Annotated in this window: 62 protein-coding genes, 3 tRNA genes and 1 pseudogene; 60 read left to right on the top strand and 6 right to left on the bottom strand. The window is 42.1% G+C overall.

Going from position 1 to position 57671, the window contains the following annotated elements:
- Positions 1-87 precede the first annotated feature (87 nt).
- A complete protein-coding gene (locus IG80_RS0102615) occupies positions 88-453 on the top strand; it encodes an NADH:ubiquinone oxidoreductase subunit NDUFA12 (protein WP_052045901.1) in 366 nt (121 codons plus the stop codon).
- Between the two features lie 212 nt (positions 454-665).
- Positions 666-1154, top strand: a complete 489-nt coding sequence (locus IG80_RS0102610; protein ID WP_232224307.1) for a hypothetical protein — start codon at positions 666-668, stop codon at positions 1152-1154.
- A 229-nt stretch (positions 1155-1383) separates the two neighbouring features.
- On the opposite strand, the gene IG80_RS0102605 is transcribed toward IG80_RS0102610, so the two are convergent.
- Positions 1384-2142: a competence/damage-inducible protein A gene (locus tag IG80_RS0102605; protein WP_032112467.1), complete on the bottom strand. Its 759-nt coding sequence runs from the start codon at positions 2140-2142 to the stop codon at positions 1384-1386.
- Between the two features lie 316 nt (positions 2143-2458).
- Here IG80_RS0102605 and sfsA point away from each other — a divergent pair, with 316 nt between their 5' ends.
- The 6 genes from sfsA (at position 2459) to IG80_RS0102575 (ending at position 8904) form a co-directional block, all read left to right on the top strand.
- Positions 2459-3160: a DNA/RNA nuclease SfsA gene (gene sfsA / locus IG80_RS0102600; protein WP_032112466.1), complete on the top strand. Its 702-nt coding sequence runs from the start codon at positions 2459-2461 to the stop codon at positions 3158-3160.
- 222 nt (positions 3161-3382) lie between these two features.
- Positions 3383-4099, top strand: coding sequence for a type I methionyl aminopeptidase (gene map / locus IG80_RS0102595; RefSeq protein WP_052046228.1), 717 nt, complete (start codon positions 3383-3385; stop codon positions 4097-4099).
- Entirely contained in the window at positions 4065-4823 is a 759-nt protein-coding gene (radC, locus tag IG80_RS0102590; RefSeq protein WP_052045899.1) for a RadC family protein, read from the top strand. The genes map and radC overlap by 35 nt, the downstream gene beginning before the upstream one ends.
- Entirely contained in the window at positions 4820-5416 is a 597-nt protein-coding gene (gene recR, locus IG80_RS0102585; protein WP_032112465.1) for a recombination mediator RecR, read from the top strand. Before radC ends, recR begins: the two co-directional genes overlap by 4 nt.
- An 86-nt stretch (positions 5417-5502) precedes the next feature.
- Positions 5503-6738, top strand: coding sequence for an O-antigen ligase family protein (locus IG80_RS0102580; protein ID WP_032112464.1), 1236 nt, complete (start codon positions 5503-5505; stop codon positions 6736-6738).
- A gap of 393 nt (positions 6739-7131) precedes the next feature.
- Positions 7132-8904 (top strand): ABC transporter ATP-binding protein, encoded by a 1773-nt coding sequence (locus IG80_RS0102575; protein ID WP_032112463.1) that lies wholly within the window; start codon positions 7132-7134, stop codon positions 8902-8904.
- 101 nt (positions 8905-9005) lie between these two features.
- Here the strand turns inward: IG80_RS0102575 and ald are convergent, their stop codons facing one another.
- The 3 genes from ald to IG80_RS0102560 all read right to left on the bottom strand — a co-directional run bounded on the left by ald (position 9006) and on the right by IG80_RS0102560 (position 11854).
- Entirely contained in the window at positions 9006-10124 is a 1119-nt protein-coding gene (gene ald, locus IG80_RS0102570; RefSeq protein ID WP_032112462.1) for an alanine dehydrogenase, read from the bottom strand.
- Between the two features lie 73 nt (positions 10125-10197).
- Entirely contained in the window at positions 10198-11322 is a 1125-nt protein-coding gene (tssA, locus tag IG80_RS0102565) for a type VI secretion system protein TssA (protein ID WP_032112461.1), read from the bottom strand.
- A gap of 142 nt (positions 11323-11464) precedes the next feature.
- The gene (locus tag IG80_RS0102560) at positions 11465-11854 is read right to left on the bottom strand and encodes a DUF4280 domain-containing protein (protein WP_032112460.1); all 390 of its coding nucleotides are present in this window, start codon (positions 11852-11854) and stop codon (positions 11465-11467) included.
- A gap of 110 nt (positions 11855-11964) precedes the next feature.
- On the opposite strand from IG80_RS0102560, the gene tssK reads away from it, so the two are divergent.
- From tssK to IG80_RS0102535, 6 genes are all read left to right on the top strand, one after another.
- Positions 11965-13368, top strand: coding sequence for a type VI secretion system baseplate subunit TssK (gene tssK, locus IG80_RS0102555; protein WP_032112459.1), 1404 nt, complete (start codon positions 11965-11967; stop codon positions 13366-13368).
- Positions 13368-14159: a DotU family type IV/VI secretion system protein gene (locus IG80_RS0102550; protein ID WP_032112458.1), complete on the top strand. Its 792-nt coding sequence runs from the start codon at positions 13368-13370 to the stop codon at positions 14157-14159. The genes tssK and IG80_RS0102550 overlap by 1 nt, the downstream gene beginning before the upstream one ends.
- Complete coding sequence (locus tag IG80_RS0102545) at positions 14156-18544, top strand: type VI secretion protein IcmF/TssM N-terminal domain-containing protein (protein ID WP_032112457.1); 4389 nt, start codon at positions 14156-14158, stop codon at positions 18542-18544. The genes IG80_RS0102550 and IG80_RS0102545 overlap by 4 nt, the downstream gene beginning before the upstream one ends.
- A gap of 177 nt (positions 18545-18721) precedes the next feature.
- Positions 18722-18898 carry an alanine racemase C-terminal domain-containing protein gene (locus IG80_RS13790; protein ID WP_084756063.1) on the top strand — a complete coding sequence of 59 codons (177 nt, stop codon included), beginning with the start codon at positions 18722-18724 and terminating at the stop codon, positions 18896-18898.
- Positions 18899-18994: 96 nt separating this feature from the next.
- Positions 18995-19768: an MlaE family ABC transporter permease gene (locus tag IG80_RS0102540; RefSeq protein WP_032112456.1), complete on the top strand. Its 774-nt coding sequence runs from the start codon at positions 18995-18997 to the stop codon at positions 19766-19768.
- A gap of 28 nt (positions 19769-19796) precedes the next feature.
- Complete coding sequence (locus IG80_RS0102535) at positions 19797-20555, top strand: ABC transporter ATP-binding protein (protein WP_032112455.1); 759 nt, start codon at positions 19797-19799, stop codon at positions 20553-20555.
- Between the two features lie 8 nt (positions 20556-20563).
- On the opposite strand, the gene IG80_RS0102530 is transcribed toward IG80_RS0102535, so the two are convergent.
- Complete coding sequence (locus tag IG80_RS0102530) at positions 20564-21847, bottom strand: MFS transporter (protein WP_032112454.1); 1284 nt, start codon at positions 21845-21847, stop codon at positions 20564-20566.
- Between the two features lie 96 nt (positions 21848-21943).
- Here IG80_RS0102530 and IG80_RS0102525 point away from each other — a divergent pair, with 96 nt between their 5' ends.
- From IG80_RS0102525 to IG80_RS0102515, 3 genes are all read left to right on the top strand, one after another.
- The gene (locus IG80_RS0102525) at positions 21944-22984 is read left to right on the top strand and encodes a phosphatase domain-containing putative toxin (protein WP_032112453.1); all 1041 of its coding nucleotides are present in this window, start codon (positions 21944-21946) and stop codon (positions 22982-22984) included.
- Between the two features lie 41 nt (positions 22985-23025).
- Positions 23026-23901 (top strand): NAD(P)H-hydrate dehydratase, encoded by an 876-nt coding sequence (locus IG80_RS0102520; protein WP_032112452.1) that lies wholly within the window; start codon positions 23026-23028, stop codon positions 23899-23901.
- Between the two features lie 152 nt (positions 23902-24053).
- Positions 24054-25298 carry a class I SAM-dependent RNA methyltransferase gene (locus tag IG80_RS0102515; RefSeq protein ID WP_032112451.1) on the top strand — a complete coding sequence of 415 codons (1245 nt, stop codon included), beginning with the start codon at positions 24054-24056 and terminating at the stop codon, positions 25296-25298.
- A gap of 180 nt (positions 25299-25478) precedes the next feature.
- On the opposite strand, the gene rlmB is transcribed toward IG80_RS0102515, so the two are convergent.
- Positions 25479-26216, bottom strand: coding sequence for a 23S rRNA (guanosine(2251)-2'-O)-methyltransferase RlmB (gene rlmB / locus IG80_RS0102510; RefSeq protein WP_052045897.1), 738 nt, complete (start codon positions 26214-26216; stop codon positions 25479-25481).
- An 84-nt stretch (positions 26217-26300) separates the two neighbouring features.
- Here rlmB and IG80_RS0102505 point away from each other — a divergent pair.
- The 43 genes and pseudogenes from IG80_RS0102505 (at position 26301) to rplQ (ending at position 57440) form a co-directional block, all read left to right on the top strand.
- A tRNA-Tyr gene (locus tag IG80_RS0102505) sits at positions 26301-26386 on the top strand.
- Positions 26387-26396: 10 nt separating this feature from the next.
- Positions 26397-26470, top strand: a tRNA-Gly gene (locus IG80_RS0102500).
- A 44-nt stretch (positions 26471-26514) separates the two neighbouring features.
- Complete coding sequence (tuf, locus tag IG80_RS0102495; protein WP_032112439.1) at positions 26515-27705, top strand: elongation factor Tu; 1191 nt, start codon at positions 26515-26517, stop codon at positions 27703-27705.
- A gap of 67 nt (positions 27706-27772) precedes the next feature.
- A tRNA-Trp gene (locus tag IG80_RS0102490) sits at positions 27773-27849 on the top strand.
- 76 nt (positions 27850-27925) lie between these two features.
- Positions 27926-28105, top strand: coding sequence for a preprotein translocase subunit SecE (secE, locus tag IG80_RS0102485; protein WP_032112450.1), 180 nt, complete (start codon positions 27926-27928; stop codon positions 28103-28105).
- A 56-nt stretch (positions 28106-28161) separates the two neighbouring features.
- Positions 28162-28695 (top strand): transcription termination/antitermination protein NusG, encoded by a 534-nt coding sequence (gene nusG / locus IG80_RS0102480; RefSeq protein ID WP_032112449.1) that lies wholly within the window; start codon positions 28162-28164, stop codon positions 28693-28695.
- Positions 28696-28784: 89 nt separating this feature from the next.
- Complete coding sequence (gene rplK, locus IG80_RS0102475) at positions 28785-29213, top strand: 50S ribosomal protein L11 (RefSeq protein WP_032112448.1); 429 nt, start codon at positions 28785-28787, stop codon at positions 29211-29213.
- 4 nt (positions 29214-29217) lie between these two features.
- Positions 29218-29907, top strand: coding sequence for a 50S ribosomal protein L1 (gene rplA / locus IG80_RS0102470; RefSeq protein ID WP_032112447.1), 690 nt, complete (start codon positions 29218-29220; stop codon positions 29905-29907).
- Positions 29908-30120: 213 nt separating this feature from the next.
- Entirely contained in the window at positions 30121-30633 is a 513-nt protein-coding gene (gene rplJ / locus IG80_RS0102465; protein WP_032112446.1) for a 50S ribosomal protein L10, read from the top strand.
- A 35-nt stretch (positions 30634-30668) separates the two neighbouring features.
- Positions 30669-31043 carry a 50S ribosomal protein L7/L12 gene (gene rplL / locus IG80_RS0102460; protein WP_032112445.1) on the top strand — a complete coding sequence of 125 codons (375 nt, stop codon included), beginning with the start codon at positions 30669-30671 and terminating at the stop codon, positions 31041-31043.
- 194 nt (positions 31044-31237) lie between these two features.
- A complete protein-coding gene (gene rpoB, locus IG80_RS0102455; protein ID WP_032112444.1) occupies positions 31238-35410 on the top strand; it encodes a DNA-directed RNA polymerase subunit beta in 4173 nt (1390 codons plus the stop codon).
- A gap of 29 nt (positions 35411-35439) precedes the next feature.
- Positions 35440-39609, top strand: a complete 4170-nt coding sequence (rpoC, locus tag IG80_RS0102450) for a DNA-directed RNA polymerase subunit beta' (protein ID WP_032112443.1) — start codon at positions 35440-35442, stop codon at positions 39607-39609.
- Between the two features lie 145 nt (positions 39610-39754).
- Complete coding sequence (rpsL, locus tag IG80_RS0102445) at positions 39755-40126, top strand: 30S ribosomal protein S12 (protein WP_032112442.1); 372 nt, start codon at positions 39755-39757, stop codon at positions 40124-40126.
- A 17-nt stretch (positions 40127-40143) separates the two neighbouring features.
- A complete protein-coding gene (gene rpsG / locus IG80_RS0102440) occupies positions 40144-40614 on the top strand; it encodes a 30S ribosomal protein S7 (protein ID WP_032112441.1) in 471 nt (156 codons plus the stop codon).
- A gap of 17 nt (positions 40615-40631) precedes the next feature.
- Positions 40632-42707: an elongation factor G gene (fusA, locus tag IG80_RS0102435; RefSeq protein ID WP_032112440.1), complete on the top strand. Its 2076-nt coding sequence runs from the start codon at positions 40632-40634 to the stop codon at positions 42705-42707.
- 43 nt (positions 42708-42750) lie between these two features.
- Complete coding sequence (gene tuf, locus IG80_RS0102430) at positions 42751-43941, top strand: elongation factor Tu (RefSeq protein WP_032112439.1); 1191 nt, start codon at positions 42751-42753, stop codon at positions 43939-43941.
- 73 nt (positions 43942-44014) lie between these two features.
- Complete coding sequence (rpsJ, locus tag IG80_RS0102425) at positions 44015-44323, top strand: 30S ribosomal protein S10 (RefSeq protein ID WP_032112438.1); 309 nt, start codon at positions 44015-44017, stop codon at positions 44321-44323.
- 9 nt (positions 44324-44332) lie between these two features.
- On the top strand, positions 44333-44974 hold the full coding sequence (rplC, locus tag IG80_RS0102420; RefSeq protein WP_032112437.1) for a 50S ribosomal protein L3: 642 nt from the start codon (positions 44333-44335) through the stop codon (positions 44972-44974).
- A gap of 33 nt (positions 44975-45007) precedes the next feature.
- Positions 45008-45631, top strand: coding sequence for a 50S ribosomal protein L4 (gene rplD, locus IG80_RS0102415; protein ID WP_032112436.1), 624 nt, complete (start codon positions 45008-45010; stop codon positions 45629-45631).
- On the top strand, positions 45628-45936 hold the full coding sequence (locus IG80_RS0102410; RefSeq protein WP_032112435.1) for a 50S ribosomal protein L23: 309 nt from the start codon (positions 45628-45630) through the stop codon (positions 45934-45936). The genes rplD and IG80_RS0102410 overlap by 4 nt, the downstream gene beginning before the upstream one ends.
- Before the next feature lie 2 nt (positions 45937-45938).
- Positions 45939-46763: a 50S ribosomal protein L2 gene (gene rplB, locus IG80_RS0102405; protein ID WP_032112434.1), complete on the top strand. Its 825-nt coding sequence runs from the start codon at positions 45939-45941 to the stop codon at positions 46761-46763.
- Positions 46764-46775: 12 nt separating this feature from the next.
- On the top strand, positions 46776-47054 hold the full coding sequence (gene rpsS, locus IG80_RS0102400; protein WP_032112433.1) for a 30S ribosomal protein S19: 279 nt from the start codon (positions 46776-46778) through the stop codon (positions 47052-47054).
- A gap of 2 nt (positions 47055-47056) precedes the next feature.
- Positions 47057-47407 carry a 50S ribosomal protein L22 gene (gene rplV, locus IG80_RS0102395; protein WP_032112432.1) on the top strand — a complete coding sequence of 117 codons (351 nt, stop codon included), beginning with the start codon at positions 47057-47059 and terminating at the stop codon, positions 47405-47407.
- Positions 47408-47411: 4 nt separating this feature from the next.
- Positions 47412-48089 (top strand): 30S ribosomal protein S3, encoded by a 678-nt coding sequence (gene rpsC, locus IG80_RS0102390; RefSeq protein ID WP_032112431.1) that lies wholly within the window; start codon positions 47412-47414, stop codon positions 48087-48089.
- Positions 48090-48116: 27 nt separating this feature from the next.
- Positions 48117-48527, top strand: coding sequence for a 50S ribosomal protein L16 (gene rplP / locus IG80_RS0102385; RefSeq protein WP_032112430.1), 411 nt, complete (start codon positions 48117-48119; stop codon positions 48525-48527).
- A 9-nt stretch (positions 48528-48536) separates the two neighbouring features.
- Complete coding sequence (gene rpmC, locus IG80_RS0102380; RefSeq protein ID WP_032112429.1) at positions 48537-48740, top strand: 50S ribosomal protein L29; 204 nt, start codon at positions 48537-48539, stop codon at positions 48738-48740.
- The gene (rpsQ, locus tag IG80_RS0102375) at positions 48740-48985 is read left to right on the top strand and encodes a 30S ribosomal protein S17 (RefSeq protein WP_032112428.1); all 246 of its coding nucleotides are present in this window, start codon (positions 48740-48742) and stop codon (positions 48983-48985) included. The genes rpmC and rpsQ overlap by 1 nt, the downstream gene beginning before the upstream one ends.
- A gap of 12 nt (positions 48986-48997) precedes the next feature.
- Complete coding sequence (rplN, locus tag IG80_RS0102370) at positions 48998-49366, top strand: 50S ribosomal protein L14 (RefSeq protein ID WP_032112427.1); 369 nt, start codon at positions 48998-49000, stop codon at positions 49364-49366.
- On the top strand, positions 49366-49686 hold the full coding sequence (gene rplX, locus IG80_RS0102365; protein WP_032112426.1) for a 50S ribosomal protein L24: 321 nt from the start codon (positions 49366-49368) through the stop codon (positions 49684-49686). The genes rplN and rplX overlap by 1 nt, the downstream gene beginning before the upstream one ends.
- Positions 49687-49705: 19 nt before the next feature.
- On the top strand, positions 49706-50245 hold the full coding sequence (gene rplE, locus IG80_RS0102360) for a 50S ribosomal protein L5 (RefSeq protein WP_032112425.1): 540 nt from the start codon (positions 49706-49708) through the stop codon (positions 50243-50245).
- Positions 50246-50256: 11 nt separating this feature from the next.
- The gene (gene rpsN, locus IG80_RS0102355; protein WP_032112424.1) at positions 50257-50562 is read left to right on the top strand and encodes a 30S ribosomal protein S14; all 306 of its coding nucleotides are present in this window, start codon (positions 50257-50259) and stop codon (positions 50560-50562) included.
- Between the two features lie 6 nt (positions 50563-50568).
- Positions 50569-50967, top strand: coding sequence for a 30S ribosomal protein S8 (rpsH, locus tag IG80_RS0102350; protein WP_032112423.1), 399 nt, complete (start codon positions 50569-50571; stop codon positions 50965-50967).
- Between the two features lie 12 nt (positions 50968-50979).
- The gene (gene rplF / locus IG80_RS0102345; protein ID WP_032112422.1) at positions 50980-51513 is read left to right on the top strand and encodes a 50S ribosomal protein L6; all 534 of its coding nucleotides are present in this window, start codon (positions 50980-50982) and stop codon (positions 51511-51513) included.
- A gap of 4 nt (positions 51514-51517) precedes the next feature.
- Positions 51518-51880: a 50S ribosomal protein L18 gene (rplR, locus tag IG80_RS0102340; protein WP_032112421.1), complete on the top strand. Its 363-nt coding sequence runs from the start codon at positions 51518-51520 to the stop codon at positions 51878-51880.
- A 9-nt stretch (positions 51881-51889) separates the two neighbouring features.
- Positions 51890-52438 carry a 30S ribosomal protein S5 gene (gene rpsE, locus IG80_RS0102335; RefSeq protein ID WP_032112420.1) on the top strand — a complete coding sequence of 183 codons (549 nt, stop codon included), beginning with the start codon at positions 51890-51892 and terminating at the stop codon, positions 52436-52438.
- Positions 52439-52440: 2 nt separating this feature from the next.
- Positions 52441-52638 carry a 50S ribosomal protein L30 gene (rpmD, locus tag IG80_RS0102330; RefSeq protein ID WP_032112419.1) on the top strand — a complete coding sequence of 66 codons (198 nt, stop codon included), beginning with the start codon at positions 52441-52443 and terminating at the stop codon, positions 52636-52638.
- Between the two features lie 18 nt (positions 52639-52656).
- A complete protein-coding gene (rplO, locus tag IG80_RS0102325; protein ID WP_032113280.1) occupies positions 52657-53112 on the top strand; it encodes a 50S ribosomal protein L15 in 456 nt (151 codons plus the stop codon).
- Positions 53113-53134: 22 nt separating this feature from the next.
- Positions 53135-54478, top strand: coding sequence for a preprotein translocase subunit SecY (gene secY / locus IG80_RS0102320; RefSeq protein ID WP_032112418.1), 1344 nt, complete (start codon positions 53135-53137; stop codon positions 54476-54478).
- A gap of 23 nt (positions 54479-54501) precedes the next feature.
- Positions 54502-55140: pseudogene (locus tag IG80_RS0102315) on the top strand (adenylate kinase); the annotation flags it as partial.
- A gap of 14 nt (positions 55141-55154) precedes the next feature.
- The gene (gene rpsM, locus IG80_RS0102310; protein WP_032112417.1) at positions 55155-55535 is read left to right on the top strand and encodes a 30S ribosomal protein S13; all 381 of its coding nucleotides are present in this window, start codon (positions 55155-55157) and stop codon (positions 55533-55535) included.
- A gap of 20 nt (positions 55536-55555) precedes the next feature.
- Complete coding sequence (gene rpsK / locus IG80_RS0102305; protein WP_032112416.1) at positions 55556-55948, top strand: 30S ribosomal protein S11; 393 nt, start codon at positions 55556-55558, stop codon at positions 55946-55948.
- A gap of 47 nt (positions 55949-55995) precedes the next feature.
- Positions 55996-57015 carry a DNA-directed RNA polymerase subunit alpha gene (locus tag IG80_RS0102300; RefSeq protein WP_032112415.1) on the top strand — a complete coding sequence of 340 codons (1020 nt, stop codon included), beginning with the start codon at positions 55996-55998 and terminating at the stop codon, positions 57013-57015.
- Between the two features lie 23 nt (positions 57016-57038).
- Positions 57039-57440, top strand: a complete 402-nt coding sequence (gene rplQ / locus IG80_RS0102295) for a 50S ribosomal protein L17 (protein WP_032112414.1) — start codon at positions 57039-57041, stop codon at positions 57438-57440.
- Positions 57441-57671: the final 231 nt, after the last annotated feature.

Here is a 57671-nt window from a genome sequence, read left to right as displayed (position 1 = left end):
TTTGAGTCGTCCCAAAACAAAAATCGCCTCAAATCTACTTGCTATAATTATGTATCTTCAGGTATTTTAGGGATAGACGGAAAATTTATGGCTGCTTTTTTAAAGATGAATATTATAACCTGTTTGCTCACCAAGTTTCGAGGTCAGTTTGTCGGCGAAGATGCTTACGGGAACAAATATTATCAGGATAAACGGGTACGCGATAATGGTAAACACCGTCGCTGGGTCATCTATAAAGGCGAGGTTGAGGCCAGTAAAGTCCCCCCGAAATGGCATGCCTGGCTTCATTACGTGATCGATACACCACCTTCTACAAATACAATAGCATACCAATGGGAAAAACCGCATCGCCGTAATTTAACCGGCACCAAATTTGCTTATAAGCCAAGGGGCTGGGCGCAAACAGGTGTCATTAATGTCATGCCCGATTACGAATCGTGGAAACCTGAGTAGCAGCTTTTTTCCTCTTTTAAAGTAAGTAAATGTAAAGCTTTCACCTTCATGTTGATTGAGAGTAATTTTTTTGAAATAAATTTATACAAAATACTTTCTATATATTATTCAAGTCGACGATTTTTTTTGTGAAAATTATCTATCTTAACCGTTGTTTAACTGTTTACCATTAATCTCTGGAATTGGGGAGCCTAATCCAACTATGGAGCTTAATGGCTATGTTAAAGAATATTTTGATTCTAACTGTTTCAGTTTTATCCCTCCAATCAATTGCTGTTGCCACCGATGCAGACAAGCCAGACTCTGGTACGCCTGCGGTAAAGCAAACAACTGTTGTGGTAAATCCAGCTGATCAACATGATGCTATTACCACTAATCCAGCGCCAACATCAACGACAACGGTCCCAACAACAGATCCGACCACAACTCCTGCACTTCCAGCAAAAACTACGTCAACAGTTGGTCAGAAGATTAAGAACTTTTTTAAGTCATTTCTGATTTGTTTTAAAGAAACAGAAACAGTTGCGACAAATGTGACAAAGGACGTAACACCAATTGTGGCAGATGTGACCACAGCCATTGATGAAGGCAAAACTTTGGTGACAGACGTAACGAATGGCATTAATGCCATTAAAAGTAAAACCGTCCCAGTAAATACAAGTGCAACCCCAGTAAATACAAGTGCAACTACAGCAAAGTAAACTGTTAAAAACCAAAAGAATTAAGGGCGGTAAAAACAGTTAAAAATACTGTTGAGGCTTGAGGTCTTTTAGATAACGTAAAAATAGTGCTTTCACTTTTGCTCCCCCCCGAAAGCACATGGTTCAGCGAGGCATCCTCGACTGAACCTTTTTTACTTATATACCCAAAGGCTTTTTTGTTCCCAGAGGGCCTTGACAGCCTCAGATGCCAAGCCAGAAATTGGCTTCTTCACGTATTTTTGGTGTAATCTTCCAGCTGCGGAGTAACGCCGTGCTCTTCAATCATGCGCTTGACGCTTTCAATGGATTGGCTAAGAAGAGTTGTGTCACGGGTGCGTAAAACAAGGTTAACGCCAAAACTACCTGAGGGGTGAAAGAATGGGTAGCTACCAATCTCAACTTCTGGGAATTTGAACTGAATATTGGCTAGGTCATCAGCGATTGTGTTTTCGCCAATCATACAGGTGAGGGTTTGTTGATAGATCTTAGAGCCATGGCTGAGACGGGACACAAGCGTACCAAACATTGCCTGCATCACGGAAGGAATCCCGGCTAAACAGAAAACATTTTCCACCTGAAAGCCAGGAGCTGTGCTAACGGGGTTGTTTATTAAGGTTGATCCTTCAGGGATCAAAGCCATGCGCAACCGTACCTTATTCAGCTGATCTTGATAAAATTCCGATAAAAGAGCGACAATGCGCGGGTCTTCGATTAATGGTTTATCAAAGGCGCGCGCCATACAGGCGGCTGTGATATCGTCGTGGGTGGCACCAATACCGCCAGTGGTGAAAACGTAAGTGTGAGCTTGACTAAGGGCTCGAACCGTTTCAATGATTTTAGAGGTATCGTCGCGGATGATTCTTGCTTCAAGCACGTCAATTCCCACCTTGCCAAGTTGTTGGCACAAGAATTGAGTGTTGGTATCTTGTGTACGACCAGAGAGTATTTCGTTACCAATAATCAGAACTGCAGCGGTTGGATTTGTCATGTGTAGTTATTTCTAAGACTCTTTTGGGAGAGGCTACTATTCATAGTGTTTCGTTGCAACTTAAAAGTTATCGCGAAACTGCTTGACATCATTCAGCGCCTTCAAGTTATTTAGGTATATACCCAAAACACCTGAAGAAGTCGATTTCTGATTTCGCACCTTTGGGCTCACTTTTATCTTGGTGCTCTTTAAAGAGGGCCTGCTATTCATCTCGCACCAAAATAAATGTCGCCTCAAATCTGCTGGCCATAATCCGTTCCTTCAAGTGTTTTGGATATAGTTGTGTTCAAATTTAAGCCGAGAGTGAGTCAAAACCATGCAATTTACCAAACCCCTTCTCAAAGGAACACTCCTTAAACGCTATAAACGGTTTTTAGCCGACATTGAACTGGATAATGGCGAGATGATTACGGCCCATTGTGCCAACTCTGGTGCATTGCTTGGCGTGAAAGACCCCGGGATTCCCGTTTGGTTAAGCGAAAGTGAAAATCCAAATAGGAAGTTAAAGTATACCTGGGAAATGGCAGAAGTAGACCAGGTGATGGTGTGCGTTAATACGTCTTGGCCCAACGTCATCGCGGCTGAAGCAATTCAAAGCCAGGTTATTACTGAGCTTAACGGCTACACCCATTTGAAGCGGGAAGTAAAGTACGGTCAAAACTCTAGACTTGATATTTTGCTTCAAGATCCTGCGAAAGTTGATTGTTTTGTTGAAATCAAGAGCGTGCATGTGCGGCGCGACGCTTCCGTTGCCGAATTTCCGGATGCGGTAACAACTCGAGGTGCTAAGCATTTATCAGAAATGGTGGAAGTGGTCCGGGAGGGGAAAAGGGGAGTGATGCTTTATGTGGTCCAGCGCAACGACTGTGAGTGTTTGAAATTTGCTGCAGACATTGACCCAGTTTATGCAAAAACAGCAGCACAAGCAAAGACCCAAGGAGTGGAGTTCTATGCCTATTACAGTGAGGTAAGCCCAAACGGTATTATAATAAAGGCGCCGATTCCAGTAATCTTTTAAAAATATAGCACTGAAAATCTAATATTTCTATCCGTTAGGGATGTTTTGATTTGTGAGCTGAAATGATGTATGGTTGAGCCAACTTTAACAACAAGAGAATAATCGTAAATAATGATCAATACTCCACACCACCACCATCACGGGGAGTGTTGTGATCACGACCATGATCACGACCATGCCGAAGAGGCCATTTATCTATTTCAGGATCAAGACTTTGAGGGGATGCGCAAAGCTGGTCGTCTTGCTTCAAAAGTGCTGGATTTTATCACGCCATATGTGAAAACTGGGGTGACAACGGGTGAACTTAACCAGCTATCTCATGACTTTATTATTGCTCAGGGGGCCGTGCCAGCGCCACTTGGCTATCGTGGATATCCAAAATCGATCTGTACTTCTGTCAATCATGTTGTTTGTCATGGGATTCCGGGGGATAAAAAATTAATTGAGGGGGATATCCTTAATATTGATGTCACCGTAATTTTGGATGGTTGGTATGGTGATACAAGTCGAATGTTCACTGTTGGGAAAGTTAATCTTAGAGCCGCAAAGTTGATTAATACAACTTATGAGGCAATGATGCGTGGGATTGAAGTGGTCCGTCCGGGGGCTACTCTTGGCGACATTGGTTATGCGATTCAAAGCTATGCTGAAAAACAAGGATTTTCCGTGGTGCGTGATTTTTGTGGGCATGGGATTGGTCGTATTTTTCATACAGCGCCTAACGTCCTTCATTATGGAAAGCCGGGAACGGGGCTGGAACTACAGCAGGGAATGTTCTTTACCATTGAGCCAATGATTAATGCTGGTAAGTACCAGGTTAAGGTTTTAGAAGATGGATGGACGGCGGTGACGCGAGATCGTTCTTTATCAGCTCAATTTGAACACACCTTAGGGGTCACAGCCAATGGCTATGAAATCTTCACCGTTAGTGGAGAATAAGCTCACGGAAATTAAGGTGATCGACCCTCAGGTTACTGCGCCTAAGTTACGTAAGCCCCACCATGTGGGGCATCGACAGCGCCTCAAAGCAAAGTTTGATAGGCGAGGGGAAGCAGCCTTTCATGATTACGAGTTGCTTGAGTTATTGTTGTTTTATGCGATCCCAAGAGTGGATGTGAAGCCGATCGCGAAGGACCTTTTGACAAAGTGTGGTAGTCTCCTTGGGGTGTTTGGCGCGTCTGCGCAAACACTTAAAGAAGTCAAAGGCGCGGGTGAGTCAGTTGTCCACATTTTGAAGTTGGTGCACACGCTTATTGGCAGATCGATGCAGGAAAACTTGCAAGGTAAAACTGTATTGCAAAGTTGGCATCAGGTAATTGAATATTGCACAGCGCGCATGTCTTACAATCAACAAGAACAGCTGCGCTTGCTCTTTCTAGACCAGAAAAATCAACTCATTTCCGATGAGGTGCAACAGGTGGGGACTGTGAATCACACGCCCATTTATCCACGAGAAGTGATGCGTCGGGCCTTGGAAGTGAATGCTTCTGCCCTTATTCTGGTTCATAATCATCCAAGTGGTGATCCTGCCCCCTCAAAAGCAGATATTGAACTGACCTTAAAGATTCAAGAGATTGGGGCGCAGTTGGGGATTAAGTTGCATGATCATATTGTGATTGGCAAAGGAAAACATAATTCATTTAAGGCAATGGGGTTGCTATGAATAGTCCTGAAATTCAACGTTTAATCCAGTTTTTAAGCAAATTACCGGGACTTGGTCCCCGTTCTGGAAGGCGCTTAGCACTTCACCTTTTAAAAAAACGAGAACAGACTTTTCGTCCTCTGATTCAGGCGATGCAAGATGCTGAGGAGAAAATTGTCACTTGTACTACTTGCCATAATCTGGATGCTACTAATCCTTGCAGCTTATGCCAGGATCCACGCCGTGATCCTACTCAGTTATGTGTTGTTGAAGATGTTTCAGATTTATGGGCTCTTGAACGGGCAAATATCTTTAGAGGTTATTACCATATTTTGGGGGGTGTTTTATCGGCAATTGATGGGGTTGGGCCGCAACAATTGCACATGACAACCTTGCTTGAACGGCTGACCCGAGGGGATTTTACGGAAGTTGTGTTAGCTTTAAGTGCGACGGTGGATGGACAAACAACAATTCATTATTTGACAGATCAACTTAAAGATTTTGCCGTCACCATTACAACGCTCGCCCATGGTGTTCCCATTGGTGGGGAACTTGATTACCTTGATGAGGGGACGTTGTTTACCGCATTTCAGGCAAGGCGGGGAGTGAGCTGACTCATCCTTTTATTGTTCTTGAGAAAAATTGAGAAAACTCGTATGTTGTGAGCTGCTTTCTTTACCAAGATCATTGAGGTTTATTTATGATTAGAAGTATTTTACATAGGCGTTTAAATACAAAATCTCTAAATTCTTGGGATATTTTGCCAATTCTTTGCGGGTTAACTTTACCTTTATACACTGCATTGAGCTCTATTTTTTTTGTTCTTACATTCCTAAGTAGTTTTTTTAAACCGGGTCTCCTTCATAATTGGAAGCAAAGCGCTAGATTACCTGCTATTAAGTTTCTTTTGTTGTTTTTAGGATGGTTAATCATAAGGTTCTCCTATGCTAATCTAGGAAGCATGGGAAATATTTTGCTTATGAAACATACGCTTAAGCCATTACTTATTCCCTTTTTTATGCACGTATTTACGAAAGCGAATGAGCGTTGGATTGTTAATGCATTTATTCTTTCTATGCTGCTTACTGTTATTTTGGCATTGATACAATGTTTTCCAGGAGTAAATTTTAAATATGCTGCGAAATTTACATCGGGATCTATCTTCAAAAATCATATTGCCACAAGTATTTTTATGGCGTTTGCTTGTTTTATTGTCGCTCACCAAGCTTTATCTCACAAGAGACAGGAAAGATTCATTTATTGTGCACTCTTTGTCTTTTTTGCATTCCATTTATTCTATTTAAACCATGGCCGTACCGGCTACATCATTTTTGCTGCCTTATTTGTTTTGTTTCTATTTCAAAGGTGCACTATAAAAGTGATAGGTATTAGTCTGATTTCTGGATTAATCATTGCTTTGAGCGTTTTTAAACTTTCACCGAATTTTAATAAACGAATCAATGAGGCACAGCAAGAATATCATCTTTATCACCAGCAAGGAAAGTCTGAAACGTCAACAGGTTTAAGATTAGAATTATGGAGAAATAGTATTAAATTGTTTAAGCAGAAACCCATTTTGGGATGGGGGACAAACTCTTTTCGTAAAGCTTATCAAACGCTGCCTGAAACGCATAAAACTACTCATGCTCATAATCCTCATAACCAATTTTTATTGATTGCTGTGGAAAACGGTATCGTCGGATTACTGCTCTTTTTAGGATTTCTTCTTTGTTGTGGATGGGCAAGTTTATTAATGCCTGCCAACATATCACATCTGTTTCAGGGAGTTTTAGTTACCTTTATCGTTGGGAGTTTTGGTAATTCGCTGCTGGGAGATCATTCAGAAGGATTGTTTTTTGTGCTATTTTGTGCTTTAGGCTTATCTACATTAATAAGACCGAAAATAATCACGTATAAAGTAACCTCTTCTTCGTAGTAGGGTTAGTCGAAAGATAGGCATTTTCTAAAATGTTATTTGATGAGCTTTGATCACCTTGTAAACTTTTAAAAGAATCGAGGTTCTGTAAACAAAGTTAAAAGAGAATGATTGGGAGATGTTTTTAGTCGGGAATGACGCCAGCTTGCGAAGGAAAAGTATATCTACTTGGAGGAATTAGGGGAAATTTGTCGACCAAAGCATCAAAACCGACTCCTTTCATTTTTTGTTTACAGAGCTTAATATTTGCAGTTTTTAAGATGTGGAATCTGATTCAAACAGCGCTATAAACTGTCAATTTTTCAAACAAAAATTACTATCTCATTGGTCTTAATTTCTTTTTAGAGAAAATGGGTCATATTAAAGGTAAGGACATTATAAGATTTATTGACAATGACAGCAAAACTACCTGCTACAGTTCTTCAATTTGTGAAGGTGATCACAAAACCTTATCGATTGCATTTGTTAGGGCTGGTTATTGTCGGATTATTATGGGCTATTGATCTTAGTTTACGTCCCTATCTTTTAAAACTTATCCTGGATAAAGTAGATGTAAGTCCCTCGTCTACAGTGATTAATCAAACCATTGGTGTGGTTTCTTTTTATCTTGGACTTTCGCTTTTAGGAACTTTAAATTTAAGAGTTTATGATTATATTAATCTTAAAATGATCCCCAATTTAAGAGCAGATATTCAAGAAAAGCTAACTTATTATGTGCTAGGCCATTCACATGCCTACTTTCAAAATAATATGGCTGGGAATCTTGCTGGTAAAATTGCCGATGTCAGCTCTGGTGTCAAAGATATCGTTCTGATTAGCATTGATCGGTTTTTGTGTAATAGCTTTGCATTGATCATCGCAGCATTCACCTTTGCCACCGTTAATCCCATTTTGATGTTGATTTTGCTGGTTTGGTCATTCTTTTTTGTTAGTTTTACCTTGCTGTGTAGTCATAAAATCCATCGATTGTCCTTTTCCACCTCAGAAAGCAGAACTATTAGTGTGGGACGGATAGTTGATCTGCTGATTAACAGCAACATTGTCCGATTATTTGCCAAACGTGATTTTGAGCGAAAGCTTTTGGTTCAAAATTTAGAAAGTTCTATCACGAATGAACAAAAACTGCGGTGGTTTATTCTTTATGTAAGCCTTGTGCAAGGAATTTCATTCGTGGTAATGTTAGCAGCTTGTCTGGGATTTTTGTTGTGGGGTAGGCACCATAACATTATTAGTGTTGGCGATTTTGCCCTGGTTTTAAGTGTGGCCATTACGATTGTTGATTTGATGTGGGGGCTATCCAAAGATTTTGCCGAATTTTCAGAAGAGCTTGGTCGAGTGAGTCAAGGGCTTACCATCTGTAATATTCCTTACGAAATTATTGACTTGCCAGAAGCTAAAGATTTGGTTGTCTCGAAAGGTGAGATTACTTTTAATGATGTCTATTTTTGGTACAAGGGGGCGAGTCCACTCTTTAATAAGCTGTCGGTAACCATTCAGCCCGGTCAGAAAGTTGGATTAGTTGGTTTTTCAGGGAGTGGCAAATCAACTTTTGTAAACTTATTGCAACGCTTATTTGATATTAATGGTGGTGAAATTTGCATTGATGGCCAAAATATAAACAGCGTTAATATGGCAAGTCTTTATGCAAACATAGCCCTCATTCCTCAAGAGCCAACCTTACTCAATCGCACAATCCTTGACAATATTCTCTATGGTAAACTAGACGCGAGTGAGGATGAGGTAAGAGAAGCGGCTCACAAAGCGCACGCCGACGATTTCATTAACAAGCTGCCGGAAGGTTACTATGCACTAGTAGGGGAGCGAGGAGGCCGTCTCTCAGGGGGACAGCGTCAGCGTATTGCAATTGCTCGAGCAATTTTAAAAGATGCGCCGATTTTAATTTTGGACGAAGCGACAAGCGCGCTCGATACGATTACGGAAGGGCTCATCCAGGAAAGTTTAGATCAACTGATGGAAGGACGGACAACACTTGTGATTGCTCACCGTTTATCAACTTTAAAAAATATGGATCGAATTCTTGTATTTAGTCATGGGGAGATTATTGAAGATGGGACCCATCAACAATTAATTCGAAAGAATGGCCTTTACGCCAAGCTTTGGAAAAGTCAGATTGATGGGTTTATTCAAGAAGATAGAGGGGAATAGTGCTCTCTCCTCATCTTTTGTTGTTCTCTTTGCTACCCCTTGAATGCCAGGGTTTTTTACCCCTGGCATTGCTATAACCTTAGCTATATAGAACCTAGGGGCTAAGCACCTAATACTTGTGCAGCTGCCGCATAAGGAAGATTCAAGTCATTGGCGACGGCCTGATGGGTAACTTTTCCTTTAAAGATGTTGAGACCTTGACGTAAATGTTCATCCTCTTGCAATGCCTTCATATACCCTTTTTCCGCTAATGCAATGATAAAGGGGAGGGTCGCATTGTTGAGAGCAACAGTTGAGGTTTTGGCAACAGCACCTGGCATATTGGTGACACAGTAGTGAACTACATCGTCCACAATGTAGGTTGGATCTGCATGGGTTGTGGGTCTACTAGTTTCAAAGCAACCACCCTGGTCGATGGCCACGTCCACCATGACGGATCCCGCACGCATATTTTGGACCATGGCATGGGTGACGAGTTCGGGAGCTGCGGCGCCCATCACGAGGACGGCACCAATGACTAAATCAGCGTCGATGACATGTTTTTCAATCATGTCATAGGTTGAGTAAAGGGTTTGAACACGGCTACCAAATAGCCAATCAACTTCGTTGAGTCGTCGTGGGTTTTTGTCAAAAACTGTTACTTGGGCCCCCAGTCCGACTGCCATTTTAGCGGCATTGGCACCGACAACACCGCCGCCTAAAATCACAACTTTTGCAGGAGAAACACCAGCAACACCGCCTAAAAGGATACCGCAGCCCCCATTTCCTTTTTCAAGGAATGTGGCGCCAGCCTGAATGGACATGCGTCCGGCAACTTCGCTCATCGGGGCCAAAAGAGGCAGGCCACCGAAACGATCTGTTACCGTTTCATAAGCAATAGCGATACAATCAGAATCAATCAAGCCTTGCGTTTGTTTGGGGTCAGGTGCTAAGTGAAGGTAGGTGAAAAGAAGTTGACCAGAACGGAGTTTTTTACATTCAGAAGGTTGTGGTTCTTTAACCTTAACAATCATCTCGGCTTCGGCAAAGATTAGATCAGCGGTGGCAGTAATTGTTGCACCTGCGTTTTCATAGGCCTTATCATCAAAGCCAATCCCTAAACCGATATTAGACTCCACAATGATTTGGTGACCAAGACGGGTGAGCTCTCTGACAGAAGTCGGAGTCATGCCCACGCGATATTCGTGGACTTTAATCTCTTTTGGAATTCCAATTTTCATTGTTACGTATCTCCTTTATTAAACAGTATAATATTTTAGTAAATTATCTGTTAAAAAGTCGCCTTTTGGTCTTCTACTTTGCAGCGGGACCTGATCCAATAAATTTGGCAAACGCGCTCCAATCTTCGGGAGTATCGCCAAAATCTTTAAAAATGTCGGAAATATTTTTATTTTCCCAGGCAGCAATTCTCTTTAAAAGCGCAGGGGCCGGACTATGTTGTTCAATACCTTGGAGAAAATCACCGATATCGCCGACCATCTTGTAGGCGTCCGACCTTGTTTGCGGGATAGAGGTCGCAGAGACAGCTGTTTCATTTTGATTTACTGTAGTTTCAGGAATAGCAAAGGGGATAGACGGTATTATTTCCTGCTCAGTAGCTATTGGTTCTATTGGACTGGCAGCTAGGTCAAGACCTGTTTTCATAAAGCGTTGCAATTCTTTTAATGTATCGACAACTTCATTCATTGCTGGGCGTGACTCATCTTTTAAGAGAGTATCTAGCGATTTTTTAAAGTCATCATAAGCTTTAAACGCTTTTGCTGTGCCAAGATTAAGGTTCTCTAATAATTCCTTCGAACACACTTCTAAAATTTGCTGGATGCGCTCTAAAGTCAATTCATTATGTAACTCAGCTTGTTTTAACATTTTTTGGCGATCTGGTGAGCGTTTCGACACTGTATCTAGCCGGGTTGCGTGCATCCAATCGGCAAGGCTGATGGAGGAAGAATTAAGGGGGTTTTCAATAATAGGAAAGGTCACTAAGCGATTCTTCCAAGCGCTATCGAGCCACTCTAGTAGATGTAATCGACGTTCATTATCACCCTCTTGAAGTTCAGGAAAAATTGACTCCCAGTAAGATTCACAGAGTCCTTGCAATAAGGCAGTTCCCTTAATAAAGCCATCTAACTGGTCCATGGTAATCCAGGCTTCAGCTAACCAGCTCGCAATTTGAAGATCTTTGGTTTGACTTGTCAAAGCCTGACAACAAAGCTTTTCAACCATAGGCCAATCAGCTTTTTTGAATGCGACCTGCCAAACGCCTTGAGAGAGGGTGGGGTCATCCTCCCGTCTGGCTTCTTTTATTTGATCATAAATCGTCTCATAATAAAGATTTTTACCCGTAGGATTGTCGGCAGAGAGAGGGCCTAATAAGGTTTTTAAATTGCCCATTGATTGACGATCGTAATTGGTAACCATGGTTTATCCTTTTAGGTTCAAAAGACCCGAGGGTTGGGGGGCCAAATTTCTCAAGTTAGAGGAACTAGCTCATCGAAATTTGGCATCACTTTCAGTTCAAAATATTTCAACATCATCATTGAGTATATTCGCTACACAGGATCTAACTGACGGTAATAGTAGCTTCACCAGCATAAGTAATACTGATAACGCCGCCATAAGCGCAGGTTAATACGGAAGAACTATCAAGTGCGGGGAATTTTCCGATTGTGGTTTTTATTGCACCAGGTGCCCAAGGTGCTGGAAGTGTTGGGATACAGGCAGCGGGAGTAAAGGCACCAAATTTAGCAGCTGTTGCCGCGGCAACGGCGGGATTAGCCATACTATTGCACATCGCAAATCCTGAAACGTTTAAATAAGGGATAAAATCCATAATATTAGCAGCAGGTTGTTTGCTACCACTTGCCATATGAATGGGCAAGAAAACCAGCGCACAAGGGGCGGTCCCCATAGAGCAGCTACACAGTCCATTATTAACAACAAGTTGCCCCATTTTTTCTCTCCAATAAATTTTTCGGTTTAACCTCTTGTGTCTTTGCCATAATCTTCGCATACTGTTAGCAAATGGTAAATTTTTAAAAAATTTTTTTAAGAGGTTTTTTAATGGTGACGCAGCATCGCATTGTGCCGGCAATTCAGTGGTATGAAGGAATGCTGCTATCACCACAGCATTTCCAGCAGCAAGAATTGCGTTGGCATCAACTGCAGTCGATTCAGGTGAGTCATTTGTCAGCCCATCATTGGGGCGTTATCAATTTAGAGTTTGATCCAGTGACTTTGCCAACAGGCTTGCTGCGGGTTTTGAATTTACAAGCCATCATGCCAGATGGTTTGGTGGTGACACATATTTCTAAACCTGATGCGGCGCAGTTGCAGCTGGATCTTAACCTCTCCAAGCAAAAAATTATGGATATGGGAGCGACTGTTTATGTGGTTGTGCCTGAATACACTGAGGGTTTCTCACCAGTGCGCAGTGAAATGCCACGCTTTGAGGCTATAGAAGGCGAGAGTGTAACGGACGATAATGCCAATGATAATGTTATTCAGATTCCACGTCTGCTGCCTCGTGTGTCTTTAATGGTCAGTGATGCGCCGCCGGCACGCTATACGTCTTTTCCGATTGCCAAAGTTGGTTATGTTGATGAATCTTTTATCCTGCAGCCTTATGTGCCACCATGCTTTCGGGTTCCACAAGTAAGTATGCTGGGAGAACGCTGTGGTATCGTTGTCAGGCGTTTGCGTGAAAAATCCGCCTATCTATCTGAAAAATGGCAGGCCCAGCTTGGAACCCCGCTGATTGGCGAGACAACATCACAAATGCGTCCTTTAGTACAATCTTTACCAGTGATTGAACCATTATTGTTGTCCGATGTAGCGCATCCATTTCAATTGTATCAAGCCTTATGCCAGGTTGCAGGTTATGTCTCAACCTTAAGGCTGGGGCAAATTCCGCCTATTTTCCCATCCTATAATCATAATGATTTGCTTACCACCTTTCAGTCCCTGTTTGATTGGGTTAATATTGTTATCGATAGCCTTGAAAAGGCATATAGCATCCTTCTCTTTGCTCAGCGTGATCGACTATTTACTATTAAAATCCAGCCAGAAATTGTGACGCCGCAACTCCTTGTGGGATTAAAGGCACCTGCAGCAATGTCAGAAGGCGAATTATCTGATTGGATGCGCGATGCTATCATCACGACCGAATCTCACTTTGAATCAGCACGAATCCGTCGGATCACGGGGGCGCATCGTGAAGCTGTGACAGATCAGGAGTTGTATGATTTGATGCCAGGGCGTGGGGTGCTTATTTTCCAAATCGACGCCGAGGCCCAGTTTATCACGCGCGGTGAACGTTTGATCATTGTGAATCCGGCAGATTCTATGGAAAAACGACCCACAGAAATTGTCTTCTACATTAAGCATAAAGACATTATATCAAGGCATGCCTCTTCATCTCCAGAACAGCAAAAGGTTGGTTCGGTTAATTCTGAGGAAAATTATTAATGGATATTTTGCCTGCTTCTTCGACGTTTTTAATGCAAAACTTTCAAGAGTTTTATCGTGAAGTTTTGATTCAGAAAGAAAAAGCATTTAGGACTCTTGATGCTCTCAATTTGTCGATTGAAGGCGATGACAGAAAAGCCGAAATTGAGGGGATCACTGATCGAATTCAGACCAAATTTCGCCAACTGTTTGAGCGTTTTTCTCTAAACGCCCAAAACCAGGTGGGTGAATTTGCTATTAGCCATTTTCAGGAAGCTCTTTATGTGATGGTTTCTCTAGTAGATGAAGTATTTTTATCTTTTACTTGGCCGGGTCAAAAGCGTTGGGAAAATAATTTAATCGAAGCTCAAGTGTTTCATACGCAAGTGGCTGGAGAGCAGCTTTATAAAAAGTTAGATTCTTTGATTGAGGCCAATGATGCGGTGCGAAATGATTTGGCGATGATTTATTTGATGGCGCTTTCCCTTGGATTCCGTGGTCGGTATCGGGGAGAAAATGATGCTGGCAAAATTGTGTGGTATCGTCAACAGCTTTACGCCATGGTAAATCGGCATGGTGTTACTCTTTATCATCCGGGACGCGAGCGATTAATTCCGGCTCTGTATGAATATAATGTCACGGCGGCATCTAGTAAGGGATTGCCCGACCTCCGAACTTGGTTCATGGCCTTTGGGGTTATTCTTTTTGTATTTTTATTTGTTGCCTCGATGGTTTGGTATAATGTCGTGCGTGATCTTGATGGCGTTATTGGACAAATTTTATCCCAGGCACAAAAGTTAGGTATATCATGAACTCAATTTCTTCACTGATTGATAGTATCACAACCTACTTGCCGCACATTCTCATTGCCATGTTCATCATTGCCATTATCACCATGATTTTGGTGGTGGTGCTGACCTCGACCTCATTCAAACATGCTTTGCAGAAGAAAACGCTTCCTAAGAAAGAGGAATCCCCACGGGCGACAAGACCGCCGGAAGACAAAATGCCACGCCATTGGGGGCGAGTTTCGGAAATTCTTTCGATGCGAGGCTACTTTCAGATAGGGGATATTAGCTTAACTTTCTTACGGGCCTTGGATTTGTTACGCCAACGTTTGGATACCGTTAACTTTAAATATTTTATGCCGTGGTATCTGATGATTGGTCCGGAAAAGTCAGGTAAAACAACATTGATGGGTAAGTCAGAGCTCGTTTATCCATTGGGTCAGCCAGATTTTGGCGTCGATGATCCACATCCAGGTATTAAATGGTGGTTTTTAAATCATGGCATTGTATTGGATGTAAATGGCAACTATTTCATCTCCGAAACGGGTTTAAAAGCTGATGAAAAAGGATGGCGAACTGTTTTATCTTTGCTCAGTCGCTACCGGGCGCGTCGTCCTATTGACGGAATTTTACTAACTATTCCCGTCTCAGATCTTTATGGAGCAGGTAAACTGACCATGGAAGAGATTAAAGATCGAGCCAAATTTATGGCGCAAAAGCTCTCCGCTACTCAAAATATGTTGAGCCTGCGTCTACCCGTTTATGTGGTGTTAACTAAGTGTGATGTGCTGCCGGGGTTTCAAAGCTTATGTCAGTCGATACCGCCAAAAAATCGTCATAATATATTAGGTTGGTCGTCGCCCTACCATCCCGGAACGGCATTTATGCCCGTGTGGATTGATGAGGCTTTTGGCCATTTGCAAAATCAATTACATCATTTGCGTATGGAAGTGTTGGCAGAAGGAGCATCACCTGAAACGCGCGATGGTGTTTTTATTTTTCCTTATGAACTCTCCCATTTAATTACACCGCTGACAACCTATCTTGCTCAAATTTTCAAAGTGAATTCTTATGATGAATCTTTGGTTTTAAGAGGGGTTTATTTGGCTGGCGACAGTGGCATTAATATTGATTTTAGCCAACTAAACACCACGCCCCACCAATCAGAAGAAGAGGTGACAACACCACAAAATACCCCCGATGCTGTTACAGAAGATGGCACGCCAATTATTAAGCTGCAGGTAGGAGATCTTGAGGTTGATCCGGCGCACCTCGGCAAATCAAATGAACGAATTTTTTTCTTTAATGATGTGCTGAATGAAAAAGTCTTTAAAGAAACAGGGCTCGCTCAGCCAATTCATCATCGTCTGATTTCTATGAACCGCAACCTCAATTATGCTAAAGTCGGAATGATTGGGTTTGTGGGCCTCAGTACCATTGGATTGATGAATGCCTATGATCGGATGAGTAAAGGCCGCGACTATCTTTTGCCGGCATTGGGGAAAATCAACAGCACGCTTTATAAAATACCCGAATCTCGCCTTGATGAAAGTATGGCAACTTCTCGTCTTTTTGACCAGCAAGCACGTCAACTTTTGGATATGATGAATAATATCGAGCAGGCGAGTTTTTTCTCTTTTTTCATGCCGTCGTCGTGGGTTAGTCCGGTTCGCGACAATTTACGCACAGCGCTGAAAGTTTCCTTTGACCAGATTATCTTGAGAACTATTTATGTCGACTTATTGGTGAAGTCGCGCGATCTGTTGACGGTACGCCCTGGTCCAAAGGATGTGACTGATTCATTAGCGGTTCAGCTGCAACCCACCGCAACTATTGAATTTCAGTTATTCAAGGGATTTGTTGAGCGATTTATTGAACTATCAGATAATGTGGATAAATATAATCGTCTGCAGGAAAGCAGCGACCCGTCTTTGATTAGGGATTTGGCAGCCTATACTTTAGGGGTTGAATTGCCAGGAGAGTTTATCGAAAATTACTCACGTTTTCGTCGGGTGTTGAAAGAAATTCCTTATCCAAAGATTGATTTAAAACCTTATCAAGGGGCAGCACGAGAAACGCTTGTCATTCTTTATGACCACTTTTTACAAAATCTATTATCCACGAGTGATCTAAACTCCATTATAGGCAAGGTTAATTATATCTTAAATGAGTTTGGCCATAATCGGGCAGATTCTCTCCCTGAATTAGATTATTTACGTAAGATCTCCAAAGACCTTAATACCTCCATGTCAACACTTGGCAAGTCCGGCAGCAATTGGATTGATGGAGCTTATTTCGACCCAGGAGCAGGGTTTTCTGACACAATGACTGAGGTGAGTCAATTCTCCATGTTTGGCCCTGAAATGGTTGATGGTTTTGCGACAAACACAGCGGTTGCATTTGGTAAGTTCCAAGCATTTATGCGCCAACTAAATTCAGTTTTATTAGATCCAGGTGCAGCAATAGGATCTGCGGATAAACCTGTTTATCCTTCCGATGGCTTAACAGCGCTTGAGAAAAGCTTAGCCGTGCTGTTCACACAACAGTTTATGAATAAACCATCTGGTGAACAAATAATTACTGATATTCCTCTAAATCAGGTGGTTTTCTGGAATCCTAAACTTATCGATGCTGCGGCTGATGAGATTAAAAAATACGAAGCCTTCTTAGAAAAAGATCTCGCTAATTTCCCACCAGTGGTGCGGGAGACATTAAAACAAATTGCGCGTAAAAACTTGCAAGAAAATATCACTTCCCTTGTGGCCAAAGCGCAAATGCTGTCACCTATTCCTCAAGATATTCCGGGAACTGTGGCGGCCGAAGAAACTTTGCGCAATAAAATTTCAGATGTCCGCGAAATCTCTCCCAAATTTGCCAAATTGCTAGAAGTGATGAGTGAGGGAGGAATTGGCACAGGTTTTGTGGAGTTGCGGACCATGCTCGGCACCCTTTCTTCGCGTCTGCTGGATCAAGTGGATCAGTTGCTTGTAGGGTATAAACTGTACAGGGTCAAGGACGATAGTTTTAATTGGTGGGATGGAATCTCTTCTCCTATGCTTGACGGATTTAATGTCAAAGACGCTGAAGATCTTAAATCTTTTCTTGAACAGCAGCGCCATATTTTGCGCAATCTTGCCTTAAACTACGCTGAGCCAATGGTTAACTTCCTGAGTACTCCAGTGATGAAAGAATTTAATGGCAATATCATGCTTCTCAATAAATGGCGTCGCATTTTAGATGAAGTTAAGGTCTATGAGAATAAGAGACCTGACAATACTTTAGGTATCCTTGAAACAACCATTTCAACGGATCTCATAAATATGGATTTGGCAAAGTGTTTTAAATCTATTCAACTTGACCAAGTCAAACGTGCTTCAGGAGATTTCTTTACCAACCAGGGTATTGCCTTAAAACGTGGGATTTTGGCGCGGTGTGAAGTATTGCAGCGAAACAAAGCCATCCAGGGCTACCAAAAGCTCTCAAGCTTCTTTAATGATAACTTGAAACACAAATTCCCATTCATTTTAAAAGCCGCCAATAATACGCCTGAGGCCGAACCTGATGACATTAAAGAGTTTTTCAAACTCTATAAAGATGCTGGCGATGCGCCCAAAGTGATTCTGGATCAAGTTTACCAGTTAGGTTCCGATTCCCGTAACGCTTATAGTTTCCTGGAGGCAATGGAAAAGGTAAAACAATTCTTTGATACCTATCTCAACTCTAAGAATCCCGCCGATCTTCCTGCTTTTGATTTTACTGTTAATTTCCGCGTCAATCGAGGTCGTGAAGTTAAAGGGAACTTGATTATTGATTGGTGGGTCATGCCTAATGACCAAACCCAAATTACTAATCATGACAAGAGTCGTAATGGTAAATGGATTTTCGGTGATGAGTTTGTACTGGGACTTCATTGGCCAAATGTGTCGCAAACACAACCTTATATGGATCCAGCGCAGGCACCCGTCATGGCGGTTGAGGATGGGATGGCTAAATTTAGCTATGCAGGTCGGTGGTCATTGTTGTGGATGTTACGCAAACAACGTGCGCCTTCCATGGACTATAGCCCGGTGACGGATCCATTCCCCTATGTGCTGAAGTTCAGTATTCCGAATAGTCCAGTCGATCGTACGGTTGTTTACAATACGATCACTTTGTTAAGCCCCAGCAAAGGAACAAAGTCTGGTAAGCCAATGCAGATGCCAGACTTTCCAGAGGCGGCACCTGAACTAACCGAGGCAGTATTGAATAAGGCTAATGAGCCGGTGTTGGTGAATGGATCGGTTGAGGAAATTGAACCAGTCACACAACCTGAAGATCCAGTTCCCGAACCAACTTCAGAACCGGAAAAGAAAGAGGAGACAAAAAAAGAGGATAAACCTGCAGATGCTTCTGCAAGTGGAGGTCAGTAATTATGGTGATAAAAATTGAGTAACCGCAAGATGTCGGTTTTTTCTCCTATCTGCTGGTTATAATCCTCTTATTTCAAGTATTTTGGGTATAGTAATTTTTTTGATGATAGGATAAGGTTCAAAATGAGTTATTGCCTCATTTACTAATAATTATAACACCCACAATCAGCGGATCTGATGACTGTCGATGTGACACATATACTAGAATCCTTCGTTCATAACGGTGCATGGGTGCAAGCAATTGGTCAAGGCATCACTGTTGAGAAAATAGCACAAAAGGCAGGAACTGTCCCCTATGGAATGCTTTTGGGACTTGGGAAAAGATTTCAACGTATTTATACTTATCATGATTGAAACTACGCATATCTTAGTGGTATAAAATCGCATTTTTCATCATAATGAATGTATAATGAATAAATTTACAGAATCTAATAAGAGAAGCAGATAGCCGTGATATTTTTAAGCGCAATTGGAAAAATTGTCATTGCCTTTATCCAAAGTTCTGGCCGATTAGGGTTGTTTTTTATTGAGGCAATTACCCGACTTTTTCAGCCTCCCTGGTATTGGCAGCAAATTGGGATTCAGTTGATTAAAATTGGCTATTTTTCCTTACCTGTTGTAGGATTGACGGCAATTTTTACAGGGATGGTGCTCGCACTGCAAAGCTACACCGGATTTTCTCGTTTTTCAGCTGAAGGAGCAGTGGCAACTGTGGTTGTGTTGTCGATGGTGCGTGAGCTTGGCCCTGTGCTTGCAGGCTTGATGGTGGCAGGTCGAGTTGGGGCGGCTATGGCTGCTGAAATTGGCACAATGCGAGTAACTGAACAAATCGATGCGCTGACGACACTTTCGACAAATCCCATGCAGTATTTGGTGGTGCCGCGATTGATTGCCGGTGTCTTAATGATGCCACTTTTAGTTCTCGTTGCGGATGTTATTGGTGTTTTTGGAGGCTACTTAGTTGGTGTTTATCAGCTCGGTTTTAATCCAGGTAACTATCTACAAAAAACGGTGCAGTATCTTGAGTTTCAGGATGTGACCTCAGGCTTGATTAAGGCGGCAGCTTTTGGGCTGATTATCTCTTTAATGGGATGTTATCACGGCTACAATTCAGAGCGGGGTGCTGAAGGAGTTGGGCGGGCGACAACGAATGCAGTTGTTGGTTCCTCCATTTTAATTTTGTGCATGAACTATGCTCTAACGGCGATTCTGTTTAATCGATGAATAGCTATACAGAATCTAGGAAAAAGTTATGATACCCAAAATACAAGTGCGTGGTCTCTCTAAGAGTTTTGGCTCAAAAATTGTATTAGATCATATTGACCTTGATCTAATGCCTGGTGAATCTTTTTGTCTTATTGGTGGTTCTGGGACTGGGAAATCAGTGCTGATTAAATGTATTTTGGGTTTGTTACAGCCAGATTCAGGACATATTTTGATTAATGGGATTGATATAAATACTCTTAACCGGCGCGACCGACAAGCCATGCTAGCTAAGTTTGGAATGTTGTTTCAAGGCGGGGCTCTCTTCGACAGCTTACCTGTGTGGCAAAATATTTCTTTTGGGTTAATGCATCAAAAGAAAGTCGGTCGCAAAGAGGCGAAAGAGATTGCTATTGAGCTATTGAGCGAAGTCAACCTTGATGCCGCAATTGCTGATGTTTATCCGGCAGAACTTTCAGGTGGTATGCAAAAGCGGGTTTCTTTGGCGAGAGCTATTGCTTGTAAGCCGGATGTTATCTTTTTTGATGAACCAACCACAGGACTTGACCCCATTGTTAGTGGCAGCATCAACAATCTCATCATCAAGTGTGTGCGTCATTTAGGCGCGAGCGCTATTACGATCACCCATGATCTTAATAGTTTGCGTTGTATTGCTGACCGAGTTGGTTTGCTTTTCCAAGGCAAGATGATTTGGGTTGGAACTTTGGATGAACTTGAAACAACTGATAACCCCTATGTTGTTCAGTTTATTAATGGCAATGCTGAGGGACCTTTTACTTTATTATAACGATCAAATCATGCTGATTTTTTGAGAGAAGCTTCCCCAAATATTACTGCAAGGCGATAGCGATTCAGCATAATGGTAGAAATAAGTGACAGCAACGCCATGGCCAAGATTAAAAATCCTGGGCTCAGTTTTGAGCCTGTGAGTTCAACCATCAACATTGCCATTAATGGGGCAGTGCCGCCAAAAACGGCGTTGGCGATATTGTAAGAAATAGCAACACCACTACATCGATAGGGTACGGGGTAAAGTTGAACTATAAAAGACGATCGAGGGCCAAAGCAAAGGCCAAGACTGATGGAAAATAGGCCGTGATAAATAAAAATCCAAATCGATGGCAGATAATAAGTAGCATAAACTGCAGGAATAATCGTCAACATACTGGCGCAAATACCAAATAATAGCATTTTATATTGGCCAATCTTATCAGAAAGAGTAGCTCCAATAAAAGTTGCTGGCATCATCAAAATCAGACTGACAAAAGAGAGATAGAGTGAACTTTCAGAGGTGGCCTGTTGCGGCAGATAAATTACCAAGAGGTAGTACCCTGTCGCATTGATGGCGAGAAATGTAATCGACAAAAGAAATTTAAGCGGGTCTTTAAGAATGGCTTCGCGAATCGGACTTTTAATGAGAGGTGTTGTGCTTGCTAGAAATTCAGGCGTTTCGGCAAGTTTACGTCGCATCACTAAACCTAAGATTCCAAAAATTATGCCAAGTAAAAAGGGGAGACGCCATCCCCAGTCGAGAATTTGTTGTTTATCAAGAGCAAAAGTAAGTGCAAGAGAGGTCAGTGTTGCTAAAATCATCCCCATCGAACTTCCCATATCAGCCCAAGAACCAAAAAACCCTCGCCGTTGTGGTGGCGCATTTTCAATCAGATAAATGATGGAACCGCTAAACTCCCCCCCTAAAGAAATTCCTTGAATTAACCGGCAGCACAAGATTAGAAACGGAGCATAAATACCAATTTGGTTAAAAGTTGGCAGTAAACCTATGGCAGTAGTTGGAATTGTCATCATAAGAAGAGAGAGGACAAGACTGAACTTTCGGCCATAGAGATCGCCAATGTGGCCGGCAATAATGGCGCCAAGAGGGCGCATTACAAAGCCCGTGGCAAAGATACCATAAGTCAAGAGAAGTGAGGTTGTTGGATTGTCAGATGGAAAAAATAATTGGCTAATATAAGGCGTTAAAAAGCCAAAAATAGCAAATTCATACCATTCTAAAAGGTTGCCGGCAAAGCAACTTATAATAATTTTAGAAGAGGAGATATGTTTCTTGGTATTTTGCATTAAATAACCGTATAAATAAAAAAATAACGTTTCAAGAACTTTATCGTCTATTTTAATTTATATGCAAAGCCCTTTTTAAAGGTGAAAGCGATTTTAATGATTAAGTATGTGCTATTTCTTGCCAGTGTTTTTATAACTCATAGCCAGGCTCAGGTGGCTTATGACCCTTGCTATGTTTTAGGGTGGAACGCGATACCTCACCGTAATAATTATATGTTGGCGCCTTATGATATTATTTTAGATGCTGCCAATAGTCAAACCCTTCCAGCCCACTTTCGCAGTCCACGTTTCTTGACACTAACACCAGCTCGCCATAATGAAGTTAATTTTAAGGGATTTTATGATTTAAGAATGTCGGGGAGTGGTCAGTTTTCTGAAAATCAACTAGAAGAACTTGTTAAATACCTTACCAAAATGCACCACATAAAACCGGAAAAAATCATTATTGTTGATCTGCGAGAAGAACCACATGGCTTTATCAATGGTGATGCCATCACATTTTATTATGGTCCCTTGACTTTGCACCGTAATAAATCAACAGCTACTATTCTTGACTCTGATAACCAACGAATCAACTGGTTGCGGAGTCTCTCTCACGTAGTGATTTATAAAGTTACTAAAGGAGATGATGGAATGCCAAGTAATAAAACACCAAAATTATTGACGGTGAAATCAGCCTTAACTGAGTGGGAATTGAGTACAAGATTAGGGATTCAATATGTGCGAATCCCGGTGACGGATCACTTTATGCCTGATAATAATGATGTGGACCAATTTTTGGAGTTTGTTGAAGGGCTTGATTCGGGGACTTGGCTGCATTTTAAATGTCGAGGTGGCAAAGGTCGGACGACAACTTTCATGGCAATGTATGATATGGTGAAGAATCCCAATCTACCTAAGAGGGAGTTTATTAAACGTCAAACCTTGATTTATGGAGTAGATTTGGCGAAATCAGTAAATAAAGTGGGGAAACAAAGCTGGAAGTGGTCGCTTAGTGTTGAGCGGATTCAATTTATTGATCGCTTTTATACTTATCTGCACAGCAAAGATGGTTATGGAATACGTAAATGGTCTGAGTGGGTGAGAATCCATTATCCAGGAGTATTGGATGAGATGTATACCACCTTTGTCGAGTAGATCTAGTGGTTTGGGGTAAAATTCTAATAATGGGGAAATAGATGCAAAAGCTTGAACTATCAACAAGGCAGATTCAAGACTGCTTTCCTAAACGTTTAAAAGATACGCACAAGTTCACCAATGGGTATGTCACTGTTGTGGCTGGATCACTGCAATTTCCGGGATGTGTGAGACTCGCCGCCCATGCTGCAGCACGGGTGGGCGCTGGCGGTGTCATTGCTTTAATTCCTGAATCAATACAGCATGTTACGAGTGCTTTCTATCCTGATATTATTGTTTGGCAATTAAAAGAACATCAAGGACAGCTGACTCATGCTTCAGCGTTTGAGCAATTCGATAGCGCCCAAGAACGTTCAAAAGCGGTATTGATTGGTTGTGGGATGGGTAGGGGTGAGGAAACATTTCACTATATTAAAGAATGCTTGCTCCATACCAGAAAACCGTGTGTACTAGATGCAGATGCTTTATATGCATTAGCTTCTTTTGGAGAAAAATTCATTATTGAGCAGGCGCAGCGTCAATGGATTCTCACGCCCCATGCCGGAGAGTTTGAGCATTTGTTAGATGTTTTTGGCTATATTTCAAGCCATGATATAGCGAAACTTGCAATGAAATGGAACTGTACCATTGTGCTCAAAGGATTTCCTGCCATGATTTATTTGCCAAATGGGGAGTGTTTTGAAAATCCAACAGGGAATGTTGCCGCTTCAACTGCAGGATGTGGGGATGTCCTCTCTGGTATTATCGCTGGCCTTTTAGCCCAAATCGGATCACCAGAACAAGCTGCCATTGCCGGAATGTACCTTGCAGGAAAAGTAGCTGATGACTACGTTTTAGAAGTGAAAGCACATTCTTTGCTTGCATCCGATATTATTGAGCGGTTACCTATAACGTTAGGTGAAATAATTTCCATATAAGAAGTGTTGTTTTTTCTTGCATCTTGGTCATTGCGAGAGAGGGGATAGTCCGAGGGGATTTCCTTGTTATTTTTGAAGAGATTGCTTTGGTGCTAAAGCTCTTTGCAGTGACGTGAGTTGGGAGAAAGTCTTTATTTAAAAGAAGAAAAATTATGATCATTCAAGGTACTGTGAAGACTCTTGGCATGGATGCTGATGGGCTAGTGGAGCATGACGGTGAAAAATATTATGTTCCTTATACGGCGCCAGGCGACGTGGTTGAGTTTGAAATCATCAAAGAAAAACGCCGCACGCGGATTCAGCTGCAACAAGTTATATCGCCATCTCAAGTGCGGGTCGCTCCTCCTTGTTCCCACTTTGGAAGCTGTGGCGGATGTAAGCTCCAACATGTGAATGAAGAATTTTATCTTGATTTCAAGATGCAGCAGCTAACACGCGCTCTAGATTTTCATGGCGTTATTGCCGAAGAAATTCGTCCCGTTCATGTGATTCCAGAACACAAACGCCGCCGTATCTCCTTGACTTTCGCTCATCGATTTGAAGGAATGGTGCTGGGGTATGTGCGTCGCCAATCAAAGCATATTATTGATGTGCAGCACTGTTTTCTCATCTGCCCCGAAGTTGAAGCATTAATGCCAAGGCTTCGGGCCTTTCTTGGAGAGCTTTTTCCACGTCGTGAATCTGGCTATGTGGATATTATTGCTAGCCAAACAGGATTGGATGTGAATGTTAAAACAGGGTATGTGAAGTCGTTGAATCTTGAGCAATCAGAACTCTTCACAAGTTTTGCTACTGAAAATGATCTGGCACGACTATCTCTCAACTACCGTTCCGTGATTACCCGTCGCGAACCAACCGTTAAGTTCAGTGGGGTCGACGTGGTGGTGGAGGCAGGCAAGTTCCTTCAGGCGAGTGATGAAGCCGATGAATTTATGCTGGCTTGCGTTGAAGAGTATATGCCGGAAAAAATTTCTTATGGATTAGATCTTTTCTCAGGGCGAGGAACTTTCACGTTTTTGTTAGCGCAAAAAGCACCGGTTGATGCATTTGAATGTGAACAAGATGCAATTAATGCAATGCAGAATGCGGCTAAAAAAGCCAATGTTAATCTCAACGTCATCAAGCGCGACCTGTTTACCTATCCGTTGCAAGTAGAGGAACTCGAAAAATATAACTTTATCATGGTTGATCCACCAAGGGCAGGGGCACTCGCCCAGGTTGAAGAAATTGGGCGCTCAAAATTAAAAGATCTTGTTTATATTTCTTGTAGCCCTGCATCTTTTGCCCGTGATGCACAAGTATTGCTGCAGCATGGCTTTACCCTTAATTCCGTAACCCCCTTAGACCAGTTCTTATGGTCAGAACACTTGGAAGTAATTGCGAAGTTTAGCAGGTAAAGATCAATAACTTTATTGGTTGCCGTTAAAGAGACAATCTCAATTAGATGGTGGAGAACCTTTTAAAAACGGATTTATTTACCTATCAGATTGAATTTGTAAAGTTTTCTCTGCCAATTGAGAAGTAAAGGGACCCTAAATAGGTAGGGGTTAGGGTCTCTCCAAAATAGAGTTCTGAAATTAGCCTTGCTGCTGACAATAAACGGAATACAATGCAATTGCGGCTGCATTTGAAACATTCAAGGTGGAAAAGGCTTCTGCCGTTTCCAGACGAATCAGGAAATCGCAGTTTTCAAAGGTCAGACGTCGCATTCCTTTTCCTTCAGCTCCTAAAATCAACGCAACTTTACCCGTAAAATCGGCTTTTTGAAGCGTTGTTGTCCCATTTTCAGCAAAACCATAAGTCCAAAAACCAATTTTTTTCAATTTATCAATGGTTTGCATTAAATTTGTGCAGCGAATAATGGGCACTAGTTCTAAGGCGCCACTTGCGCTTTTGGCTAAAACACCCGATTCTTCAGGCGCATTCCGGTCAGTCATAATCAAGGCTTTCGCACCAAAAGCGGCGGCTGAACGAATGATAGCACCCACGTTATGAGGATCACTTACTTGATCTAAAATAATGATAAGTTGATTGGGAGTATTCACTTCCTCCAACTCTTCAAAAGAATAGCGCGGCAAAGCGGAGACTTGAACGGCAATTCCTTGATGGACAGCCCCGACATTAAATTTATTTTCAAACCAAAGTTTATCAACGGTTTTGATTTTGCTGGCAGGAACGTCCACTCCTGAAATCACAGTTTCAAGAGACTTTTCTCCAAGTAAAGCAACCTCATAGAGTATACGTTCTTCATTTTTTAAAGCGGCTGTGCAAGCATGAATCCCATAAAGCCAAATGCGTCCATTTTTATTTTTCATTGAAAATTCCTAAAAAAATTACCTTTTCTTAAAATAGACCATTGACAGACGATACGCAAATCTTCTAATAAATCAGTATGTGCTGGAGGGATGGCCGAGCGGTCAAAGGCAGCAGACTGTAAATCTGCCGACGTATGTCTACGTAGGTTCGAATCCTTCTCCCTCCACCATAAAGTTTATGCGGGTGTAGCTTAGTGGTAAAGCCCCAGCCTTCCAAGCTGGTCATGAGGGTTCGATTCCCTTCACCCGCTCCATTTTATTTTTGAGTTTATGAATTCATCAGCAAGGTGTTTTAGGTATGTCCAAGTCAAAGTTTGAGCGCAATAAGCCGCATTGTAACATCGGAACGATTGGTCACGTTGACCATGGTAAGACATCACTCACAGCAGCGATTACAAAAGTACTGGCTGAAACCGGTGGTGCACAATTCACAGCTTACGATCAAATCGACAAAGCTCCTGAAGAAAGAGCCCGTGGTATTACGATTTCAACAGCCCACGTTGAATACGAAACTGCTAATCGACACTATGCACACGTTGACTGTCCAGGACACGCTGACTATGTTAAGAACATGATCACAGGTGCGGCGCAGATGGACGGCGGTATTCTTGTTGTTTCAGCAGCTGACGGCCCAATGCCACAAACTCGTGAACACATCTTGCTTGCCCGTCAGGTTGGTGTTCCAGCGCTTGTTGTTTTCATGAATAAAGTTGACATGGTTGATGACCCAGAATTGTTGGATTTGGTTGAGCTTGAGGTTCGTGAACTTCTTTCCTCCTATGACTTTCCAGGTGATGACATCCCTGTTGTTCGTGGTTCTGCATTATGTGCTCTTGAAGGTCGTGACGAGGCAATTGGTCGCGAAGCGATTTTGAAATTGATGGAAGCTGTCGACACTTACATTCCACAACCAGAACGCGCAATAGATCGTCCATTCTTGTTGCCAATTGAAGACGTATTCTCCATATCAGGTCGCGGGACTGTGGTGACAGGTCGTGTTGAACGGGGTGTTATTAAAGTTGGTGAAGAAGTGGAAATTGTTGGTATTCGCGACACTCAAAAGACAGTGTGTACTGGTGTTGAAATGTTCCGCAAACTGCTTGATCAAGGTCAAGCAGGGGATAACATTGGTGCGTTGCTTCGCGGAACAAAACGTGAAGATGTTGAACGTGGTCAAGTTTTGGCAGCGCCTGGGTCGATTACACCGCATACAGTGTTCGAAGGTGAATGCTATATCTTGACAAAAGAAGAAGGCGGTCGTCACACAGCGTTCTTTGGTAACTATCGTCCACAGTTCTACTTCCGTACAACAGACGTTACAGGTACTGTAAAACTTCCTGAAGGAGTTGAAATGGTAATGCCAGGTGACAATGTCAATATGATTGTTGAGTTGATTTCACCGATTGCGATGGACGAAGGTCTACGGTTTGCGATTCGTGAAGGAAACCGTACTGTTGGTGCTGGTGTCGTCGCTAAGATCGTTAAATAATAAAGTTGTAGACTTTATAGGGTTTCTGCGATATAAAAGCAAAAGATCTATAAAGTCTTAACGTTGCAGGAGTGTAGCTCAATTGGCTAGAGCGTCGGTCTCCAAAACCGAAGGTTGCGGGTTCGAGACCCACCACTCCTGCCATTTTGCGTTTGGGGCTTTCTAGTGAAGAAAGTAAGGACAAAATGACCACTGAAAAAAAAGTATTGTCACGCAAGTGATGGAATTTATTCCTCAAGTTCGTCAAGAAGTCAAAAAAGTAACTTGGCCGTCTCGTCGTGAAACCACCCTAACGACGTCATTTGTTTTTATTTTTGCAGTTATTGCGGCAATTTACTTCGCGCTTGTTGATCAAATTTCCTATAAAATTATTGAATTTATTTTGGGGTTTGGCCGATAAATTCGTGGTGTAATTGTTGTATAGATAAGTCTTTAAATTCAGGGGTGTGATTAGTAATGGCTCTTCGTTGGTATGTAGTAAATGTTTATTCCGGTTTTGAAAAGAAAGTGGCCCAAGCACTGAATGAACAAGCTGTAAAAAAAGGTTTGCAAGAGTTCTTTGGCGACATTCTTGTCCCTTCAGAAGAAGTTATTGAAATTCGACGTGGTAATAAAGTTAATGTCGAAAAAAATTATTTTCCTGGTTATGTCATTGTAAAGATGGATCTCAATGACGAAACATGGCACCTTGTACGTAATACCCCGAAGGTATCTGGCTTTCTCGGTAGCCGTGGTAAGCCTAGCCCAATTTCAGAAGCTGAAGTTTCCCGTATTATGCAGCAGGTTCAAGAATCCATTGAGCGCCCACGCCACATGGTTGAATTTGAAGTGGGTGAGCAGGTTCGCGTTTCTGATGGTCCGTTTGCTTCCTTTAATGGGATCGTTGAAGAAGTGGATAGTGAAAAATCACGACTCAAAGTTTCTGTAATGATCTTCGGCCGTCCTACACCCGTTGAACTTGAGTTTAATCAAGTAGAAAAAATCGCGTAGGTCCTGATTTGTTCAGGGTAGTCGGTGGGAGAGATAGCCATATCTCAAACCGCCACTCAGATAGAAAAAACAATTAACTGAGGTTAGTTATGGCAAAAAAAATTACAGGTTATGTAAAGTTGCAAGTACCTGCGGGGAAAGCAAATCCATCACCACCTATTGGTCCAGCTTTGGGACAACGTGGTTTGAACATTATGGAATTTTGTAAAGCGTTCAACGCGCAAACACAAGGCATGGAGCCTGGTATGCCGATTCCAGTTGTTATCACTGCTTACGCAGATCGTACATTTTCATTTGTGATGAAAACCCCACCTGCGAGCTATTTTTTGAAGAAAGCTGCAGAGTTGAAAAAGGGGTCTCAAGCACCCGGTCGTGATGTAGCTGGTCAGGTAACGTGGGCACAAGTCCGTGAAATTGCTGAAAAGAAAAAGGCAGATCTTAATGCGCACGATCTAGATGCTGCAAGCCAGATGATTGCTGGTTCCGCTCGTTCAATGGGCTTGGAAGTGGTGGAGTAAGATAATGGCACATGTTGGAAAAAGATTGAAAAAAGTATATGAAGGTCTAGATACCGAAAAAGCATATACTATTGAAGAAGCTGTTAAGCTCATTAAATCACATGCGACAGCCAAGTTCGATGAAACAATTGAAATTGCTGTTAACTTAAATATCGATCCGCGAAAAGCTGACCAGAATCTTCGGGGTGTAGTTCAGTTGCCCCATGGAACTGGTAAAACCTACCGCGTTGCCGTATTTGCTAAAGGACCAAAAGCTCAAGAAGCGTTAGAGGCTGGTGCAGATATTGTTGGGGCGGAAGATTTGGCGGAAAAGATCCAGGCAGGCGACATTCAGTTCGACCGTTGTATTGCAACTCCAGATATGATGGGTGTTGTAGGTCGCGTAGGTCGTATATTAGGGCCACGTGGGTTGATGCCAAACCCAAAACTTAACACAGTGACAATGGATATTGCTAACGTCGTTAAAGCTGTTAAGGGAGGCCAAGTCGAATACCGAGCTGAAAAAGCAGGTATTGTCCATTCTGGCGTTGGGAAAGCAAGTTTTTCGGAGCAAGCTTTGGTTGAAAATATTGCTGCTTACATGGATGCAATCCAAAAAGCAAAACCAACTGGTGTTAAAGGTACATATGTTAAATCCCTTTCTCTTGGTTCCACAATGGGGCCATCAGTCAAATTTAACATCGAATCAAAGTAATTTAAACGGTGTTAACCGTTTAAACGGTGGGGGGTTCTCCCATCGCTGTCCAAGACTGTAGGTTCCATGAAGATGGTTTAATAGGGAACTGCCTGCAAGAGACGGAAGGAAGAAGTTTTTAAAGATAACTCCTTCTGGGACAGAAAATAACTGATGCTTCGGCGTCAGATTTTAAGTCCTCGGTTACGAGGAAAACTGTTAAGGAGTGTTAAGATGAACCGTTCAGAAAAAGAAGAACTGGTTTCACAAGTACGCGAAAAGTTAGCGAATGCTGTAAGTGTTGTCGTGACCCGTCAATCTGGTCTCACAGTGTCTGAAGTTTCCGAACTTCGTCGCCAAATGCGTGAAGCTGGTGTAGAGTTCAAGGTTTTGAAAAACACTCTCGCCCGCATTGCTGTACAGGGAACAAGCTTGGAAGGTTTGAGCGATATGCTCGAAGGTCCAACAGCGTTGGCAATTTCTCAAAATGACCCTGTCAGTGCAGCGAAAGTTGCTGCTAAGTTTGCAAACAGTAACAACAAGCTACAACTCGTTGGTGGGTACCTAGATGGTCAAATCCTCAATGAACAAGCTGTTGATGCGCTTGCTAAGTTGCCATCACTTGATGAACTACGTAGTAAGATTATTGCAATTATCAACACACCAGCAACAAGACTTGCCGTTTTGGCAAAAGAGCCTGCCTCATTGGTGGCACGCGTTATCGCTGCTCGTGGTCGTGGTGAATAAACCTTGAATTAAAAAAAGTTAGAAGGAGTTATAATATGTCTGCAAATCTCGATAAAATCGTCGAAGAATTATCAAAGCTCTCAGTTCTTGAAGCTGCTGAACTTTCTAAAAAGCTTGAAGAACACTGGGGTGTTTCTGCTGCTGCTCCTGTAGCTGTTGCTGCAGTTGCAGGTATGGCTGCTGAAGCCGCTGAAGTAAAGTCTGAATTCGATGTTGTTTTGACTGATGCTGGTGCAAACAAGATCAACGCGATTAAAGTTGTTCGTGAAATTACCGGTCTTGGCTTGAAAGAAGCAAAAGACTTAGTTGAAGCTGCTCCAAAGGCAGTTAAGCAAGGTGTTTCTAAAGATGAAGCTGAAAAACTCAAAAAGCAAATCGAAGACGCTGGTGCAAAAGTCGAACTTAAATAAGTTTAGCTTTCAATTACGGAGAGCGGAAGCTCTCTGTAATATTCTGAACAATTCATCAATAACGGTAAAAGGCCGTTATCGATGAGTTGTTTTTTGGCATGTGTATACTCAGCTTTGGTATAAAACACCATTTTGTTGACTATAGGTGTTGAGGCAATTTTTGTTTACTAAGTAGTCTTGAAGAGAGGGAATCAATGGTAAAATCATTTACCGGTCGGAAAAGGTTTCGTAAAGGGTTTGGGCGTATTAAAGAAGTAGCGCCTATGCCAAATCTCATCGAGTTGCAGAAATCTTCCTATGATAAATTTTTGCAAATCAGTGTCCCCCACCACCAACGTGAAGAAATTGGTTTACATGAAGTATTAAAATCTACATTTCCTATAAAGGATTTTTCGGGGAAGTCGCAGCTCGAGTATTATAAATACGAACTTGAAAAACCAAAGTACGATGTAGATGAATGCCGTCAGCGAGGGCTTACTTTCGCTGCACCACTGAAAGTAACATTACGTCTCGTTGTTTGGGATATTGATGAAGATACTGGCTCACGCTCCATTCGTGATATCAAAGAACAAGATGTCTATATGGGTGATATGCCCTTGATGACTGATAACGGAACCTTCATTGTTAACGGTATTGAGCGTGTAATTGTCTCGCAAATGCATCGCAGTCCAGGCGTATTTTTTGACCATGATAAAGGGAAAAGCCACTCATCAGGTAAATATCTTTTTGCTGCCCGTGTTGTTCCTTATCGTGGTTCCTGGCTTGACTTTGAATTCGATCCCAAAGATTTAATCCATGTGCGTATTGACCGTCGCCGTAAGCTTCCTGTCACAGCGTTTTTGATGGCTATCGATGGACAAGAGACGGCTGAATTACGCAAGGAGTATGCAGCGAAGGGGGAAACACTCCCAGCTAATTTAATTGCGGGAATGTCTCGTGAAGAAATTTTAAATTATTTCTATAGCACAGTAACTTATACAAAACACAAGAGTGGCTGGAAAACAGCTTTTGATGCTATGAAATGGCGTGGTGTAAAGTTATCTCGCGATTTGATCGATGCTGAAACAGGTCAAGTTGTTGCTGAAGCAAGTACTAAAATTACACCACGTCTTGCGCGCAAGCTTGCAACGGATGGTCTCAAAGAAGTTCTTTTGACAACAGATGATCTTGCAGGCCTTTACATTGCACGTGAATACATCAATGAACAAACTGGGGAAATTTACATCGAAGCCGGTGAAGAGATTACCGAAAAAACATTGGAAGCTTTAGCTGAACTTAATGTTAAAGAAATTCCAACGCTTTACATTGATCACGTTAACGTTGGGCCATATTTACTGAATACATTGATGGCTGATAAAACGCAAAATCGTGAAGAAGCATTGTTTGAAATTTATCGCATCATGCGCCCGGGAGAACCACCAACCTTAGAAGGCGCAGAACTTCTCTTTAAGGGGCTATTTTTTGATGCTGAGCGTTATGATTTGTCATCTGTTGGGCGGGTAAAGATGAATGCGCGCCTTGCACTTGAGACAAGTGATAACATTCGAATTTTGCGCAAAGAAGATGTGCTTTGCATTTTGAAGGTTCTCTTGGATCTAAAAGATGGTCGTGGTGAAATCGATGATATTGATAATCTTGGTAACCGTCGTGTAAGGGCAGTTGGTGAATTGCTAGAAAACCAATATCGTGTTGGGTTGACCCGTATGGAAAGAGCAATTCGTGAGCGGATGAGCTCTGTTGATATTGATTCTGTTATGCCGCATGATTTAATTAACGCAAAACCTGCAGCTGCTGTAGTGCGTGAATTTTTTGGTTCCTCACAATTGTCACAATTTATGGATCAAACAAACCCGCTTTCAGAAATTACTCATAAGCGCCGTTTGTCTGCCCTTGGACCTGGAGGTTTATCAAGAGAGCGTGCTGGCTTTGAAGTTCGTGACGTGCATCCAACTCACTATGGTCGTATCTGTCCGATTGAAACTCCAGAAGGTCCAAATATTGGGTTGATTAACTCACTCGCAACCTTTGCTAGAGTCAATCAATATGGGTTTATCGAAAGTCCTTATCGCCGTGTCATCGATGGTGTGGTCACGAATGATGTGATTTATTTGACGGCCATGGAAGAAGGGCGCCATACTATTGCTCAGGCAAGTAGTACATTGGGAGAAAGTAACGAGATTTTAGATGAAAATGTTACTTGCCGTCAATCTGGAGAATACATTATTGCTCCTCGTGAGGAAGTAACGCTTATCGACGTTTCCCCAAAACAGTTGGTTTCTGTTGCAGCTTCTTTGATTCCGTTTTTGGAAAATGACGACGCGAATCGTGCGCTTATGGGGTCAAACATGCAGCGTCAAGCTGTGCCATTGCTTCGTTCAGAAGCCCCCCTTATTGGCACAGGAATGGAACATGTTGTTGCGCGGGACTCTGGTGCTTGTGTTGTTGCAAAGCGCGCCGGTGTTGTTGACATGGTTGACGGTCGTCGCATTGTTGTCCGCGTCACAGAACGCGCGGAAGGTGAATCCACACCTGGAGTTGATATTTATAATCTGTTAAAGTTCCAACGCTCCAATATGAGCACATGTATTAACCAAAAACCTCTGGTGAAAAAGGGTGACATTGTTGCTAAAGGTGACATCATTGCTGATGGTCCAGCAACAGAGCTTGGTGAATTGGCTCTTGGTCGCAATGTTCTTGTAGGTTTCTTGTCTTGGCAGGGTTATAACTTCGAAGACTCAATTATTCTATCTGAACGTATTGCACAAGATGATGTCTTTACTTCAGTTCACATCGAAGAATTTGAAGTTATGGGGCGAGACACAAAGCTTGGCAATGAAGAAATTACGCGTGATATTCCAAACGTTGGCGAAGAATCATTACGGAATCTTGACGAAGCAGGTATTGTCTATATCGGTGCTGAAGTCAAGGCTGGCGATATTCTTGTTGGTAAAGTGACACCGAAAGGTGAAGTGCCAATGACGCCTGAAGAAAAATTGCTTCGCGCCATTTTTGGTGAAAAGGCATCTGATGTTCGTGATACTTCTTTGCGTGTTCCGCCAGGAATTGCAGGAACTGTTGTTGAAGTTCGCGTCTTTTCCCGCCGTGGTGTTGATAAAGATGAACGTGCACTTACTATTGAACGCCAAGAGATTGATCGTTTGGCAAAGGACCGCGATGCAGAAAGAGCAATTTTAGAACGTAACTACTATAAAAACCTGGAAGAAGCATTGCTAGGCCATAAAGTTGTTGCAGGGCCAAAAGGAATTGAGATCGGTGCAAAAATTGATGCAGATCTTTTGTCAGAATTTACTAAAGGACAATGGCGTCAAATTTCCATCGATGATGATGCAGTGATGGCCGATCTTGAAGCAATGTCCCGTCGGATGGATGAAAGTGTTCAGCGTCTGCAAGACTGGTTTGAAGGCAAAGTTGAAAAACTCCGTGCTGGCGACGAGCTTCCTCCAGGCGTTTTGAAAATGGTGAAAGTCTTTATTGCTACAAAGCGTAAAGTTCAACCAGGAGATAAGATGGCGGGTCGTCATGGTAACAAGGGTGTTGTCTCCCGTATCGTGCCTTTAGAAGATATGCCACATTTAGAAGATGGGACAGTTTTAGATATCATTTTGAACCCTCTTGGGTTGCCATCTCGTATGAACGTTGGGCAAATTCTTGAAACTCACTTAGGAGCAGCTGCAGCAGGCCTTGGACGTCAAGTTAACCACATGTTGGAAGAATATCGTCATAACAATGCCTCTGTTGAGTCTGTGCGTAAAGGCCTTCAAGGCATTTATCAAAATGAGGATGACAAAGCTGAACTTCATAATTTGAATGATTTAGATCTGATAGAAATGGCATCTAACTTGCGTAAAGGCGTGCCCATGGCAACACCTGTATTTGATGGAGCAACATCCGACGATCTCGTAAATTCTTTGAATAAAGCAGGTATTGACAGCACCGGTCAGGTGGCATTGATCGATGGTCGTACGGGTGAGCCTTTTGATCGAAAAATTACAGTTGGCTACATTTATATGTTGAAGTTGCACCATTTGGTTGATGATAAGATTCACGCCCGCTCTATTGGACCTTATAGCTTGGTCACTCAGCAACCACTCGGCGGTAAAGCGCAATTTGGTGGTCAACGCTTTGGGGAAATGGAAGTTTGGGCCTTGGAAGCCTATGGTGCTGCTTATACTTTGCAAGAAATGTTAACAGTTAAGTCTGATGATGTTTCCGGTCGTACCAAAGTGTATGAAGCAATAGTCCGCGGTGATGACAATATGGAAGCAGGTGTTCCAGAATCATTTAACGTTTTGGTCAAAGAGTTACGTTCACTTGGGTTGAACGTTTCCTTCGAACAGCAATCTTAAGTGATCAAGAAACGGAGTAAAGAGTAGTTATGGCTAATGCACTACAAAAAGTTGTTGAAAACACAGAAATTATCCCCGGCTTTGACTCCATTCGTATCTCGATTGCGAGTCCTGATCGGATTCGTTCATGGTCATATGGTGAAGTAAAAAAACCTGAAACTATTAACTATAGAACTTTTAAACCGGAACGTGATGGCTTATTCTGTGCTCGTATTTTTGGTCCCATTAAGGATTATGAATGCTTGTGCGGTAAATATAAGCGGATGAAATATCGCGGTGTTGTTTGTGAAAAGTGTGGCGTAGAAGTTACCTTGAGCAAAGTTCGTCGCGACCGTATGGGGCATATCGAATTGGCCTCACCAGTTGCTCATATTTGGTTTACCAAGTCTTTGCCAAGTCGCGTGGGTTTGCTGCTTGATATACCTTTAAAAGATATCGATAAAGTTCTTTATTTTGAAAGCTACGTCGTTCTGGATCCAGGCATGACACCTTTTAGAACCAATCAGCTCATTACTGAAGACGAGTATATGCGTGCTCAAGATGAATATGGTGAAGATGCATTTGCTGCTGAAATTGGTGCAGAAGCTTTAAAGATTATGCTTTCCAAGTTGGATTTGATGAGCGAACAAAACAGTTTGCGTGATGAACTTTTGGAAACATCATCCGAAATGCGTCGCAAAAAGCTCGTCAAGCGCTTGAAGTTGATTGAAGCTTTTCTTGAATCAAACACTCAGCCTGAATGGGTTGTTTTAGATGTTGTGCCGGTTATCCCACCAGAGCTTCGTCCATTGGTCCCTCTTGATGGTGGTCGTTTTGCAACCAGTGACCTGAACGATTTGTATCGCCGCGTGATTAACCGTAATAACCGATTAAAGCGATTAATTGAGCTCAGAGCACCTGATATTATCGTACGTAACGAAAAACGGATGCTCCAAGAATCAGTTGACGCGTTGTTTGATAACGGACGGCGTGGCCGGGCGATTTCTGGCGCTAACAAACGTCCTTTGAAATCCTTGGCAGATATGCTGAAAGGGAAGCAAGGTCGTTTCCGTCAAAATTTATTAGGTAAGCGCGTTGATTATTCTGGTCGTTCAGTTATCGTTGTTGGTCCAGAATTAAAACTGCATCAATGTGGTTTGCCAAAAAAGATGGCTCTTGAATTGTTCAAACCATTTATTTATTCACGGTTGGAACGTTATGGTTTGGCGAGTACCTTAAAAGCAGCTAAGCGAATGGTGGAAAAAGAACGACCAGAAGTTTGGGACATTTTAGAAGAAGTGATTCGTGAGCATCCAGTGCTTTTGAACCGTGCTCCAACACTTCACAGACTCGGGATTCAGGCGTTTGAACCTATCTTGATCGAAGGTAAAGCAATTCAATTACATCCGCTTGTTTGTGCCGCCTTTAACGCCGACTTTGACGGTGACCAGATGGCTGTTCACATTCCGCTATCTATGGAAGCACAGCTTGAAGCGCGTGTCTTGATGATGTCAACAAACAACATCTTGAGCCCGGCTAACGGTCGCCCAATTATCGTTCCGTCAAAAGATATTGTTTTGGGTATTTATTATCTTACCCTGCAGCGTGAAAACATGCCGGGTGAGGGAATGATATTTTCTAATATTGCAGAAATTGAATTTGCCTTACAAGAAGGTGTTGTGCATTTGCATACGAAAGTTCAGGCTCGTGTTCCTTATTATCAAGAAGATGGTTCGGTTATATATAAGCGGGTAGAGACAACCCCAGGCCGTATGTTGCTTAGTCAGTTGATGCCAAAAACATCAAAGATTACATTTGATTTAATTAATCAATTGCTGACCTCAAAAGAGATAAGTAACTTGGTTGACGTTGTTTACCGTCACTGCGGACAAAAAGAAACGGTTATCTTTGTTGACCAAATCATGGGGCTTGGTTTTAGGCATTCAACGCGGGGTGGTATCTCATTTGGTAAAGATGATTTGATTATTCCTACCGAAAAACAAGAGTTAATTGATGCCACCAAAATCATGGTGAATGAATTTGAACAACAGTATGCCGATGGTTTGATTACCCAGGGTGAAAAATACAACAAAGTCGTTGACGCTTGGTCACAATGTACTGACAATGTTGCCGATGCAATGATGAAGGCAATGTCCAAAACGCAACCAGGTGAAGCTGTAAACTCTGTTTATATGATGGCCCATTCTGGTGCGCGTGGTTCTGTTGCACAGATGAAACAGCTTGCTGGTATGCGTGGATTGATGGCTAAACCATCAGGAGACATTATTGAAACACCAATCATTTCAAACTTTAAGGAAGGTTTGGATGTTCTTGAATACTTCACTTCCACCCACGGTGCACGTAAAGGGTTGGCTGACACTGCGCTGAAGACAGCAAACTCAGGTTACTTGACACGTCGTTTGGTTGATGTGGCGCAAGATTGTATTATTACTGAAAATGATTGTGGCTCGACAAGAGGAATTACTCTTTCTGCTGTCGTTGAAGGTGGTGATACCATTTCTTCAATTTCTGAGAGAATTTTGGGTCGTACAGCTGCTGCTGATGTTATAGACCCAGCAACTGGTGCAGTTATTGCAGTACCTGGCGATTTCTTTGACGAAAACTTGGTTGAGACCATTGAAACTGCCGGTATTGATACGGTGATGATCCGCTCAGTTTTGACGTGCGAGACAACCCCTGGCATTTGTGCAAAGTGTTATGGTCGTGACTTGGCTCGCGGAACTTTGGTGAATGCGGGTGAAGCAGTTGGTGTTATCGCAGCCCAGTCAATTGGTGAACCGGGAACTCAGTTAACCATGCGTACCTTCCACATTGGTGGGGCGGCGCAAAAAGGCGGTGAGCAGTCCAGTATCGAAGCATCCCATTCAGGTACAGTTGGTATCCGCAATAAGAGCGTGGTTCGTAACAGTAGTGGCAATGATATTGTCTTGGGACGTAACACTGAACTTGTTGTTGTGGACGATCAAGGGCGTGAACGTGGCCGACACCGGATTCCATATGGAGCACGTTTGGTCATTCGTGACGGTGATCGCGTAGTTCCGGGCCAAAAATTGGTTGAATGGGACCCTTATACCATTCCGGTTATTACTGAAGCTGCTGGGACAATTCATTACATTGATCTTGTTGATGGTGTTTCCTTGCGGGAAATCACTGATGAGGCAACTGGTATTTCTAATCGGGTTGTTGTTGACTGGAAACAACAAGCCAGAGGTTCTGACTTACGCCCAATGATTAGTATTCGTGACAAAAAAGGCAATCCTGTCATTCTTAGCAATGGCTTGGAAGCGCGTTACTTCTTGTCTGTTGATTCAATCTTGTCAGTTGAAAATGGTTCTGAAGTGCAAGCTGGCGATATCTTGGCGCGTATTCCACGCGAAACAACAAAAACTCGAGACATTACGGGTGGTCTGCCACGCGTTTCTGAGTTGTTTGAAGCTCGTCATCCAAAAGATGCAGCGATTATTGCTGAGTTTGATGGAAGAGTTGAATTTGGGAAAGATTACAAAGCAAAACGGCGTATTCTGGTCATTCCTACAGATGAAATGCAAGAGCCCGTGGAATATTTAATTCCAAAAGGTCGCCATATCACTGTTCATGAAGGTGACCATGTTAAAAAAGGTGACTTGATAGTTGATGGAAATCCAAACCCCCACGACATTTTGCGGGTATTGGGGATTGAAGCGCTTGCATCTTATTTGGTAAGTGAAATTCAACAAGTTTATCGCTTACAAGGTGTTCGCATCAATGATAAACATATCGAAGTTATCGTTCGTCAAATGTTACAAAAGTATGAAATCAATGATACAGGCGATACCATTATGATTCGCGGCGAACAAGTTGATCGTTCTGAATTTGAAACATTAAATAAAGAGGCTATTGATAATGGTCGCCGCCCTGCAACTGGCATTCCAGTCTTACAGGGGATTACCAAAGCCTCGCTACAGACAAAGTCGTTTATCTCGGCAGCGTCATTTCAAGAAACTACTCGCGTCCTTACAGAGGCCGCTGTCTCAGGAAAAGTAGATAGCCTGGTTGGATTAAAAGAAAACGTCATCGTTGGCCGTTTGGTCCCAGCAGGTACCGGAAGTGTTGTAAATCGTTTGCGAAAGGTTGCTCAGCAGCGCGATCGCGATCAAATTTCAACAAAAAATGATTCCGAAAGTGAAGAAGGACTTGAGTCTCGTCAAACATATGCATAATATGTAACGAAATCGTTGACTTAACTGAAAACGATAATTATGATGCAAGGTGCTGGTTTTAAATTTAACTCCGGCAACCTTGCATTTACGCAAGTCATTAAGGTGATAATTTAACAGTTAAAGTTAAAGAAAAGGGATTAGGCTAATGCCTACAATTAATCAGTTAATTCGTAAGCCACGTACACCAAAAGTAACACGAAACAAGGTTCCTGCGTTGCAAGGTTGTCCGCAAAAGCGTGGCGTTTGTACACGTGTATTTACCACGACACCAAAAAAGCCAAACTCAGCTTTACGTAAGGTTGCTCGTATTCGTCTAACCAATGGTTTTGAAGTTACCGGATACATTCCGGGTGAAGGCCATAACTTGCAAGAACACTCTGTCGTGTTGATTCGCGGCGGCCGTGTAAAAGACTTGCCTGGTGTGCGTTATCATATTATTCGTGGTGCCCTTGATACACAAGGTGTAAAAGACCGTCGTCAAGGTCGTTCCAAGTACGGCGCAAAGCGTCCAAAGTAAAAAAGTAAGAGGTAGTTATGTCACGTCGTCGCGCGGCCGAAAAGAGAGAAATCCATCCAGATGCAAAATTTGGTGAGATTGTTCTTACTAAATTTATTAATAACATTATGTATCAAGGTAAAAAATCTGTTGCTGAACAGATCGTTTATGGTGCTCTTGATAAAGTTCATGGAAAAAATGGCAAGAATGCTATTGATATTTTCCGTGAAGCACTTGATAACGTTAAACCTGCTATTGAGGTACGTTCCCGCCGTGTTGGTGGTGCAACTTACCAAGTTCCGACAGAAGTCCGTTCTGATCGTGCACAAGCCCTAGCTTTTCGTTGGTTGATTGGCAGTGCCCGTAAGCGCTCAGAAAAAACCATGGAAGATCGTTTGTCATCAGAAATTCTGGATGCTTCCAATAATCGTGGGGCAGCTGTAAAGAAGCGTGAAGATACCCATAAAATGGCTGAAGCAAACCGTGCTTTCGCACATTATCGCTGGTAACATGGTTGGATGACGATATGACAAGAACAACGCCACTCGCAAACTACCGTAATATAGGTATTATTGCTCACATTGATGCTGGTAAGACCACAACAACTGAGCGTGTCCTTTATTACACTGGAAAGTCCTATAAAATTGGTGAAGTCCATGAAGGGACTGCAACCATGGACTGGATGGAACAGGAACAAGAACGCGGTATTACAATTACGTCTGCTGCAACCACATGTTTCTGGAATGATCATCGTATTAATATCATCGACACTCCTGGTCACGTTGACTTTACCGTAGAAGTTGAGCGCAGTTTGCGCGTGCTTGACGGTGCAGTCGCAGTTTTTGACGGTGTGGCTGGTGTTGAACCTCAATCTGAAACTGTTTGGCGCCAGGCTGACAAGTATCGCGTTCCGCGTATTTGCTTTGTCAACAAGATGGACCGTATGGGGGCAGATTTTTATCGTTGTGTGAATATGATTGTGGATCGCCTTGGTGCGAATCCATTGGTGATGCACTTACCGATTGGTATCGAAAGTGACTTCTCAGGTATGGTTGACTTGATCACCATGAAGGCCATTGTTTGGCAAGATGAATCACTCGGTGCGAAGTTTGATATTGTTGAAATTCCTGCTGATATGAAAGAAAAAGCAGAAGAATATTATGCTAAGTTAGTTGAAACAGCTGTTGAAGCTGATGATGCGGTGCTTGAAAAGTATTTGTCTGGTGAAGAAATTTCTACTGCAGATTTGAAACATTGTATCCGTAAAGGGGTTCTAACCCAAAAATTCTTCCCAGTTCTTTGTGGGACTGCGTTTAAGAATAAAGGTGTTCAGCCACTTCTTGATGCTGTTGTTGATTACTTGCCCTCACCCCAGGACCTTATCCAGATTGCTGGTACTTCTGTTGATGGTGATGAGGAAATTATTCGTAAAATTGATGATAATGAGCCTTTCAGTGGTCTTGCATTTAAGATTATGACTGATCCATTTGTTGGAACATTGACCTTCGTTCGTATCTACTCAGGTAAGCTTGAATCAGGTAGCTATATCGTGAACGCAACAAAAGGGAAACGTGAACGTGTCGGTCGTATGTTGTTGATGCATGCAAATAGTCGTGAAGATATTCCAAATGCTTATGCCGGTGACATTATTGCTTTTTGTGGTTTGAAAGAAACGACGACTGGTGATACGTTGTGCGAACCGACAAAGCCTGTAATTTTGGAGAAAATTATTTTCCCTGAACCTGTTATTGAAGTTGCTATTGAGCCAAAGACAAAAGCTGACCAAGAAAGAATGGGGCTTGCCTTGTCAAGGTTTGCCAGGGAAGATCCGTCATTCCGTGTCACTACAGATCCTGAAACAGGTCAAACTGTTATTAAAGGGATGGGGGAGCTTTATCTAGAAATTATCGTTGACCGCATGCGTCGTGAATTTAAAGTTGAAGCAAACGTTGGAGCACCACAGGTTGCATACCGCGAAACCATTACCAAAACAAACGAAGTCGACTACACCCATAAAAAACAATCTGGTGGTTCTGGTCAATTTGCTCGTATTAAACTTCGCTTTGAGCCGTTGCAGCCGGGTGAAGGTTTTGTATTTGAAAATGAAATCGTGGGTGGTGCTGTTCCAAAAGAGTATATCCCTGGCGTTCAAAAAGGATTGCAATCTTCTCTCGACACAGGTGTAGTTGCGGGATATCCAGTAATTGACTTTAAGGCCGTCTTGTTTGATGGGGCGTACCATGATGTTGACTCCAGCTCACTGGCATTTGAAATTGCAGCGCGTGCAGCTTTCAGAGAAGGTTTGGTAAAGTGTAACCCCAAGTTATTAGAGCCCCTCATGAATGTGGAGGTTGTCACGCCAGAAGATTACATGGGAGACATTCTTGGTGACTTGATGAGCCGCCGTGGTATAGTGAAGAATATGGACCAACGTGCTAACGCCCGTGTGATCTCCGCAATGGTTCCATTATCGTCAATGTTTGGTTATGTTAATACGCTTCGCTCTATGAGCCAAGGTCGTGCGCAGTTTTCAATGGTTTTTGCTTGCTACGACCAGGTCCCTCAAAGCGTAGCGGATGAAATTAAAGCTAAGGCCAGATAAGCTTTAGCTCAATTTATATGAATATTATGTTTAGGAATTAAAAATGTCTAAATCAAAGTTTGAGCGCAATAAGCCGCATTGTAACATCGGAACGATTGGTCACGTTGACCATGGTAAGACATCACTCACAGCAGCGATTACGAAAGTACTGGCTGAAACCGGTGGTGCACAATTCACAGCTTACGATCAAATCGACAAAGCTCCTGAAGAAAGAGCCCGTGGTATTACGATTTCAACAGCCCACGTTGAATACGAAACTGCTAATCGACACTATGCACACGTTGACTGTCCAGGACACGCTGACTATGTTAAGAACATGATCACAGGTGCGGCGCAGATGGACGGCGGTATTCTTGTTGTTTCAGCAGCTGACGGCCCAATGCCACAAACTCGTGAACACATCTTGCTTGCCCGTCAGGTTGGTGTTCCAGCGCTTGTTGTTTTCATGAATAAAGTTGACATGGTTGATGACCCAGAATTGTTGGATTTGGTTGAGCTTGAGGTTCGTGAACTTCTTTCCTCCTATGACTTTCCAGGTGATGACATCCCTGTTGTTCGTGGTTCTGCATTATGTGCTCTTGAAGGTCGTGACGAGGCAATTGGTCGCGAAGCGATTTTGAAATTGATGGAAGCTGTCGACACTTACATTCCACAACCAGAACGCGCAATAGATCGTCCATTCTTGTTGCCAATTGAAGACGTATTCTCCATATCAGGTCGCGGGACTGTGGTGACAGGTCGTGTTGAACGGGGTGTTATTAAAGTTGGTGAAGAAGTGGAAATTGTTGGTATTCGCGACACTCAAAAGACAGTGTGTACTGGTGTTGAAATGTTCCGCAAACTGCTTGATCAAGGTCAAGCAGGGGATAACATTGGTGCGTTGCTTCGCGGAACAAAACGTGAAGATGTTGAACGTGGTCAAGTTTTGGCAGCGCCTGGGTCGATTACACCGCATACAGTGTTCGAAGGTGAATGCTATATCTTGACAAAAGAAGAAGGCGGTCGTCACACAGCGTTCTTTGGTAACTATCGTCCACAGTTCTACTTCCGTACAACAGACGTTACAGGTACTGTAAAACTTCCTGAAGGAGTTGAAATGGTAATGCCAGGTGACAATGTCAATATGATTGTTGAGTTGATTTCACCGATTGCGATGGACGAAGGTCTACGGTTTGCGATTCGTGAAGGAAACCGTACTGTTGGTGCTGGTGTCGTCGCTAAGATCGTTAAATAAAGAAAGTCGTTGATTTATTTAAGCGCAAGGGGCATACTGCCCCTTGCAACTTTATTAAAGTGAGCTGTTTAATATGGAAAATCAAAATATAAGAATTAGATTGAAGGCATACGATCATCGTTTGCTTGACCAGTCTGTAAAAGAAATTGTTAATACTGCTAAGCGTACTGGTGCGCAAGTTCGGGGCCCTATACCGTTGCCAACACTAATCGAACGGTTGACTGTTTTGCGCTCCCCGCACATTGACAAAAAATCCCGTGAGCAATTTGAAATTCGTACTCATAAAAGAGTGATCGATATTATTGAATGGTTGCCGCAAACTGTTGATGCATTGATGAAACTTGACCTCGCCGCTGGGGTTGATGTTGAAATCAAGTTATAGAGGTGAATTATGAGAACTGGTCTCATTGCTGAAAAAATTGGTATGACGCAGGTGTTTGCCGCTGACGGTACTTTAGTCCCAGTAACGGTTCTTCGCGTTGACAATTGTGTTGTGATTGGCAAAAAAACAGAAGATAGTGCTGATGGTTATACAGCAGTTCAGCTCGCTGCAGGGCAAGTTAAGCCAAATAACCTGACAAAGCCTGTTCGTGGATTCTTTGCGAAAGTAGGAATCGAACCGCGTGCACATATAAAAGAATTTCGTGTTGATGTTGAGCACTTGCTCGACCCAGGAACTGAAATTACTGCAGCTCACTTTACTGCTGGTCAAATGATTGACGTAACAGGCATTTCTGTTGGTAAAGGTTTTGCTGGTGCTATGAAACGCCATAATTTTGGTGGGTTGCGCGCATCACACGGTGTTTCTGTTTCGCACAGAAGTCACGGTTCAACGGGGAACCGTCAAGATCCAGGTAAAGTCTTTAAGAACAAGAAGATGGCTGGTCACATGGGGGCCCGTCAGGTGACGAAACTCAATCTAACAGTTCATGGTATTGATGTTGATCGTGGGTTGATTTTTGTTAAGGGAAGTATCCCCGGGTCACGTAGTGGAATTGTATACGTTCGTGATGCAATTAAATGCACAGCGTAATCTTGTCTGTAAGATTGAAGAATGGTTACTAAAATGAAACATAATGTATTAGATCTAAATGCCAAGAAAACTGGCGATATAGAGCTTAACCCAGAAATTTTCGGGTTAGAGCCAAGAGTTGACATTTTGTCGCGTGTTATCGAGTGGCAATTGGCAAAGCGTCGTGCTGGAACTCACAAAACTAAGGTTGTGGCTGAGGTACGTGGAAGCGGTAAGAAGATTTACCGCCAAAAAGGTACTGGCGGTGCCCGTCATGGTAGTAAACGTCAAGTTCAATTCCGTGGTGGTGCCGTTTCCTTCGGTCCAGTTGTTCGCTCACACGCATATGCGTTACCAAAAAAAGTTAGAAAGCTTGGTTTGAAAATTGCTTTGTCAACAAAGCTTGCCTCTGGCGAATTGCTGTTTATTAATGATTTTAACCTTCCGTCGGCTAAGGCGAAAGATTTGCTTTCTGTTATGACTAAGTTGGATATTGTGAATACACTTCTTATCGATTATGAAGTTCCAGCAGACTGCAATGTTCTAAAAGCATCAGGCAATATCAGAGACTTTGATGTCTTGCCCCAAATAGGTGCGAACGTTTACGATATTATGCGTAAGGACAAAGTTATTCTAACAGTCGGTGCTGTTAAAGCATTAGAGGAACGCCTGCGATGAAAAATATAAATAAAGTTGATATTTCATTGTTTGATGTAATATCATCCCCATTGGTGACTGAAAAATCAACGAGACAGAGCGAAAACAACCAAGTTGCTTTTATTGTGAACAAGACGGCAACAAAGCAAACTATTAAGTCAGCTGTTGAGCTTGCTTTCAATGTTAAAGTTGATGCAGTAAATACGCTTATCCTCAAAGGTAAGCAAAAACGTTTTCGTGGTAGATTAGGTCAGCAAAGTAATCGCAAAAAAGCGATTGTAACATTGGCTAAAGGTCAGACCATTGATATTGCTTCGGGAATCTAAAGATGGCATTAAAAACATATAAACCGACCACTCCTTCTCAGCGCCAGCTGGTTAATATCGATCGTTCGGAACTTTGGGCAGGTAAGCCTTTCAAAGGTCTGACAGAGGGTAAAAAGAAAACTGGGGGCCGTAATAATCACGGCCGTATCACCAGCTGGAATCGCGGTGGTGGTCATAAACAGCGTTATCGTTTGATTGACTTTAAGCGTCGCAAATTAAATGTAGAGGCGACTGTTGAGCGTATTGAATATGATCCAAATCGTTCTGCATTTATTGCTTTAATTCAATATGTAGATGGTGAACATTCCTACATTGTTGCACCTCAACGCTTAAAAGTAGGTGACAAGGTTATCTCTGGTGAAAATTCTGATATTAAGCCTGGTAACGCCTTGCCACTTAAAAATATTCCTGTGGGGACAATTGTTCACAATATTGAAACTAAAATTGGTAAAGGAGCTCAACTTGTTCGTTCAGCTGGTGCTTATGCCCAGATTGCCGGGCGTGATGGTTCCAATACTATTTTGAAATTAGCATCAGGTGAATTACGTTTGATCCGAGGAGAGTGTTATGCTTCTATAGGGGCTGTCTCTAACCCTGATCATCAAAACAGAAACTATGGTAAAGCTGGTCGTAGTCGTTGGCTCGGTTGGAAACCATGTGTTCGTGGTGTGGCTATGAACCCGATTGATCACCCCCACGGTGGTGGTGAAGGGCGTACATCTGGTGGTCGTCACCCTTGTACACCTTGGGGTATTGCCACAAAAGGTAAGAAAACTAGAAATAATAAGCGTACATCACAATACATTATTAGAAAAAGAAGTAAATAACGGAGACTACTCGTGCCAAGATCAGTTTGGAAGGGTCCATTTTTTGATGGTTATCTGCTTAAAAAAGCTGAAACAGCTCAAAAATCTGGACGTAAAGACGTTATTAAAACGTGGTCTCGCCGTTCAACAATCCTACCACAATTCGTGGGACTTACATTTGGGGTTCATAACGGTAAGAAATTTGTGCCTGTTTTTGTAACAGAAAACATGGTTGGTCATAAGCTTGGTGAATTTGCACCAACAAGAACTTATTATGGCCATGGGGCTGATAAGAAAGCGAAAAGAGGCTAATTATGAAGAAAAATAATACAGCTTTAGCTAAACTTCGTCGCATTCATGTAAGCCCACGAAAGCTCAATCTAGTTGCCCAACAAATCCGTGGGCTAAAAGTAGCAAAGGCTCTTGACTTGTTGACGTTCTCCCGTAAGAGAATCGCCCTTGATGTGAAGAAAACTTTGATGTCTGCAATTGCAAACGCAGAAAACAACCATGGCTTAGATGTTGATAATCTCGTTGTTCACGAAGCAAGCGTTGGTCAAGCGTTCTTAATGAAACGCTTTATGGCTCGTGCAAAAGGTCGTGGTGTTGGAATTAGAAAGCCATTTAGTCATTTGACAATTATTGTTCGCGAACAAGAGGTTTAAGGTTATGGGTCAAAAGGTTAATCCAATTGGTCTTCGTCTCGGAATTAACAAAACGTGGGATTCACGCTGGTATTCTGAAAAAGACTATGCAACTCAGTTGCATCAAGATTTACAAATTAGAAAATTTGTTCACGAAAATTTGCAAGCTTCTGGAGTTTCTCGTGTTATTATCGAACGGCCTTCTAAAAAAGCGCGTTTGACAATTTATACCGCGCGTCCAGGTGTTTTAATTGGTAAAAAGGGTGCGGATATCGAAAAACTTCGTAAAAAGCTTTCTGATATCACTAAAACTGAAGTTATTATAAATTTGGTTGAAGTTCGTAAGCCTGAATTAGATGCTCGTTTGATTGCTGAAAGCATTGCACAACAAATAGAACGTCGTGTTTCTTTCCGTAGAGCTATGAAGCGCTCTATGCAGTCTGCAATGCGTCTTGGCGCATTGGGTATTCGCGTTAACTGTTCCGGTCGCTTAGGTGGTGCTGAAATCGCCCGTATGGAATGGTACCGCGAAGGTAGAGTTCCTCTACATACATTTAGATCCGACATTGATTATGGTCTAGGTGTTGCTAAGACTACCTATGGGACATGTGGTATTAAGGTCTGGGTGTATAAGGGGGAAATCCTTGAGCACGACCCTATGGCGCATGAAAAAAGAAGCGTAGAAGCGCCTGTAAACAGGTAATTTTATAAAAGTAGAGGATTTTACTTGATGTTAGCGCCAAAAAAGACTAAATATCGTAAAGCGTTTAAGGGGAGAATCCACGGTAACGCAAAAGCAGGTACCACTGTTTCCTTTGGTACCTATGGATTAAAAGCATTAGAGCCTGCTCGTATTACTGCTCGCCAAATTGAAGCTGCTCGTAGAGCTATTACACGGCACATACGCCGTGTTGGTCGTGTTTGGATTCGTATCTTTCCAGATGTGCCAGTTTCTACAAAACCAGCTGAAGTGCGTATGGGAAGCGGAAAAGGTAGTCCAGAATATTGGGTGTGCCGTGTGAAGCCAGGCAAGATTATGTTTGAATTAGATGGTGTATTGCCTGAAGTAGCAGAGAAGGCATTTGAACTTGCCGCGGCGAAGTTGCCAATTGCAACTCGTTTCGTAAAACGTATTGGTTGAGGTAGAAAAGTGAAGTACCAAGAATTAACAACAAAAACGGCGAGTGAATTGTATGATTCACTCATTGCGTTAAAGAAAGAGTTACTTGGTTTGCGCATTCAGAAGAGTATGGGGCAATTGCAGAATACAGCTCAAATTCGCAAGAATAGAAAAGATGTTGCGCGGATCATGACACGTCTAGACCAACTTAAAAATGATACAGGGAGCTTATAATGCCACGCAGAGTTTTTGAGGGTGTAGTTGTGAGTGATACAAATGACAAAACAATTGTTGTTCGTGTTGAAAAACGCATTAAACATCCTGTTTATAAAAAATATATCACGCGTTCATGTAAGTATGCTGCGCACGATCCAAGCAATACTTACAAGATTGGTGACTTGGTAAAAATTATAGAAGGACGGCCAATCTCTAAGTCTAAACGTTGGCACGCAGTCTACGCAGATAGTGCGCAAGTCTAAGGAGCCAGTAAAATGATTCAAACAGAAACACGTTTAGATGTAGCTGATAACTCCGGTGCCAAACAAGTACTTTGCATTAAAGTACTTGGTGGCTCTAAGCGCAGATATGCGTCCATCGGGGATGTTATTGTTGTGTCTATTAAAGATGCTTTGCCAAAAGGTAAGGTAAAAAAAGGTGACGTACATCGCGCAGTTGTCGTTCGTACCAAACAGTCTATCCGTCGTCAAGATGGTAGTGAAATTGAGTTTGATACTAATGCTGCTGTACTTATTAACAAGGCTGGTGAACCAATTGGGACACGTATTTTTGGCCCCGTAACAAGAGAACTACGTAACCTTGGTTATATGAAAATTATTTCGCTTGCTCCAGAGGTTCTATAATGACTGTAGTTAAATTTAAAATCAAAAAAGGTGACCGCGTTATTGTCAGAACTGGCGGTGATAAAGGTAAGATTGGTACCGTTTTGAAAGTGCTTTCTAAAACATCTTCGCTCCTTGTTGAAGGAGTTAAGATAGTTAAGCGCCACACAAAGCCAACACAAATGAGTGCTGGGGGGATCATCGAAAAAGAAACTAAGATTCATATTTCTAATGTGGCCCTTATTGATCCAAGAGATAATACTGCAACAAAAGTTGGTTATAAAATCTTGGAAGATGGTTCTAAGGTAAGATTTGCCAAAAAAAGTGGCGATAACATTTAAGTAGGATGTGAAGGCTGTCATGACACGGCTCTATGATTATTACAAGAATGAAGTAGTCAAAAACCTTGTGAAGGAATTTGGCTACGGAAATGAATTGCAAGTTCCTCGGTTAGAGAAAATTGTAATTAATATGTGCGTAAAAGAAGCAGCACAAGATAGTAAAAAATTGCAAGTTGCAGTTGATGAACTAACGGCAATTGCTGGGCAAAGACCAGTAATCACTAAAGCTAAAAAATCAATTGCTGGCTTTAAACTTCGCGAAGGAATGAGTATTGGCGCTAAAGTAACTCTACGTCAAGATCGTATGTTTGAGTTCTTTGATCGTCTAATTAACATTGCTTTACCTCGAGTTCGGGATTTTCGGGGCGTTTCTGGGAAGAGCTTTGATGGTCGTGGGAATTATGCCATGGGCCTTAAGGAACAAATTATTTTCCCTGAAATTAACTATGATAAAGTTGATAAAGTTCGCGGGATGGACATTATCATTTGTACAACAGCAGGTACAGACAAAGAGGCCAAAGCATTGCTCAAGGCTCTTAATGTACCATTTATGAACTAAGGCGGTATAAAATGGCACGTTTAGGTTCTGTTAATAAAAATAACCGTCGTCGGCAACTTGCAGAGAAATCTGCAAGCCGTCGTGATAAATTAAAAGAAGTTATTTACGATAAAAATGTCGATTTTGAAGCGCGTATAGAAGCTGTAATTAAGTTGTCTGAATTGCCACGCAACTCATCAGCAACACGCATTAGAAATCGTTGTGAAGTTTCAGGTCGTCCACGTGGATTCCACCGCAAATTCCGCATGTCTCGTATTGCTGTGCGCGAATTGGGGTCTCTTGGTCTAATACCTGGTTTAATTAAGTCAAGTTGGTAATTAACTATGTATGTAAATGATCCAATTGGTGATATGTTGACTCGTATTCGTAATGGTCAACTAGCACATAAAGCGAAAGTTGTGTCACCTAACTCTAAGCAACGCAGAGCTATCCTTGATATCTTGAAAAGCGAAGGTTATATTCGGGGGTACTCAGTTAATGCTGTTAGACCTGGTATCGAAGATGTCGTTATTGAGTTGAGATATGTTGAAGGTGAAGCTGCTATTAAGACTATTGATCGTGTTTCTAAGTTAGGCCGTCGTGTCTATTCTTCAGTAAGCGATATCGGTACTGTTCATAGTGGCTTGGGTATATACATTCTTTCTACATCAAAAGGTGTAATGTCAGACGTAGATGCTAAAGAGCAAGGTCTCGGTGGCGAAATTCTTTGTAAAGTATTTTAGTTAGGGGTAAACATGTCACGTGTAGGAAAGAACCCTATTATTGTTCCTGCTGGTGTTAATGTCAACATTAGCAATGGTACAATTGAAGCTGCAGGAAAGCTAAGTAAGCTTAGCATGCAGTTGTCTGATGCGGTTACTGTCGAAATGACAGATGGGCAAATCCTTGTAAAGCCAGCCAATGAATCGACTACAGCTCGTGCTCTTTGGGGGACAACACAACGCCGCATCAAAAATTTAGTAAATGACGTTGCAAATGGTGTTACTGTTAATTTAGAACTTGTAGGCGTTGGTTATAGAGCTTCGGTTCAAGGTAACAGTCTATCTCTGCAGTTAGGTTTTAGTCATGATGTTGTTTATACCTTACCTAATGGTATAACAGTTAAGTGTGAAAAACCTACTTCTGTTGCAATTACAGGTGCTGATCGCCAGTTGGTTGGTCAAGTAGCTGCAGAAGTTCGTAGCTATCGCCCGCCAGAACCGTATAAAGGTAAAGGTGTGATTCGTCAGGGCGAATTTGTAATTAGAAAAGAAGGTAAGAAGAAGTAGTATTATGTCTAATTCTATTAATTTACATGAACGACGAAAGACAAGGCTCCGTGCTAAATTGCGTCGCGTAAACGCAGAGAGACCAAGACTGACTGTTCACCGTACAAATACCCATATTTATGCTCAAATCATTGATGGCGAAAAAGCGGTTACAATTGCTTGTGCTTCAACTGTTGAAAAAGAATTGAGAGTGAATCTCAAAAATGGTGGCAACATTGAGGCGGCAAAGAAGATTGGCAACTTAATAGCAGAGCGCGCATTAAAAGCAGGTGTCAAGTCCGTTGTTTTTGATCGTTCAGGATATATCTATCACGGTCGCGTGAAGGCTTTAGCTGATGCTGCTCGTGAATCTGGATTAAGCTTCTAAGGATTTAAAATGGCTAAAGTAGCAAATAATGATAAAAATGTACGTGAAGAGCAAGAGCTCGTCGAAAAACTCGTGAGCGTACGTCGTGTGACAAAGGTTGTTAAGGGGGGTAAAAACCTTCGCTTTTCAGCACTTGTTGTTGTGGGTGACGGTCGAGGTCGAGTTGGTTTTGGTTCAGGTAAGGCGCGTGAAGTTCCTGACGCTGTTCGCAAAGCAACTGAACAGGCCAAGCGTTCTATGGTTCGTGTACCTCTTCGTGAAGGGCGTACATTGCACCATGATGTAACGGGTCGTTTTGGGGCAGGTCGTGTTTATTTAAGAACGGCTCCGGCAGGGACTGGTATTATTGCTGGTGGTCCAATGCGTGCAGTTTTTGAGGCTTTAGGTCTTCAAGATGTTGTTAGCAAATCTGTAGGTACTTCCAACTACTACAATATGGTTCGTGCAACAGTTGCCGCATTGACAAATGTACACTCTCCAAAGCAAATTGCTCATAGGTTAGGACGTAAAGTTCCTGAAATTGTCGCACGTCGCGATGCCTCTCAAATAAGGAGATAATCATGACGAATAAAGAAAAAACAAAGGCTACTATCGTAGTGCGCCAAGTTGGAAGCCCGTTGCGTAGAGACGCTCGTCAATCACTTTACTTAAAGTCACTTGGTCTTGGTAAAATGAATAGAACTAAAGAGCTATTGGATACACCAGCAGTTCGCGGTCTGATTACCAAGGTGTCTCACATGGTTGAAGTTGTTGAGTAGTGTGAGGTTGTAATGTCAATAAGATTAAATGAAATCCAAGATAACCGTGGAGCCAGGCGTGAAAAAAAGCGCTTAGGTCGTGGCATAGGTTCAGGTCTTGGTAAGACTTCGGGTCGCGGCGGAAAAGGCCAAACTGCACGCTCTGGCGTTGCTATAAATGGCTTTGAAGGTGGTCAAACACCTATTTATCGTCGATTGCCGAAACGTGGTTTTAAGAATATTCATGCGCAAGACTTATTTGAGCTAACTTTTGAAAAACTTAATGTCGCCGTTGATGCTGGCCTAATTAAAGCTGGTGAAACTGTTGATCGTGATGTTTTGGTAAAAATTGGTTTTATGAAAAAATGGTATGATGGTATCAGTCTTGTCGCAACTGGTGAACTAAAGCATAAATTTACTTTAGAAGTTACTCGTTCAACAAAATCAGCTCTCCAACAAGTTGAAAAACTTGGTGGTAGTGTCAAGTTATCATAATTTGTAATAAGTAGGTGTCGTTATGGCTTCAGCTGTTGAGCAGCTTGCTTCAGGTTTTAATTTTTCTACCTTTGCTAAGGCAGAGGATTTAAAAAAGAGAATTTGGTTTACATTAGCTGCGTTAGTCGTTTACCGTTTCGGCACTTATATTCCCTTACCAGGAATTAATCCTGAAGTGATTCGCGAGTTTACTCAAGATCACTCAGGTGGAATTCTGGGCATCTTAGATATGTTCTCTGGGGGTGCAATTGGTCGTATGACTATTTTTGCATTGAATATTATGCCATATATTTCTGCTAGCATTATTGTGCAGCTTTTAACGTCTGTATCGCCCCATCTTGAAGCCTTGAAAAAGGAAGGCGAATCTGGTAAGCGTAAATTAAATCAGTATACGCGTTATGGAACAGTTTTTCTGGCCTCAATTCAGGCGTTCGGTATTGCGGTTGGGCTTGAAAAAATTACAGTTGCTGCGGGTTCTGCTGTTTTAAATCCAGGGATTATTTTTAAGCTGTCTACAATAGTGACGCTTACAGGTGGAACACTTTTTATTATGTGGTTGGGTGAGCAAATCACTTCACGTGGTATTGGGAATGGGATCTCGTTAATCATTTACTCAGGTATCGTTGCTAACTTGCCGCAAGCGGTTGTTCGTACTTTTATTTTGGGTCGTGAAGGGGATGTCTCCACACTTCTGATTATTGGTGTCCTTTTTATGATTGCAGTAGTTATTGGCTATATCGTGTTTATGGAGAAAGCGCAACGTCGCATCTTGATTCAATATCCAAAAAGGCAGGTAGCCGCCGATCGTCCAGCAAGTGCGCAGTCATCTCATTTGCCTCTAAAACTGAATAGCTCTGGTGTCATTCCGCCAATTTTTGCTTCTTCTTTGTTGCTTTTTCCCGCCACTATTGGAAGCTTTTCAGGGGCAAACCCGGATTCATTTTTAGGAATGATAGCAGTTCATTTGTCACATGGTAAGCCTTTATACATAGCTTTATATATTTCGCTAATCGTATTTTTTGCATTCTTCTATACGGCGATTGTCTTTAATCCGACAGAGACTGCTGAAAATCTGCGTAAAATGGGGAGTTTTATCCCAGGTATTCGCCCAGGCAAGATGACTGCTGATTTTTTGGATTATGTTTTAACTAGGCTAACTGCTGTTGGTGCACTTTACTTGGCCTCTATATGCGTGTTGCCAGAGTTAATTCTCGCGAAAGTATCTCTACCTTTTTACTTTGGTGGGACAAGCTTATTAATCGTGGTTAGTGTAACCATCGATACGATCAGTCAACTTCAGTCACACCTTGTGGCTCATCAATACGAAGGATTGATCCGTAAAGCAAAGCTTAAAGGGAAAATGTAAAAGATGATTTTTATTTTTTCGGTCCGCCGGGCTCAGGTAAAGGCACGCAGGCACAAAATCTAGTTGATAACTATAATTTTGTTCACATATCAACTGGTGATTTGCTTAGGCGAGAAATAGATGCCCAATCTGGTTTAGGGTTAAAGGTTAAATCTATTATGGAATCAGGGCTGTATGTTCCAGATGAGATTGTAACTGAAATAATTGGAAATGTTTTGGAAAGACCTGGAAAAGTAAATTTCATTTTTGATGGATATCCAAGGACATTAAATCAAGCACTTGCTTTTGATACCTTACTTAGTGTAAAAAAGTTAAAAGTTGATTTAGTAATTAATTTTGAAGTTGATACAGAGCTTCTTGTTGAAAGAGTCTCAGGTCGTTTCTCTTGTGCGTCATGTGGTGCAGTTTATCACGATGTTTATAAAATACCTCTTGTATCTGGGGTGTGTGATAAGTGCCATGGAAATAAGTTTATTCGACGTAAAGATGATAACCCTGAAGTCTTAAAAAAGCGCGTCGAAGTGTATATGAAGGAAATAGAGGCGGTTCGTGATTTTTACCGAAATAAAGGTTTAGTGAAAGATATCGATGCGTCTCAAGCTGCTGAATCAATTCAAGCTGAAGTTAAAAATAGTTTGGTTCAGTCAGGTTTTATTATTTAAGGGAGATAATTGCAGTGGCTCGTATTGCTGGTGTTAACATACCGACCCAAAAAAGAGTGTTAATTTCTTTAACATATATTTATGGTATTGGTCGAGTTATGTCTAAAGAGATTATTGAAAAGGCTGGCATTGATGAAACTCGTCGTGTTAGTGACTTATCTGATCAAGAAGTTTTGAAAATTCGTGAAATCATTGATAGAGACTATAAAGTTGAAGGTGATTTGCGTCGTGAAATTTCTATGAATATTAAGCGTTTGACAGATTTGGGATGCTATCGTGGTTTGCGTCACCGTCGTGGTTTGCCAGTTCGCGGTCAACGCACGCATACAAATGCTCGCACCAGAAAAGGTAAGGCTGTGCCTATCGCTGGTAAGAAAATGGCTGGTAAGAAATAAAAATTAGACGGTAGTTAAAAATGGCACAGAAATCAGTTACTCGTGTAAAGCGTCGCGAACGTAAAAATATCGTAAACGGACAAGTACACATTAGCGCAACATTTAACAATACATTGATTACCATTACAGACGACATTGGAAACGTTATTTCCTGGTCATCTGCTGGAACAGTTGGTTTTAAAGGCTCTAGAAAATCAACACCCTATGCAGCTCAAGTTGCTTCTGAGGACGCTGCACGTAAAGCTGCAGAGCATGGTCTAAAGAATGTTGCTGTGTACGTAAAAGGACCAGGTTCAGGTCGTGAAACTGCCTTGCGTGCTTTGCAAGCTGTTGGTTTTACAGTTACATCCATTAAAGATGTTACGCCGATTCCACACAATGGATGCAGACCACCTAAGCGTCGTCGCGTATAATTGTTTTTTGGTCGCAACAAGCTTTAGTTAATATAGTGGGGAACACAGTGTTACAAAACAATTGGCAGGCGCTCATTAAGCCGCACAAATTAGATGTTAGGTTTCTTAACCAGAACCTTCGTGAAGCGGTAATTATTGCTGAGCCGCTAGAACGTGGTTATGGTATGACTTTGGGGAATACCTTAAGAAGAATACTTTTATCGTCTTTGCAGGGAGCTGCAATTACATCTATTAAAGTTGATGGTGTTTTGCATGAGTTCTCCACCATCCCTGGGGTTAGGGAAGATGTTGCTGACATCATCTTAAACTTGAAAACTGTGGGTGTTCGGTCAGATGCAGAAAATTCCAAGCGTTTAAGATTGAATGTTACTGAAACAGGGCCCGTGTACGCTGGACAAATTGAATGCCCTGCTGATGTTGAAATACTGGATCCGGATGTGCTTATTTGTACATTAGATGAAGGTGGAAAGCTCAATATGGAGCTTACGGTTGAAAATGGTAAGGGCTATGTTCCTGCTGCGAACATGATTACTGATGAAAAACCGATCGGTGTTATGCCTATTGATGCTATTTTTAGTCCGGTAAAGCGTGTTAGCTATAAGGTTGATCAAACTCGCGTTGGGCAGCGTACTGACTATGATAAACTGACTATGCATATTGTGACTGACGGTTCTATGAAACCAGATGATGCTGTTGCTTTGGCAGCTCGTATTATGCAAGATCAGTTGCAACAATTTGTAAACTTTGAAGAGCCAAAGTATGCAGAGAAAAAGAAAGAAGCGGTTGAACTTCCCTTCAATCCTAATTTGTTGCGCAAGGTTGATGAGCTTGAACTTTCAGTTCGTTCAGCAAATTGCTTAAAGAATGAAAATATTATTTACATTGGTGACTTGGTCCAAAAGACTGAGCCAGAAATGTTAAAGACACCTAATTTTGGTCGTAAGTCGCTTAATGAGATTAAAGAAGTTCTTGAAAATATGGGCTTGAGCCTAGGTATGATGATTCCATCTTGGCCGCCAGAAAATATTGAAGAATTAACAAAGAAACTTGAAGACCCTTTTAATTAAGATTTTTTGGTTGGAGATAAAAAATGAGACATGCCCTTAAAGGCCGTAAACTAAATAGAACAAGCTCACACAGAAAAGCTTTGTTCTCAAACTTGGCCCAAGCTTTGATTACACGTGAGCAAATTACAACTACTTTGCCAAAAGCAAAAGACTTGCGTCCGTATGTGGAAAAATTAATTACTCTTGGTAAACAAGGTACATTGCATTCACGCCGCTTGGCAGCATCTCGCTTGCGCGATGAAGCATCAGCACAAAAGCTGACAACAACTTTGGCCGAACGTTATGCCGATCGGAATGGTGGTTATGTTAGGATTATCAAAGCTGGTTTCCGTTATGGAGATAATGCACCCTTAGCAATCATTGAATTAGTTGACCGTGATGAATCTGCAAAATCATCAGCAGCTGTTGAAGTAGAAGCTGAATAAAGCTTTGCTTTATAAACTTTAAAAAGTTTAAAAAGGCGGCCATATGTGCCGCCTTTTATAGGTTTCCCAAACTTGCCCAACACTACTGTTATTAAGATAGTTTTTTCCTCAATATTTCGGGGGAAGGGGCGTTTCTCAAGGTAGCTAGTCGTCGTTGGATGAGGTGTGTAAAAGCAGTAAGAGCAAAGGCTTGAGTGAAGGGAGACTGGGAATATAATTGCCAAGCTATAC

This window comes from Candidatus Paracaedibacter symbiosus (assembly GCF_000757605.1).
Classification (GTDB): domain Bacteria; phylum Pseudomonadota; class Alphaproteobacteria; order Paracaedibacterales; family Paracaedibacteraceae; genus Paracaedibacter_A; species Paracaedibacter_A symbiosus.
This window is presented reverse-complemented; position numbering and strand designations above follow the sequence as displayed.

Bases quoted from the DNA above. Each gene is read 5' to 3' on its own strand.
- IG80_RS0102615 (WP_052045901.1), top strand. From the start codon at position 88: ATGGCTGCTTTTTTAAAGATGAATATTATAACCTGTTTGCTCACCAAG.
- IG80_RS0102610 (WP_232224307.1), top strand. From the start codon at position 666: ATGGCTATGTTAAAGAATATTTTGATTCTAACTGTTTCAGTTTTATCC.
- IG80_RS0102605 (WP_032112467.1), bottom strand. From the start codon at position 2,142: ATGACAAATCCAACCGCTGCAGTTCTGATTATTGGTAACGAAATACTC.
- sfsA (WP_032112466.1), top strand. From the start codon at position 2,459: ATGCAATTTACCAAACCCCTTCTCAAAGGAACACTCCTTAAACGCTAT.
- map (WP_052046228.1), top strand. From the start codon at position 3,383: ATGCGCAAAGCTGGTCGTCTTGCTTCAAAAGTGCTGGATTTTATCACG.
- radC (WP_052045899.1), top strand. From the start codon at position 4,065: ATGGCTATGAAATCTTCACCGTTAGTGGAGAATAAGCTCACGGAAATT.
- recR (WP_032112465.1), top strand. From the start codon at position 4,820: ATGAATAGTCCTGAAATTCAACGTTTAATCCAGTTTTTAAGCAAATTA.
- IG80_RS0102580 (WP_032112464.1), top strand. From the start codon at position 5,503: ATGATTAGAAGTATTTTACATAGGCGTTTAAATACAAAATCTCTAAAT.
- IG80_RS0102575 (WP_032112463.1), top strand. From the start codon at position 7,132: ATGACAGCAAAACTACCTGCTACAGTTCTTCAATTTGTGAAGGTGATC.
- ald (WP_032112462.1), bottom strand. From the start codon at position 10,124: ATGAAAATTGGAATTCCAAAAGAGATTAAAGTCCACGAATATCGCGTG.
- tssA (WP_032112461.1), bottom strand. From the start codon at position 11,322: ATGGTTACCAATTACGATCGTCAATCAATGGGCAATTTAAAAACCTTA.
- IG80_RS0102560 (WP_032112460.1), bottom strand. From the start codon at position 11,854: ATGGGGCAACTTGTTGTTAATAATGGACTGTGTAGCTGCTCTATGGGG.
- tssK (WP_032112459.1), top strand. From the start codon at position 11,965: ATGGTGACGCAGCATCGCATTGTGCCGGCAATTCAGTGGTATGAAGGA.
- IG80_RS0102550 (WP_032112458.1), top strand. From the start codon at position 13,368: ATGGATATTTTGCCTGCTTCTTCGACGTTTTTAATGCAAAACTTTCAA.
- IG80_RS0102545 (WP_032112457.1), top strand. From the start codon at position 14,156: ATGAACTCAATTTCTTCACTGATTGATAGTATCACAACCTACTTGCCG.
- IG80_RS13790 (WP_084756063.1), top strand. From the start codon at position 18,722: ATGACTGTCGATGTGACACATATACTAGAATCCTTCGTTCATAACGGT.
- IG80_RS0102535 (WP_032112455.1), top strand. From the start codon at position 19,797: ATGATACCCAAAATACAAGTGCGTGGTCTCTCTAAGAGTTTTGGCTCA.
- IG80_RS0102530 (WP_032112454.1), bottom strand. From the start codon at position 21,847: ATGCAAAATACCAAGAAACATATCTCCTCTTCTAAAATTATTATAAGT.
- IG80_RS0102525 (WP_032112453.1), top strand. From the start codon at position 21,944: ATGATTAAGTATGTGCTATTTCTTGCCAGTGTTTTTATAACTCATAGC.
- IG80_RS0102520 (WP_032112452.1), top strand. From the start codon at position 23,026: ATGCAAAAGCTTGAACTATCAACAAGGCAGATTCAAGACTGCTTTCCT.
- IG80_RS0102515 (WP_032112451.1), top strand. From the start codon at position 24,054: ATGATCATTCAAGGTACTGTGAAGACTCTTGGCATGGATGCTGATGGG.
- rlmB (WP_052045897.1), bottom strand. From the start codon at position 26,216: ATGAAAAATAAAAATGGACGCATTTGGCTTTATGGGATTCATGCTTGC.
- tuf (WP_032112439.1), top strand. From the start codon at position 26,515: ATGTCCAAGTCAAAGTTTGAGCGCAATAAGCCGCATTGTAACATCGGA.
- secE (WP_032112450.1), top strand. From the start codon at position 27,926: ATGGAATTTATTCCTCAAGTTCGTCAAGAAGTCAAAAAAGTAACTTGG.
- nusG (WP_032112449.1), top strand. From the start codon at position 28,162: ATGGCTCTTCGTTGGTATGTAGTAAATGTTTATTCCGGTTTTGAAAAG.
- rplK (WP_032112448.1), top strand. From the start codon at position 28,785: ATGGCAAAAAAAATTACAGGTTATGTAAAGTTGCAAGTACCTGCGGGG.
- rplA (WP_032112447.1), top strand. From the start codon at position 29,218: ATGGCACATGTTGGAAAAAGATTGAAAAAAGTATATGAAGGTCTAGAT.
- rplJ (WP_032112446.1), top strand. From the start codon at position 30,121: ATGAACCGTTCAGAAAAAGAAGAACTGGTTTCACAAGTACGCGAAAAG.
- rplL (WP_032112445.1), top strand. From the start codon at position 30,669: ATGTCTGCAAATCTCGATAAAATCGTCGAAGAATTATCAAAGCTCTCA.
- rpoB (WP_032112444.1), top strand. From the start codon at position 31,238: ATGGTAAAATCATTTACCGGTCGGAAAAGGTTTCGTAAAGGGTTTGGG.
- rpoC (WP_032112443.1), top strand. From the start codon at position 35,440: ATGGCTAATGCACTACAAAAAGTTGTTGAAAACACAGAAATTATCCCC.
- rpsL (WP_032112442.1), top strand. From the start codon at position 39,755: ATGCCTACAATTAATCAGTTAATTCGTAAGCCACGTACACCAAAAGTA.
- rpsG (WP_032112441.1), top strand. From the start codon at position 40,144: ATGTCACGTCGTCGCGCGGCCGAAAAGAGAGAAATCCATCCAGATGCA.
- fusA (WP_032112440.1), top strand. From the start codon at position 40,632: ATGACAAGAACAACGCCACTCGCAAACTACCGTAATATAGGTATTATT.
- tuf (WP_032112439.1), top strand. From the start codon at position 42,751: ATGTCTAAATCAAAGTTTGAGCGCAATAAGCCGCATTGTAACATCGGA.
- rpsJ (WP_032112438.1), top strand. From the start codon at position 44,015: ATGGAAAATCAAAATATAAGAATTAGATTGAAGGCATACGATCATCGT.
- rplC (WP_032112437.1), top strand. From the start codon at position 44,333: ATGAGAACTGGTCTCATTGCTGAAAAAATTGGTATGACGCAGGTGTTT.
- rplD (WP_032112436.1), top strand. From the start codon at position 45,008: ATGAAACATAATGTATTAGATCTAAATGCCAAGAAAACTGGCGATATA.
- IG80_RS0102410 (WP_032112435.1), top strand. From the start codon at position 45,628: ATGAAAAATATAAATAAAGTTGATATTTCATTGTTTGATGTAATATCA.
- rplB (WP_032112434.1), top strand. From the start codon at position 45,939: ATGGCATTAAAAACATATAAACCGACCACTCCTTCTCAGCGCCAGCTG.
- rplV (WP_032112432.1), top strand. From the start codon at position 47,057: ATGAAGAAAAATAATACAGCTTTAGCTAAACTTCGTCGCATTCATGTA.
- rpsC (WP_032112431.1), top strand. From the start codon at position 47,412: ATGGGTCAAAAGGTTAATCCAATTGGTCTTCGTCTCGGAATTAACAAA.
- rplP (WP_032112430.1), top strand. From the start codon at position 48,117: ATGTTAGCGCCAAAAAAGACTAAATATCGTAAAGCGTTTAAGGGGAGA.
- rpsQ (WP_032112428.1), top strand. From the start codon at position 48,740: ATGCCACGCAGAGTTTTTGAGGGTGTAGTTGTGAGTGATACAAATGAC.
- rplN (WP_032112427.1), top strand. From the start codon at position 48,998: ATGATTCAAACAGAAACACGTTTAGATGTAGCTGATAACTCCGGTGCC.
- rplX (WP_032112426.1), top strand. From the start codon at position 49,366: ATGACTGTAGTTAAATTTAAAATCAAAAAAGGTGACCGCGTTATTGTC.
- rplE (WP_032112425.1), top strand. From the start codon at position 49,706: ATGACACGGCTCTATGATTATTACAAGAATGAAGTAGTCAAAAACCTT.
- rpsN (WP_032112424.1), top strand. From the start codon at position 50,257: ATGGCACGTTTAGGTTCTGTTAATAAAAATAACCGTCGTCGGCAACTT.
- rpsH (WP_032112423.1), top strand. From the start codon at position 50,569: ATGTATGTAAATGATCCAATTGGTGATATGTTGACTCGTATTCGTAAT.
- rplF (WP_032112422.1), top strand. From the start codon at position 50,980: ATGTCACGTGTAGGAAAGAACCCTATTATTGTTCCTGCTGGTGTTAAT.
- rplR (WP_032112421.1), top strand. From the start codon at position 51,518: ATGTCTAATTCTATTAATTTACATGAACGACGAAAGACAAGGCTCCGT.
- rpsE (WP_032112420.1), top strand. From the start codon at position 51,890: ATGGCTAAAGTAGCAAATAATGATAAAAATGTACGTGAAGAGCAAGAG.
- rpmD (WP_032112419.1), top strand. From the start codon at position 52,441: ATGACGAATAAAGAAAAAACAAAGGCTACTATCGTAGTGCGCCAAGTT.
- secY (WP_032112418.1), top strand. From the start codon at position 53,135: ATGGCTTCAGCTGTTGAGCAGCTTGCTTCAGGTTTTAATTTTTCTACC.
- rpsK (WP_032112416.1), top strand. From the start codon at position 55,556: ATGGCACAGAAATCAGTTACTCGTGTAAAGCGTCGCGAACGTAAAAAT.
- rplQ (WP_032112414.1), top strand. From the start codon at position 57,039: ATGAGACATGCCCTTAAAGGCCGTAAACTAAATAGAACAAGCTCACAC.